Below are 57,671 nucleotides of genomic sequence, written 5' to 3'. Positions count from 1 at the left end.
CTATCCTCACGGCAAAAATACAAAAGGGAGCTGGCCGCGGCAAGCTCCTGTAATTATACCATTTTACATACCCTTCTTATGTAACTCACCTGAAGGTCGGGCCCATCTGCGGTATTTCCGATATCCTCGGCGCACGAGGTGCAGCAAGAACTCTGGGAGCGGTATCCTGCGCAGCCATGGGAAATAAAAGCGATCATAGGCACGCTTCAAATCGTCCCACATCGAGCAATCGTCTTCTTTCAAGAAGTCCGATACATCGACGACCAAGCCTCGGCCATTATGCTGCATGACATTCTTACCATGCACATCATGCGGTGTCAGTCCTCGGCTTACCGCGTACTTCAGCGCTTCATCAATATCGTTTAGCACTTGACGCTTAATCGGGATGCCGCGCAACAAACTTTGATACAGCGTTACACCCGTTAATCGACGCAGCGCAAGATATGTATCACCTGCATGCAAACATTCGGAATAAGCTGGGTGCTTGCCCAGCCGTCGATATATTTCTTTCTCATCCTCTATCCCCGGCCGTCCAGGTGCGTACACTTTCACCACCATATCCGGATAGCTTGGATGCATCAGCACAGCCGCATAATTACCCGCACCGACTAGCTGCCACGGCTTAGGGACACTGTAAACGACGATCGGGTCATAAGGCCGCTCACTGGCAATCTGCAAATTCGGAAGTAATTGTCCTTCAATTACTTCAATCCAGTGTTTCTGCACGCACCTGTCACCCCCATCTGGTATTTGGTGGTATTATATAAAAATATGAAGCAATATGCTAGATAAAAATAATATGGTTACATGACATAATCGATCATCAACGCCCGATCAGTCCGTATAGCATAAGCTTATACAATTCTCCGACTTTGGCTTTATATTCGGTGCCAAGGCACTTCGAAAAGTCAAAAAAAGACCCTAAGTAGGGTCTCTTCAACTTTATTTTTTCAAAGCCCGATCATACGCTTTTTTGTAAATGTCCACCATTTTATCAACGCCTAACGCTTTCATGTCACTCACATATTTCGGCCAATCTTCCAGACTGCGTTCACCAACGATGAATTTGGAAATATTCTCATCGCGCTTCTTCATAATTGTATCCCCAGAGAGAGAGAGGGTTTCCATCTCTGCGCTTGTGAAAGCTGGACGAGGCTGCTGCAGACTATCATATTTCGGCGCTTCCTGATAAGCCTTCTGCAGCTCAGGTGATGAGAGGGATAGATGAGCATCATAATCGAACCACGCATAGGTGCCGTCCGTAGAAATACCGGTTTTCTTTCTCATGTCCGCTACATCCGCATATTTCTCAATGAACTGCTTCTTGCCATTCTCCGTTTTGTAAGTGACGCCTTCTTTTCCCCAGCTGGCTAGCGTTTTACCTTCCTCACTATAGAAGAAATCCATGAACTTCATAATCTCTTTGATTTTTTTCGAAGATGTCGCAATCATGAAGCCTTCGTCCAAATATTGCGTGAACGCATTTTTGGCAGGCGCACCTGCCAATCCAGCCGGGGCTCCCATGAAAGCCAGATTAAAATCAGGTTTATCCTTGCGCAATGCCGAGTTGAAGAAGTCAATCCGTCCGATGTAATCGACTGTAACAAAGGCTCGCTCCGTGGACATTAGGTCCTGCCATAGCTTCGTATCTGCAGACAAGAAATCGGGAGGAATGAGGCCTTCTTTATAAAATTTATTTAAATACACAATCATTTGCTTGTAATTGTCTTCCAGCGGACCATAGCGCCATTCTTTTTTATCAAAATCATAGTACACATCTGAACTCGTGCCAAAGGTTGCAGCGAAATTCAGGAGACGCTGCAAACCGTTCCGGAATGAAAGCGGATAGCTCTTCGGATAAGTTTCCTTTATTTTCTTAAGCGCTGCATACAATTCATCCCACGTTTTTGGCTCGGAAAGCCCAAGCTTCTTAAATACATCGTCACGATACATCCAAATCATGCGATTCGTTTCCCCGATTCCCGCATTCGGGAACATATACATTTTGCCATCCGACGAAATCGTGTTTTGCGTATCAACCGGATATTTTTCCATCCATTTTTTCAAGTTCGGCATCTCGTTTACATAATCCAAAATATTAACCAGCGCACCTTGTTGTCCGTACTTATCTGCCAGCTTTTTGTCCTGCGTCATCATCATATCCGGCAAATTGCCCGAGGCAATTGTAACACTTAACGCGTCATCCAGCTTTCCAGAAGGCAGCTGCACATTTAAGGAGACACCTGTTTTCTCTTCAATTAATTTCCAAGCAATATTATCTTTATTGTAAGGCCAGCTTGGATTCGAATAATTGAGCACATTAAAGGTTTGTTTGACCACTTGCGCAGGAGCTGAAGCTGTTGTCCCCGCACTGGCAGAAGGCACTGCCGTCGATGTCTCGTTCGTACTCGTCGAACAACCGGCGATTGCCGTCATAGATAGTCCCAAAGCTAAACAAATTGACAACCCTCTTACTGTTTTATTCATAGAACCCATCTCCCTTTTCATTTGTTTAGACCCGCAGCCTTGATATTACTGAACATGAACTAACCTTTCACCGAACCGATCATCACCCCCTTGACGAAGTATTTTTGCAGAAACGGATAGACAAGGAGGATCGGTACAGTGGAAACAAGGATCGTTGTAAATTTCAATGCATCATCAACGACCAAATTATCGCCGCCTACGCTGGATACGTTAGCTGAGTTGATCTGCCCCTGCAAGACAATATTGCGTAGAACAACTTGCAGCGGGAACATATCCTGGTTGCGCAGGTAGAGTAAGGCGGAATAAAAGTTATTCCAGATGCCAACGGCATAGAAAAGTCCGATGGTGGCAAGCACCGCTTTGGAAAGCGGCAGCACGAGCCGAAAGAAAATACCGATATCGGTCAATCCGTCAATTTTACCCGATTCCTCTAACTCTTTGGGCATTGCGGAGAAAAAAGTTCGCATCACGATGAGATTCCACGTACTGACGGCCGTAGGCAGCACCATGGACCACAGGCTATCTACCAAGCCATAGCTTTTGACGACCAGGAAGGTCGGAATCATACCACCGCTGAAAAACATCGTAAACACAATGAGCAGTGTAAACAGCTTGTGATGCGGCAACTCCTTTTTAGATATAGCGAACGCACCCATGGCTGTCATAATTAGCGAGACCAAGGTCCCGACTAGTACATATCGAATGGTATTAATATAGGCGGAGGATATACGCGGATCGTGTAAGACGATTTTGTACATTTCCACGTTGAATCCTTTTGGCCAAAGCGTAACCTCTCCTTTTAAAATGTGCGTACTATCGCTGAACGAGACCGCCAACATATAAATAAAGGGATACAGTGTTGCGGCGACGACACCAAGCAGTACAAGGATAATCAGGATATCAGCCAAACCAAATTTCGTTTTCATTATGCGTACCTCCTTTCTACCACAAGCTGGTCTCGCCGACTCTACGGCTGATCCAGTTGGCCGAATATATGAACACTAAACTGACGATCCCTGTAAAGAAATCAATGGCCGTCGCATAGCTGTAATTGCCCTGACCGATCCCTGTTCGGTACACATAAGTGCTGATAATATCAGCCGTTTCATAGATGGCGGGGTTATAGAGGAGAAACACTTTTTCGAAACCGATATCAAGGACGTGCCCGACATTCAGAATAAATACGATCACGATGGCCGGCGCAATGCCTGGGAGCGTGACATTCGCTATTTTCCTCCACCTGCTCGCACCATCCATTTCCGCCGCTTCATACAGCTGAGGATCAATCGACGTCAAAGCTGCCAGATAAATGATGGTCTCCCAGCCCACATGCTGCCAGATTTCCGAAATCACATAGACCGAGCGGAACATCCCAGGCATCACCATGAAGTTAATCGGCTCAAAGCCGAAAACTTGAATCAGGTGGTTGACGATACCACTGGAAGGCGAAAGGAACATGAGCACCATGCTCGCCGCCACCACATTGGATATAAAATGGGGCAAGTAACTGACCGTTTGTACGAATCGTTTGAAGAACGCGTGCCTCGCTTCATTTAGGAGCAACGCCAACAGAATCGGTGCAAGAAAGCCGAAGATTAGTCTGTAGATCCCAAGCATAAAAGTGTTGTAGATGAGCTTAAAGAAGTCGGGATTTTCCCAGAACAGCTTATAATACTTCAATCCGACCCATTCACTTGCCCAGACACCCTTAAACAAATTGTAATTTTTTAAAGAAATGATCAAACCGAACATAGGAACGTACTTGAAAAGTAAATAAAATAGCAAGGTAGGCAGGAAGAGGAGAAATAAGTATTTCCCTCGTTTCCACTGCTTCAGATAGGCACTTCTTTTCGACCGGAGATTCGCTTGCGAAACAGACGTCTGTGTCGTGGCGGCCGATGGGTTCGTACGCAATAGTCATCTCTCCTTCTTCTCAATGTGGGTTGCCCCCCTCTGGTTATTGAGGCTCTGTATCGACAAGCCCATCGTATCCGAAAAACACCATGCCGACTATCCACTTCCTCATCGACTCATTCGCAAATTTCTCTAAATCGAGAATAATAATAAGAATCGTAAAAATTCATATAAGGAAATTGTAAATATTTTCTCACACCATGAATTTGACCATGCTATAATTTCCACATACTACAGGCTAGCGAAAGGAGACGACAATGCAAACAACTTATGTCCCTAGAAAAAGATACAGCACCTCCTTGTTCTACCGACTATTAATCAGTTTCATTATCATCATTTTGCTGCTCGTATCCTTTAATGTGGCCTCCTTTACCTTCTTTCGAAGCAGTATTCGTGAAGAAATTATTAAGAACAGCTCTCTGAATCTCGAGACGACCGTAGCCAGCTATGAAAAAAACATTTCGTTAATTAAAAGTCTGCTGGTCAGCTCATACTTCAACACCCATACCGAAGCGCTCAAAAATAATCCGCAGAAGCTCGACTTTTATATTTCAAGTCAGGTTCAACGCGAGCTGCAAAATGTGTTAGCGAACAATCAGCTTTCTTTATATAACATCATCTATTATTTTCCGAACCGTGATTTTGTTATCGATAAAGATGGGTCCCGAGATGCGCAAATGATGTTCAGCAAATTTTATACGTCCCCCATGTATCCAGAGCAGTTCTGGTCGACGGAAACCGGAAAATCTTCGCTCTCCTTCCGGGTGTACCCTTCTGCTGAATTTCAAGAAAGTACAAGCTTCTCTACTAGAAGCTTTGGGACGTTTAATCCTGTTCTTTTCAAAAGCGCCGCAACGGACGGCTTCGCCATCATAGCGTTGCTAGACAGCGATCAAATGTTTGAGGCCTATAGCCATTTTCAAGCAGATTCCAATTTCTACATTCTGGATGACGCTGGGGGCGAAACGTACGCCGTAACCAGTCGAAAAATTCCATTGCAATTGAAGCCGCATACTGACAGCTCCGGCTATTATTTGGAAGGCACCAATTATTATTTCTACAAACAAGGTGCAGTGACCGGAAACACCTATGTGCTGATCGTGCCTTTCGCTACAATTTCCGAACAGTTCTTTAAGCTGAATGTGTTCATGATCGGGCTGATATTCCTTTCCGTTATCATCGGAGTCGGCATTTCAATTCTCTTTGCCAAACGGTTCAACAATCCGCTCAACACGATCATCAGCTCCATTCAACAAATGGATCGCCCCCAGAGCGTCCCCTTTGTAAGTCCGATTCGCGAGTTCAACGTTATTAGTCAGAAGCTGCATGATTTATTTTTGACCAATGAAACGATTAACCGGGACTTACTAAGCAAAAATTCCCTGCTCAAGCACTACGCCTACTTAAATAAGGTGAAAATGATTCACACCGATATTGAGGACGCGAAAATTTCCATTGATTCCGATAAACCCTATGTCATCGTGTTATACCAGCTCATGTATATCGACAACCAGTTAGCCGCCATGGACATGGATCCTAATCGCGCTTCCTATTACATCAAGGAATTCGTGCAATCGCAGTTTATTCAGGCCTATAAAGACGCCTTGACCTTCCAAATTGAGAAGGATCAAATTCTGACGATTATTTTTACAAACGATTCCGAGCTTTCCGTATTAGACAATCTACTGCTCGATATTAAAAAAATATTTGAGCTGGATGCTTCCTATTGTTCCGTGACCATTGCCGTGAGTCMTGTCCATGACAATGCGTTTATTTTCAACGAAGCTTTTGAAAACACGCTGCTGTTAGCCAAACAACGGAAGCTTGGGGAAGGTGTCCAAATCATTCGGGAAAAAGAGATTCTACCCCCGGATCTCTGGCTTACACCGACCAATATGAAAGAATTTACCGCGAATTTGACTTCCGGTAACCCCGCGATCACAATTCCTATCGTTTCGAAAACGTTAGAGCTCGCAGTCAAACGCGGCGCTTCCTACGCGCAAATCCTTGACCTTGCCAAGGAAATCGTCAATTTGATTATTAAAACACTCTATTCGAGCCATAATCCAATCTCCTTGCTGGATGATAAGAGGAGCCCGGCGGATATTCTTAAGAATTGCCGCACGCTAGAACAATTTCAGCAGTTTTTCAAGGAAATCCTGACACAGTCCGCCTCCGATATTCGTCAGAAGAAAGAAGCGACCGACCATATTACCAGTTTCGTAACGAACTACGTCAATGAGCATTTCGGCAGCGATCTATCGCTGGACTTGTTAGCGGATAAGCTCAACATTACAGGCGCTTATTTGTCGACCTATTTTAAAGAAAAGACAGAGATCAATTTTAGCGATTATGTCAATACAGTGCGCATGAATAAAGCGATGGAGCTGCTGGAGAAGACGGATCTCAAAATTCAGGACGTCTCAACGCTTGTCGGCTATTACACGATTGCTTCCTTCAACCGCATGTTTAAAAAGCATACAGGCATTACGCCGAGCGAGTTCAGGCGAGCTCGGTTCCATTAAAAAAAGGACGATCCCGACCGAAATGCATTCGGGGATCGTCCTTTTCACTTTTGTGCTGCGTTAGTCCTCAGCTACGCTTAATTGGTCATCGTGCTGTAATGCGCTGCCAGTTTGGTAGGCGTCAGCTCATAATCGTACACGGCAACTTTGCCGATCGCGCCTTGGAAGTACGATGCAAGATCTCGCGTGGCAATCCGCATCGGGGCCGTACCGTTTCCAGGTACGATGCTGTAGTCGGACAGCTTGTCTTGATCACGCAGGACACCGTTTTTAAACACCTTTGTGTAGCCTGTCGGGTACGTCGTGCTCGTATTCACGGTGTTGATAACCAAGGTGTAGTGAATCCATTGACCCGCGGTCACCGTATCCTGGAAGTAGGAGCCTGCGCCTAAGCCACCGCTTAAGTTAAACGAATAGCCGCTGATACGATTTGGACGGTTTTCGGTGTTTGTCTGATTGTACATTCTAGCCACCCAAGAATGCTGTCCGGACGTCCCCTTGCCCATCCAATGCACATACCCGCTGCTCTCATAGTTTGTAAATTGCAACGTATCCGGCCGCATCCAGGCCTCAACGGTCAAGATGCCTGTGCGCGTAACCTCCAGATAATCGTTGTCAGGGATTGTAAAATACTGATTCGTTCCGTTGAATACCGGAGCTGCATCCCCATTCGGCATCGTGGTGTCAGTCGGGCTTCCAGTAAACGTACCGTTCAAACCGTTCCCCGATTGATCAGCCGTGACCGTGGAGGATAAAGGCCAATATCCAACGGGATTGTCAGCTAGTACGGCCGTGTCGTAGGTGGAGGTTGCATGTACGAATGAAGATACATTGAAACAGGCAGAAAGTAGGAAGGCAGTCATCAAAGAAACCGCTAGCTTGGACATACGAATTGATAAAGCGTTACTCATTGTCAATCGTCTCCTCTCCTATTGGCAAATCACTTGCTTGGTTGCACTTGCGCTAGTTATACCGCGGCCGTTCAATTCCCTCCCTTCTCCGTCGTTATTTTCATCTTATCGGGAAAGGGCTTACTTCAAAATGGCTTGCTTTTGGGATGATGATGAAATCTTAATCCAGCCAAACAATTCGTCATAATCGATAAAAATGCGAAGCACGGGTGCTCATGTCAAACCTTATTAATCGTATAGAAAAAAGCGTCCATTGCCCTTGTGATCCACACGGCCTTTGATAACCCGAGAAACGAGGAAAGGTCGCCCCACTGGACGTCCTTTCCTTCATGTAAGTCTGCATACATGTATTGTACTAACTGATGCATCCGTTACACTATTTCAGCATTTGATACACTTGCTCAACATCCTTATCCCCGCGACCAGACAGATTAACGATAATGATCTGATCTTGACCCATTGTCGGTGCCAGCTTCTTCGCGTATAGCAACCGCATGTGCGCTTTCCAGTGCTAGGATAATTCCCTCTGTGCGGGACAATTCTTGGAAGGCTTCCAACACTTCCTCATTGGTGACCGTTGCGTATTCTGCTCGGGCCCGTCACCTTCAGATGGCTATGCTCCGGCCCAATACCAGGGTAATCAAGGCCCGCCGCGATCGAATAGGTCTTCTTCAGTTTGCCTTCTTCGTCTAGCAACACTAGACACTTAAAGCCGACAGTCATTATGCCCTTAAACTTATTTAAGTTTAGAAGCTTTAGCGTATCCTTCTGCGGTTTATTCCTGGCTAGGATCGGCACAATGGGTCCAATGCTACTGCTGCCGCTATTATTTCAGAATGTGCAGTAAAGTGACTAATCTAATTACGGCTGTCTCAAAAGAAAATGGCGTACGACCTCATTTCTGGGATCGTACGCCATATGATGGCCCTGTATTCAGTAAGCAGCTGTTCATTCCTCGAAGTATTTATGTCTAATACAGAAATATGCCGGCCTTTCTCCTTCTTGTTCCACTAGTGAGAAGTCGAGTAACTCTTTAACTATTTTCCTTATTGTTACTGCCGACTTTTCAAATATTTCAGTTAAGTCACTCACTGTCAGGCCACTACTAGAATCAAAGAAATGATTTTGGGCCAAAACAAACATAATATCTTTATGATTTTTCGTTAAACCCTGTAACTTTGGCTCACCGTCTAACTTCTTCAATGCCAAATTTAGCAACAGACTTTTTTCTTTCAATTCTGTATTCATCTGCTTAAGAGTTTCAATAATAATTTCTAGAAACGTTTCAATAAAACTATTCATTTCCCCTCTGCTTCTAATACTATTAGAAATTTCAAAAGCCTCAAGGTATTTAGTTTTATACTTATTACACCCTCTAGATAACGATAATGTAGAGATATTTCCTAGATCCTTTGACAAGTACATACTACTAATAAATCTAGAAGTCCTTCCGTTTCCGTCATAAAAAGGATGTATGTAACCAAAATAATAATGGCTAACTGCCACTTTTATTAAATTAGGTATGTCAGAATCATTATTTATGAAGTTTAATAATCTCTCGGTCAGACTAATTATTTCTGATTCTGGTGTAATTCCTTGATGAACAACCTTACCACTACCTGATTTTTTCAAAATATAAGTAGTTTCTTTTCTAAAAATCTCCCCATCAGGAAGTTCCTGCGAGTCTATTTCTCCTTGTGTAATATCATCATATATTTTTCTAATATCTTTTGAGGTTTGAGGAAACTCAAACTCATCAAGCAGACGGAAGTATGATTTTATCATGCTCTCGAATCTCTTCTTTGACTTTTTGTTAAATATTACATCCTTAGTGCTTCTAACGATTTGTTCTCTACTACTTCTTATTCCCTCTAACTCGTTTGTATTATACAATTCCTCCGAGATGCACTCGATAATAAATTGTTTCTGTGCTACTTTCGGCAGATTTCCAAAGGTAGTGTTAAACTCCCTCGAAATTATGCAAAGCTCACTAATCATCCTAATCATTTTGTTTGTCGGTACATAATATAATTCATAATAAGTAGACTGATCCATAGGTTTAATATGCATTCCAAACTTCACGGTAGAATGATAGTTAAATCTCTCCTCATAAACTTTATTAAATTCACTAGCACTAGTTTCATGGAAGATCTTATGTGCATGTCTCATCTATTCACCGCCGATTTACTATTTACAAGTAATTTTTACACACTAAATCGGTGTTGTCTAGTCCTATGTATAAAAATATCTCATTTTTTACACTTAGATCCTAACTTATTAGATAGAATTAATCCAATACTTTTATATTTGCACCACAAATACAACGTCCATTCCCATTCATCTTAACTTTCACCTCTCTCTTGCACGCAGGACATACAACCTTCATATTTAACACCTCTGTATAAAAAGTGTTATTAGTCTTAACATAAGAAGAAATCTATATACCCCAAATAATATCTCTCCCCACATAGGGGAATTTACTTTATTCATATGCATGATTGTGGAAATTATTTATAGGAAGTTACTTGCGGATTAGTTCCCAAACATGTGAAAGTTTCAATAAAAGTACAAAAGGGCTGCCTCTCGGCAGTCCTTTACACGGTTATATTTATTCAAAACCACAATTTGACCATATCTTATCACACTTGAAACTTTAATATTGCCCTTTAATTACAAAAAATGAGCCCCGAATGGTTCCAGCAAGTTTCGACTTCTGTCTAGCAAACTTAAACTTCGGCTCTAACTCCTTGGGAATCTCCATCCCCTCAGAAAGCTTAAAACCAACAGCCCGCTTCTTAGGGTCATCAACAGTGTACATGACATTAATCCCAAGACCATCCTCATAAAAGACGTAGGTAAATTGGATATTTTCCACTTGAAAACGCGACGTTTCTAGAGGTTTGGCTGCAAACGCAATATCACGTTCTTCTAAAATGCGGTTCACATAATCAAGATTCTCCTGACTTTCGCTAGCGGGTATAACCGAAAATTCATGTTTGTATTTATTCATAAAGTAGCGGGCTTCATTCGCACGTAAACCTGCAAGCGCTTCTGCTACTGGTGAAGACTCTAAACCAACCGTAGACACATTTTTAAAATCAACAATCTGAGACACGCTAATCCCTCCCATGACCTCGTTTATTTCCCTACAACAGGAATCCATACTTCACCATAGACGAGACCGTCTCGCTGCCCCATCTCAACCGTTGCATTTGGCCCGCCAACATAGGCAAAATTCTGGGCTTCAGGCAGAACTTGACCAAAGGCAATGCCAGTGAGCTTATTACTCAACTCATCCGCCGTCTTCCCTTCGCCTTTAACGACGAGATATTGTCCCTTAGGGAATTGAATAACTCTGTGTTCTTCCGGTACCGATGCTCCTGTCATGACGCCAGCATAATACATCATCTTGTGATTCACCGCTTCGTTCACGGCGAAAATGTAGTCGTTCGTGGCAATTGCTTTTAAAGCGTCAAGCCTTCCATCTTGCTCTACGGCCCGCCAAAAGTTTTCCTTCTCCTTGTTGATACCGGCATAATCCGTGTAATTGCTCTTCAGCTCCGTGCCAATACCTAGAACGATAAAGCTGTCTTTTTCCTCAAGGGTATACATTGTCATAATTAAATCTCCTTTTTTCAAATTAATGAATTTTTTACTTAATACGTTTATATTAACCTTAAATCATGTCAAAATAAGATACTGTTTAGAAGATCCGATGAATCTCAACTACCTATTAAAGTTTGCGGCTTTGGGGACGCAACGCCCAAGAGGCAATACTAAGCGCGGCATAGAAAAGCGGAAGAATAATATGGAATCCGTAATCGCCGTAATCGTTGGCGAACACATGAGATAAGGCCGCACCAGTCATTAAAAAAAAGATACCGCTATAAGCCCATTCCTTAAGTCGGGGGAATCCTGGCATTACGATTGCAATGACGCCAAGCAACTTCCAAGTTCCGAGAATGTTTGTGACATATAACGGGAAACCAATATCGGTCACTAGATCGACATTCCCCCCATATCGTATTAGTTGCCCGATACCGCTTAATGCAATTGAGAATGCGAGTATGATTGTGACGGTCCAATAAACGGCCATCCTTCCAAAAGGGCGGGACTCTACTTTTGTCATTTTTTCATTACTGATAATCGTACTCAAGTTCATTCCTCCTCTGGATTTCTTTTTTTACTTGATAGCTTTATAATAACCTTAAACCATGTCAAAAAATGATACTGTTTAGAGGATCCGATGAAAAAAGTAGAACGAATTAACATCATCATGCGGTATATCAATAACCGAGCCCACTTTACCATATCTGAGATTATGCAGGAATTTCATATCTCTCGTTCGACAGCCATTAGAGATATCAGAGAAATTGAGACGATGGGGATGCCGCTTGTCGCTGAAGTCGGGAGGGATGGTGGTTATTTTGTCATGAAAAATTCCGTCCTACCGACTGTCCGCTTTACCGATAATGAGATAAAGGCCCTTTTTATTGCCTTCATGGCCACGAGAAATCAACAACTTCCCTATCTCAAGAGTCGTCACTCTTTAGCGGAAAAATTACTCGGACTTATATCGGAAAACCAACAAGATGATCTTGTTCTGTTAAATCAAATCTTGCTATTTGAGGGAACCAACCCCCACAATCCCGATCTGCTTGATCTGTCCGATCTGCCCCATCCTATGTTAGAACAACTTATCCAAATCATTATTATGGATAGCTACTTAGTGGTTTCCGTCGAAGTAGGGAGGGAAATAAAGACTTATCCCATCTATCTGTTGCACTTATATCGTGAAAAAAGCTCTTGGCAGATTGAAGGCTTTGACCTAGAGGAAGAGAAGAGGCGGATTATCCCTGTCGACAATCTTACCGATGTTACACCCTACTCTGGGAAGAAAAGAACAACCAAGAAGAAGATTATAGAACAACTAAGCAAGCAGGAAAAAGTCATCAATCTTGTCCTTGAACTTGGTCCTAAAGCGATTGCCCAGTTCAAAAAATACCATCCGTTAAAAATATCAATTTCGTACACCAATCCTTATCAGTCTACGGCAATTTTAAAAACGTTCATCAATGTTCATCACTCGGATGAATTGGCCGAAATCACAAATTGGCTGCTTTTCTTAGGTGGAGATATCACGATTAGGGAAATGCCCAAAGAGGTTGTGGAAAGTTTACAGGAGAGAATGGTTCTTTTCACGAATAAGTAAAATGATTAATGAAGAAGAGGCATCGACTGTTCTAAAAGAACTGGAGAGCAGCCCTCTCTGGAAAAATCTAAAAGCAGTCAAAAACGGAAACGTCCACGTAGTTAACTATAATTACTTGTATAATGATGATCCTATTGCCGTCGAGAATCAGATCGATATCTTGGCGGATGCCATTCTGGCTGGCCGATAGCATTTAATACCTTAATTTGAATACAGACCCTCTTCTATCCGTTCGTTTACGATTGTGAAGTGGGTCTTTTGGCGTGTAGAGGGATTTGTAAAAAATTGTCGGCAACTGAAGGATTCATACACTATTTTGTCGAATTTATAAGCATACATGAAATATTAAGTTGTTCCCCACGAGGTGCACAAATGAAGCGTTTCCACTTGATCTTGTTACTACTCACATTAGGCGGCGCTGCCTTCTTGGCATTGCTCCTGTATCCCTATCTAAGCTCATCGAAGGATTCCACTAATCTTCCAATAACCACCTGGAAAGTACAATGGATTCCTGTTGGAGCTCCAGAAGACGCCCCGCCTGACATAGACGGAGAGTGGCTTTCTGCCACGGTTGAGCACCCGTTTGATGCCATTCCCAAAGGGAAGGTCGGCGCATGGATTCACCTGACGGTCCCCCCGACGTCCAACCTATCCAAACCTGGACTGTATATTGAGCGACTGTACGCCATGAACGTAATGGTTTATGAGAACGGCAAGCCCGTCTATCAAGTCAATCACAACTTTGACTTCGAGCGCACCCTTCTCCAACTGCCGCTCGACCATACTGAGATAACCAGCGATCTCTACCTGCGGCTCACGGCGAAGGAACGGGCAGGCATCAGTAGTGATGTCCAACTTGGCGAGCTTCCTGAAAACTCCCGGCAAGCTGTCCGCAATGAACTGCCTGACCTGTTGCTAGGGGGAGGCTTAGCTTTTCTGTCACTCATGATGCTTCTCTGCTCCTGGTATTTAAATCGGGCCCAGCGTAGTACTGCATTGGCGCTTACCCTATTCGTCATGTGCAGCGGCATACTGATCATGACCTATTCGGCTATGCCTTATTACTATTTTCCTGAGCTTGGACACGTTTTCGTATTTCTATTTGATACGTCTATTTATATTTTGTTTCCTGCCCTGCTGTACTTCGTCATCCACATATTCGAAGGCCGGTATCCATGGATCAAGCGGGTATTCCGCTGGCTTGTCGTCTATTATTTGATTAGCTTCTGCGTTATGGTATGTTATAAGATCATCGGAACGCCAATGTATTCTCTTTACGCGTTTCTAACCCTCTGGCTGGGTGCACCGCTCATTGTCGGACAACTGATTTTCATTAGCTTCCTCGCCTTTCGGAATGCCATGCAGAATCCCAATTCCCTGATCCTTTCCCTGGGCATTCTGATCCTTGCCCTTTCCGGAGTGACGGATATCTTGCTGATGTACGCAATAGATACACCCCATATATTCAATTTATGGAAGCTTGGCATCATCATTCTAATCGCTTCTCTGGTGATGATCCTGAACCGCCGAATTGCATCTGACTATGCCCGGCTCCTATCCTACTCCAAGGAGCTGGAGCTCTACAATCACCAACTGCAGCGGACGGAGAAAATGCAGATCATCAGCGAACTGGCCGCATCCATTGCCCATGAGGTACGCAACCCGCTTCAGGTCACAAGAGGCTTTTTGCAGCTACTCTCGGGAAAATCAGTAGCGCACGACAAGTCCTACTTTAACTTGGCCATTCAGGAGTTGGATCGGGCGTCAGGTATCATAACGGACTTCCTGACCTTTGCTAAACCGGAGCTGGATACCCTGATAGAGCTGGATTTGAAGCATGAGCTCGCACAGATCGAAACCATGATGACACCGCTGGTCTTGCTGAACAAGGGAGAGCTGGAGGTCCACGTGCCCGAACCTCAAATCATTCTGGGCAACTCATCCAAGTTCAAGCAAGCATTGATCAACATCATCAAGAATAGCATCGAGTCCCTTCACGAAGAAGGCCGCATTACCATCAACGCCTGGGCCGAGGGAGGAACCGCTGTCGTCCGCATTGCAGATAACGGTGAAGGCATGGAGCCGGAGCAGATCGCGAAACTAGGAGAACCTTACTTCTCAACGAAAACCAAAGGAACCGGCCTCGGCCTGATGGTTACCTTCCGTATCATTGAAGTGATGGAGGGCACCTTGGAATTCCATAGTGAAAAAGGAAAAGGAACCGAAGCCATCGTCCGGTTCCCTCTCGTTTCCAACCCTAAGTCCAAGAAATCTGCGGTTGTGCCCCATTAGATTTCAATTGCTCCAATTCCTCCGGTTGCGGGGGAACGACCAGTGCATAATGAGCTGGTGTTTCCGCCAGCACACTCAGTTCAATACCTTCAGGAACTTCAATTCCGAAGTCCTGCTTCAGTGCACTACGGGGATCTGCCAACAAGCGTGCCTTGAAATCCGCGTCCTCCCAAGCTTTCTTAATAATCTTTACTTTCAACGTATCCATGGACATGACAACACAACCCTTCAAAATATTAGGATATCTGCATTTTCATAATACCATGGAACTAGATCTTTTGTACCATTGTCAACCATTTATCGACAAATAAATTTTAAATCCGCCATCATTCAACAAACCCACTTAATTACCTCTGATCTTGTTAGCCTTGCGCTGCACGCATTGAGCCAATGCGGATGCGAAAACCTGGAGAGTTGGAGGGCACTCTGGCACTCCATAGTGAAAAGGAAAAGGAACCGAAGCCATCGCCCGGTTCCCTCTTGTTTCCAACCCTAGCTCCAAGCAGCCATTTGCGGTTGTTCCCTAGTAGCTGTCAATCCGTCCAATTCTTCCGGTTGCGGGGGAATGATCAGCGCATACTTAGTGGGTGTTACCGCAATCACATGCAGCTCAATACCTTCAGGAATACTGTGTCCGAAGTCCTGCTCCAACGCACTATGGGGATCTGCCAGCAAACGTGCCTTGAAATCAGGGTCCTTCCAAGCCTTCTTGATGATATCCACTTTCAACGTATCCATGGACATGACAACACAACCTTCCAAATATTAGGATAATTTGCATCCTCATAATACCATAGAACTAGATGTTTTGTACCATTATTAACCATTCATCTTCAAATAAATTGAAAATCCGCCATCATTCAACAAACTATCGTAATGATCTCTGATCTCGTTTGCCTTGCTCTGCAAGCCTTGAGCGATCGCAGATGCGAAAACCTGGAGGGATGCGGGAGCATCCTTCATGGCGCTCAACCGATCCGCATAATCGATTGCAATGGTCGCAAGCCCTTCTAAGGCCTGCTCTTGATAAATGCTGCGTTTCACCATACTCTCATCCAAAATTTCGCCTGCCTCTAGCTGAAGGTTCTCCCCCAACAACACTAGGAAAGCGTTACAGGAGGCCGTCGGCAAATCCTCCTGCCAATCTGTCCAGTCATCGGAGAGTTGGAGTACCGCAAGAGCCAAATCGATGGCTGTCTCCATACCTCGAATCTCTTGGGCCCTTCCAGCTTGGAGCAACAGTGCTGCGGCGCACAGCTTCACCGGGGCCGCCTTGCGGGCCAATCGGCCAGGATCCCGCGGGTCCATTGGCTCGTCCACCTCACGGTACATCGCATCTGCCCATTCCGCTAAATAGCGATTATAACAAACCCACAGCTGAGAGTTTTCTGAGAAATACCGCTGATAAGCCTCCAAAAACCGTTGATTCAGAAGCGTGCTTAGGGCCAGCGAACGCCGAACCTCCCCCGTCTCATCCATTACATCATCCAAGAGAAAAAAGGACAACATCCCGTACACATTTCCCACCGCTAATTCGCGACACAGCTCGATCGGACTCTCCAAGGTCTCTCCAACCCAATACGGAAGCAGGTAGCTGATCATATTAGGTCCTTCGCTGTCCTTCCTGTCCAAAGGATAGCACCCGCCCAGAAGCGCCAAAGCTTGCTCCTTCAGTTCCTCCGGAAGCGTCTGCAATTGAGCCGACGCTTCCCCGAAGATCCGGACAATCTCATCGCTATATTGATCTATTAATCGGTTCATGGATGGGAATCAGTTCCTTCCTTATTGTGAAAATCGTTTATCTAGGTCGGTCACATGTTTTCCATAATTATACTTCTGATCCATCTAGGCGTAAACCTTGCAGTTCACCCATATGATTACTAATCCGTATTCCTCTCTCTTCAACGAACTTGGGAAATGATCATTTCTTCTCTGTCGCAAAATAAAGAATAGCTGCGATGGGGAAAGCCATTCCAATCCATAATACGGCACTCCAACCTCCTGTAGCATATGCCCATCCACCAATTGCAGAGCCGATGGCACCGCCAAGAAAGAAGATAGCCATAAAAAGGCCATTCAGCCGACTGCGAATTTCTGGACTCAGTGAGAACAACGCACGTTGTCCCAGCACAAGATTTGCGGATACGCCGGCGTCCAATAAAATAGCTGAAACGACGAGAATAACGATTCCGGTCATTGAACCCGTACGGATCATAAGCGGTATCAACATCGAAATGATGACAGTGCCGAGTGCAATCCCTGTTGCGGGTTTAGTCCAGCCACGGTCCGCCAACCGTCCGACCACAGGCGCAGCTATAGCCCCCGCAACTCCTACAAGCGCGAACAACGCAATATCTATCTGCGAAAAATGAAAGACTGGGCCGGATAACAGTAACGGAACTGTTGTCCAAAATAGACTAAACGATGCAAACACAAATGCGTGATAAGCTGCCCGACGGCGTAAGATCGGGGTTGTGCGCAGCAAGTGCCACATCGAACCGAGCAGAGCGGCATAGCGTGTGTTCGCCGTTGGCTTTCTTTGGGGTAACACCTTTGAAAGTACGATCGCCAAAATAATAATCGCTGCGGCTGACAAAGCGAATACGGCATGCCAGCCCAGGAATTCGGCCACTAGGCTCGACAATGGTCGCGAGAGCATAATGCCAAGCAACAAACCACTCATGACATTGCCGACAACGCGACCGCGTGAAGAATCCGATGCAAGGTATGACGCAAAAGGCACGAGTACCTGCGCCGCGACTGACCCTACTCCGATGACAAACGATGCCGCCAAGAATGGCGCAGCTTGCTTCGAAACTGCCGTAACTGCAAGAGCAACACCTGTAAGAAGTAAAGATGCGACAACCAACCTTCGATTTTCAACGATATCTCCCATAGGTACAATAAATAACAAGCCGACTACATAACCTATCTGTGCTAACGTCACAATCAAGCCGGAGCTATTTGCGGACAACCCGATGGAAGAGCTGATGACCCCTACCAAGGGCTGCGCATAGTAAAGATTAGCTACAATGACGCCGCATGCGGCAGCCAGCACTAGGGTTAACCATGTTGGGATATTTTTCTCGATAGCTTGTTTTTTTAAAGCAGTCATTTTAAGCAACTCCTTATATAGAAATATATTGTGTTCTATTTTCTCAATACATTCATGGCTTCACGACAGCTACAATTCCATCCTGCTTCATCCTTACATAATTCCTTCATTTATTTTAAATACTAAACGTATAGTTTATTAAATGTATATTTGTATAATATACTGAACGTGTAGTTTTGTAAATGGGTAATTGCAACTTTAATTCTTATTAATAATTGGTATACTGGACGTATAGTTTATTTGTTTCGGATCAGATATGTATGAAAGAGGATGATGACGATGAATGGAAAAAGAGGCAGGCCGCGGAATATTGAATCTCAAAAGTCTATCCTTTCCGCATCTTACGAGTTATTGCTGGAAAATGGCTTTCAAGCCGTCACCGTGGATAAAATCGCTGATCGTGCCCAAGTTAGCAAAGCTACGATATATAAGTGGTGGCCTAACAAGGCTGCCGTGGTTATGGATGGTTTCATGCATGCCGCCACGGACAGACTACCTATCCCTGATACAGGTACAACATTTAGTGACATTCTCATTCACGCCACGAATTTAACCGGGTTTTTGACAAGCCGAGAGGGAACCATCATTACGCAGTTATTAGGCGAAGGGCAGTTTGATTCAGGATTGGCGGAGGCCTATCGTGCTCGGTTTTTCCGTCCCCGCCGACTTGAGGCCCGAGGTCTTTTGGAAAAAGGGGTTCAACGCGGGGAAGTGAAAAACAATCTCGACATTGGCATATGTATTGATCTCATTTACGGGCCGATTTTCTATCGTTTGCTTGTGACAGGCGAAACCTTGGACGAATTCTATGTCAAGAATTTAGTGAAAAACGCATTTGAAGGAATCCGTTTAATTTGAGTCGTATTTKCCGTTTTTCAAGCGGCTTTGGCGCTTCGTAACCTCTATACAGCAAAACCAAAAGGCACCCGAATCGGGTGCCTTTCGATTTTAGAAGGTCACTACCCTCACTGATAGATGCCCCTCCTGCTGACCCAGTTATTCTTAAGCGTTATGCCAATCTTCCCATTCTTCGACAGACATATAACGCACATTAGCTTTAACAGGGCGCCATTCCTCTAAGTCGAATGCGGCCCCCCCGAGAAGGAACCTCAATCGAGGATGGTTCCGTATGGCTACTTCAATCCACTCCAAGAGCTTGTCCACATGTTGTCGGTCCGTAACGGAAACTGCGATAAAAGATACATTGTGATTCACGATGATGCTATCCAGATCCATCAAAGGCGTATCGGGTCCTAGATACAACACCTCAGCTCCGCGTTTACGCAAGAACAGGCTAAACGACATGAGTCCGAGATGGTGCCGTTCTCCCTCGGGGCAAAAAGCCAATACAACAGGCATGCTTGGATTCACGGGAAAAATTCTGAACAAGGCAGATATTCTTCGCATAATCGTTTCCGTAGCGAAATGTTCCTGTGCTACGACGATTTTCCCTGCCTCCCAATCTGCTCCGGCCCTATAAAGGACAGGAACAATGATGCGTCGGAATGCCTCTTCGAAGTCATACAAGGCAAATGCCAGATCTATCGTCTCGTCTGCTTGGACGGATCTGAATTGGATCAAATCCATGTATAGCTTTTCGGCCAAAATGTCGTATGTTCGTATGCTAGCCGCCTGTTCTGCTTCCTGTACCGGAGGGTTAGACTTGCTTTGCTGCAGCAGTTTTGCCACTGCTTCGCTGATCTTCAAGCCGTTTTGTTCGATTTGGTTTTTAAGGAAGCGAAGCTTTGAAAGATCTTCTTCGCTTAGCAGGCGATGTCCGCCGCCGCTTCGGCTCGGGGAAATAACCCCGTATCGGTTCTCCCAGGCCCGAATCGTCACGACCGGGATGCCCAGCAGCTCGGACGCCTTTTTCATGCTATACATGATTTCGTCCCCTCCTCCACTTAATTATACATAATCAATACAAAATGAGGAGAGCTTTGTCAAAATTTTCGTCGATTTTCCGAAATTTTTCGCTAATTCTCAAAATCCCTTGCTAATATTGTATAGGTTTTGTACAATTATAATCAAAAATCTATACATAATCGAGGTGCTTATTCTAATGGATAAAGAGCAAGCAACGGCTTTAAAAGAGACGCATGGCGATAAGAAACTTCTATCATTGATGACGGCCATTGAAAGCTCCCTTGCCATGATTGAATTCGACATGGAGGGCACCGTGCTTTATGCCAACAATAACTTCGCGAGCTCCATGGGTTATCAGACATCGGAAATGCAAGGAATGCGACATGCCTCGTTCTGTACGCCTGAATTTCGAAATAGCGCTCACTACCACCAGCTGTGGGAAGGATTTCGACAAGGCAGGGCGTTCCAGAACAAAATCCACAGAGTGCGAAAAGACGGGCGTCTTATTTGGCTTGAAGCCACTTATATGCCGATCCTCGGTGAAGATGGACTACCATCCGGCGTGTTGAAGATCGCGACTAACATCGACGAGCGAGAACAGGCGGCTGCCCGATTGACAGGGGATCTTTTGCAAATGTCCGAGGATCTGCTGCATCGGGCACGGGAAGGCATGGCTCGCAGCAAGGAGATCGAAGAAGCGGTTGGCAACGTCGTATCGGGCTCCGAGGAGAATATGGCTGTTTTACTTCAATTGGAACACCAGTCCCATTCCATTCGCAAAATCGTACGATCAATCAAAGACATTGCTTCGCAAACAAATCTTCTTGCCCTTAACGCGGCGATCGAAGCGGCTCACGCAAAGGAGCACGGTCGAGCTTTCGCTGTAGTCGCGAGCGAGGTGCGCAAGCTTGCAGCCCAAGTCGAACAAGCGACTAAGGAAGCAAGCAATTACGTCGAAGAAATCGAGGCCCATGTCCGGGAAGTCGGGGAAAGCACGAAACGCTCGCAGATTTTTGCTTCCGAGAGCCAGAGACGAATTCAGCAAGCTGTAGGAGAGTTCCAGGACATCGGGAAAGCCGCCACTGAACTCGATGGGAAAGCGAACGAAATCAAGTTGATCCTGAATTAACAACAAATCCGATTACAACGGGAGGAAATGCCAATGAGCTGTCAGGGTTGCGGACTGAATGAGTTGCTCATCGAAATTAAAGTTGAAGGGGCCCATAACCGGAATTTGTTGCGTGATATGTCTAATCTTATGCGAGTTAGAAACGCCTTGCACCATGCGAATGAAGACACTTTAACGATTAAAGAGTTCGGAGCTCGTGAGCTTGCGGACTTTTGCAACGATCACCTGGATCGAGAGAAAATGAGAATTCGGCTGCCAGGAGAGGACTGGAGGCCCATGTCGGAGCTTCCGGTGATTCCTGAAACGAAGTGGATCGACAAGTTAATCGCTGAACGTCAAGTTTGCATGTATTTTCAACCTATTGTTGACAGCGAAGAACGGATTTATGCCTATGAAGCCTTGGCGAGATTCATGGACGAAGACGGTTCCTTGCTATATCCGAACATCGTCTTCCCGGCTGCTAAGACACGTGGTCGGCTATACGCTTTAGACCGGCTATGCAGGATGAAAGCAGTAGAAGAAGCTGCGCCTCTTCGGGCCAAAACGTTTATTAATTTTATACCGACGTCCATTTATTCTCCCGAATTTTGTTTAAAGTCCACCATCGACTTAGCTGCAAAACTGAACATTGAGCCTTCGCTGTTTGTTTTCGAAGTTGTTGAAACGGAGAAGACCGAGGACTTGGCTCATTTGAAGCGTATATTAGCGTTTTATAAGGAAAAAGGGTTTAAATACGCCCTCGATGATGTCGGAGAAGGCTTCAGTACGGTGGAAATGCTGGTGGAGCTTAAGCCTCAATACATGAAATTGGATCGTACCCATGTACATGGAGTCTCACGAAATTCAGCGATGCAGCGGATGGCGGAACTTTTCCTCGAAACAGCTTTACGCATCGGGTCAGTACCACTAGCGGAAGGGATCGAATCCAGAGAAGATTTCGAATGGTTAAAACAACGAGGGTATCGGCTATTTCAAGGCTACTTATTCGGAAAACCCAGCCTTCCTCCGAGCCCTCAACAGGAGGTCCAAACTTGCAATTTCTAAATCATCAAACGTTATTCCGCATGATCTTGGCCGGAGCCAACGAAATTATTGCGAGGGAAAAAGAGTTGAACGCTATCAACGTTTTCCCCGTTCCTGATGGGGATACGGGAAGCAATCTTGCTCACTTAATGCGAATGCTCGTACGGGAGATGAAATGGAGCGATACCTCCTCCGAGATGCTCGAAAGTATGAGACGAGCTTGTTTAAGAGGATCTCGCGGCAACTCAGGGATGATTTTCTCCCAGTTTATCCTTTCTATGTGCAGGTATATGGCCGCTCGCCCGGAGCTAAAGAAAGCACAGTTTATTGAAATGTGCGAGCAATCTGTGGCGATGTCTCGGCGTTCTGTGCATGAACCGAAGGAAGGAACCGTGTTGTCAGTCATGGATGACTGGGTCAACGTTCTTCAAACAGCATTCGCTCCTTCGGAGGGGCTTGCGGACATGTTGCAACGCTCGTTCGCCGAAGCGTGTATTTCGTTGGAGAATACGAAGCACCAGCTGGACGTGCTTCGAAAGCATAACGTCGTCGATGCGGGAGCGAGAGGCTTTATCCATTTCTTGCAGGGATTTATCGCTTCATTGGACGATACATTCCCGGTTGCTGGAAAGGTCTTTGAAGAACCGGAACCATTCGCTTCATCTGGCGTCGCTGTCCACAGCCATTCACATGAAGTCACAGATTCCCTTGCGTATCGTTATTGTACCGAATTTTTGTTCGATATCAGGACGAATTTGGAAGAAGTCAAAGAGCATATCGCCACTATGGGTACCTCGATCGTAGCCGTTGGTGACGGTCATCAGGGCAAAATCCATATTCATACAAATGTTCCTGCACAGGTCGCCGAAGTCATTCAAAATCACGGCTGGATCGTCTATCAGAAGGTTGAAGACATGAAGCGGCAGAAAGACATGATTTACAACCGCCAAGCGTCCATTGCCCTTGTGATCGACTCTGCCTGCGATATCCCAGAGACGTGGCTAGATGACTATCAGATTCATAGGATCCCTCTACATCTGCAGCTCGGCCGTTCGACATATCTAGATAAAGTAACCCTTCAATTGGATACATTTTATGACAAGCTCGAGTGGATGACCGAACAACCGACCACGTCTCAGCCTGCTCAAGAAACCATTACGTTGCTCTATGAACAGTTATTGACTCATTATGACCATATTATTTCTATTCATCTATCTAAGCCGCTAAGCGGCACCTACGATGCATGCCGACAAGCAGCCGAGCGCATTGATTCGGACAGAATACATGTGGTAGACTCGAGGACTTTGTCAGGTGCTTACGGGCTTATCGTTCATCAAACCGCGGAGGCCGTTAAAGCAGGTAAACCGATTGACGAGGTGCTTGATTTGCTAACATCGTCCATTCCTCGTACGGAAATTCTCGTGAGCGTCCCAACTTTGAAGCACATGATTAGAGGCGGAAGAGTAAGCCCGCTTCAAGGGAAAATCGGGAGATGGCTCAATATGAAGCCTATTGTATCAGTCAATCAAGAAGGCCAATCGATCCTGTATGGCAAAACCTTTTATAAACAATCCAATCTTGGCAAAATGCTGAAAATGATCTCCCTCATCCATCGCCGGAATCCAATCCAACGCTATGTTATCCTTCATGCTGGAGCTGAGGCGGACAGCACGCGTTATGTAGAAGAAATGGTCCGGATGACTGGACAAAATCCGCTGTACATCACCGGGGTAGCTCCTGTCATTGGGCTGCATGCAGGCAAAGGAGCGGTGAGCGTTGCCATGATGCTAAGCAGCGAAAATACGAGGAGGAATACGTAAATGTGGACATTGTATGGAATCAGCGGAGCTGCTGTCTTTATTTTTATGGCCTTATTATTCTTAGTAGCACAAGTCAAGAAAGACAACTCAATTGTAGATATCGGTTGGGGCTTAGGATTCGTCATCGTCGCACTGACGACGTTCGGGTATCAAGGAGGTTTTGACGGTAGACAATTGCTTATTACGATCTTGGTGTGCATCTGGGGTATTCGGTTGGCGGTCTATCTATTCATTCGTTCTATGGGCCGCGGGGAAGATTACCGCTATGCCAACTTCCGTAGACAATGGGGGAGCCGCGCAACGCTCATCGCCTTTTTCCGCGTCTTTATGATGCAAGGATTCATTATGCTGCTGCTCGCATATCCGATCATTCGCGTTCATTCGGAACAGATCGGCGTCTTTGATTTAGCCGCTTACCTCGGTTTGGCTGTATGGATTGTCGGGTTCATGTTCCAAACGATCGGAGATTGGCAACTTCGACAATTTAAGAAGAAGCGCCGGAATCAAGAAGAAGTGCTAACAAGCGGGTTATGGCGCTATACTCGCCATCCCAATTACTTTGGCGAAGCCGTTATGTGGTGGGGAATCGCACTGATCGTCCTCCCTTTACCCGGCGGTTGGGGTGCGTTAATCAGTTCCCTGTTGATTAACCTTCTACTTATCAAGGTTTCCGGCGTACCGTTCCTCGATCGGCGTTACGCGCATAATCTGGCTTACCAGCAATATAAAAGAGAAACGAATCGATTCATACCATGGTTTCCTCGGATCGAAAGCCGGTAAACTGTCCTCTTCCATGCTACAAATAATTCTCGTTTATGGTCTTAACTAAGAATCACTTTGTGCATGGAACAGAACCACATTCAATCAGAGGGTTGTCATTCAAAGCAACTTAATCAGCTCTTCTAGCTCCTCAACCAATACTTTTGCAAGTTCAAAATTCGTATCTTTTAAAGCCAATTCTATTTTCATTTCAACTGATTTTTTATTTTGTTCATTTTCTAGATAGTCTCTATCAAAATGACTCGCATATATCATCTGTCTAAATTTTCGCATACTCATTTTTCTAATCGTCTTATCGTCAATGATCAGAACATAATCCATACCATTTACAACAGAGTAGAAATCATGCGAAATCATGAGAATCGCACCTTTATAGTCCTCAATGGCTTTCTCCAGTGCTATTTGTGTATAGGTGTCTAAATGGCTTGTCGGTTCATCAAGAAGCAATACGTTTGCTTTACTGGCAGAAACTTTAGCTAATTGAAGCATATTTTTTTCCCCACCAGATAAAGATGCTATCTTTTGATTAACGATTTCTCCTTCAAAGCCATAGTTTGAAATAAACGATCTAACCTCATCATACGTTTTAAACCCAGCATCGATGAATTCTTCTAGTATGGTATTAGAATCCTTTAGCACTTCGCCTTGATTCTGAGATAAATAAGCCACTTTAACATCAGCATTTATTTCAATTGAATCGTGATTATTTGTAAAGATATCGCGGAGTAAAGTCGTTTTCCCGGTACCGTTTGGACCAATAATGGCTACTTTATCCGTAGATTTTATCTCAAAGTTCACATTGTCTAAAAGCAACTCATCAAAGGTAACACGATAATTATTGACATTTACAACAATGGTGTCTTCAATCTCATTTTCAATACCAAAACTAATCTTCGGTTGCTTAATATCAACAAAAGGCGCTTTAATTCTACGCGCTTCCAATCTTTCTTGAAACCTAACTCTAGCTTTTAATGCTCTCCCTCTAGAGGCTTCTGAATTATACGTTGCGATAGCTCTAAGATTATCAATAATGTTATCGTATCTCTCAATTTCTTCTTGTTCAGCGACTGCGATTTCTTGCAACTCAATTTTTGTCTGAAGTAATGAGAAATTATACTCAATATACCGCCCATCAAACTCTTGGATCTCCATGTTTTCAAGGTGTATCATTTTGTTGAAACAATGATTCAATAGATATCGGTTGTGCGTAACAACTAGCAGCATTCCTTTGTGAGAATTAATCAGATTTTTAAGCGCATTTAGGTTTTCAAAGTCTAAAAACACATCTGGTTCGTCCATAATCATTAGGTCTGGACTACTAAGCATTTCCTTCATCACTTGAATAAGTTTGAATTCCCCACCACTCAGGTCGGATACCCTAAGATCTTTTAGCTTCATGAGGTTTGCTAGATTTAGTTTTTTATGAATGTTGCTTTCAAAATCAGCCCCACCGATTGTATCAAATGTGTCTAAAGCTAATTGATACTTTTCTAATAACGCATCCATATCCGATGCTGTTTCCATCTCCGTACAAATCGCTGTTATTTCATTTTGTATCTTAATAAATTCTTCCCCTATATATTCAAAAACTGTTGTTTCTTTCGTTTTGTCGAATTGTGGGAATTGACTTACATGCCGAATATTGCAAGTCGKGTCTATTTCTAACTTGCCCTCGAACAAATATCTTTCTGGATCCATCAGTATATCGATCAATGTACTTTTCCCACTGCCGCTTGTTCCTATAAAAGCGCAATGTTGTCCCTCTTCAAGCGTAAATGAAATGTTGTTATATAGTTCTTTTTGCGGAAATGAGAAGGATAAGTTTTCAACTTTTATCATAGTATTACCTTTCTTTATAACAAAATTTGTGACTATTTTTAAAAGTATTGCAAAATATAAATTTTGAATTCCATATGCCCACCATTCTACCACACATAGCGGAGAAAACAGAAACGATCCGAGTCACGCGGTTCTAGCCGAGCAGTTCTACTTGCAACCCAAAGACCCGTTCCTGACGCCCGAGCATCGGATCACCTGCTTCGGCTCATAAATATAGACGAATAGTCACTTATGCTCATCACCATTTTGACTTAGAATTAACGTAGAAGATTGAAAAAGGCTGGGATTGCCATGTTAATCAAAAGAGACAAATGGTTGCAATATCGCATCCTTCGCAATGGGTCCTTTCTCGCCAGACGGTTGCCAAAAACACAGTTGCTTAAGAAGAACGCCTTATCCAAGATGCTGCATCACTATCAGAGCGTCGTACTGAAACCTCGCGACGGGAGTTACGGAAGGGATATCGTGTTCATTAAACGGAACGGTGCAAACGCCTATCGTATTCATAACGAGAATAATGCTGTCACCATGAGAGACACTGATAAGCTACTCAAATGGCTCCGTAAAAAAAACAGAGGTCGAGGATATATTGTCCAAAGGCGTCTACAGCTTGCTCAAATTGGGCACAGGCCGTTCGACATTCGGATAATGGCTCAGCGAAAAAAAGGCTCTTCATTCACTTGGAACGTGACAGGCTCATACGCGAAAGTTGCGGCGCAAGGTTATCTAGTCACGAATGTGACCAGCCGCACCATCCCAGTGCTTGAGGCGCTAAAACTAGCCCGAATCGGAGATCGGAGCTTGCTTATCAAAGCGGAATGCATCGCACTATTGGCTGCCAAACGACTGGGTGAGCGTTACCCCAAGCTTAGACAAGTCGGGTTCGATATCGGCATCGACAGGAAACGGCGGATTTGGATCATCGAAGGCAATTACAACCCGGACTTGCGCCCTTTCCGGCTCTTGAAAGATTCCTCGATGCATCGCAGAATATTATGGTATAAGAAACATTAAAACAAAAAAGACGACCAGCCTTTTATCTTTGGCCTGTCGTCTTTTCATGTTTGGTACCTATTCTTAATAATGCCCCGCTTGGGAATTCACTTGCGTCTTGTGCCACTTACAACGCGCGTCACTTGGAACCTATTTACCCCTACCTGTATAATGGCAAACTGGCTGAAAGAAGTGCCGGAAGAAGTATAAGGTTCCGCTTCAATATTTCCACTCGGCGTTTTAACCGTTGCGGAGATTTTAGTCACCAAACAGACTCCACGGCTAGATGCTCTCCAAGTCTCGTCACGCTGAACACTATAATTGTCGTCACTACAAAAGATGGATGCATATTCAACTGTCCCAGACGCATTAAACGAAGTGGAGTTAAATATCTGAACGGGGTCATAACCCCCAGGTCCTCTATTTCCCATCCTCAAAGCCTCCTTTTTTATTGATATAGTTCAGTAGATGCAATTGATATCGTTTTGGTAAGGTATAAATGTGGACAAGGAAAAAAAGTACGTTTGTCCGGTGGTCGCGAGGATACGGCAGCTTATGACGTGCGCAATAGAGAGTATTTCCTCGAGAGGTTATGCACAAGTAACGGCATGTTTTTGAAATAAAACAAAGGGCACTCTCTAGAGTGCCCCTGGCTAAAACCCACTGTTTTCAGTTTTTTTGACCGATCGCTTCAAGACCGATATCGATACTTTCTCCGTATACATCTATTTTCATGGCTAAGAACGAACGTAGGAATTGTGACGAGATTTTTTATGATGTAATATCGTCGAAATTCAGCAAAAGGCGCAGCTCCAGCCCTTTTTCGTTTGTTGTTAGTTCTTGCATGATCGGAATCGTCATATCGGTATTGGGGTTGTATTTCAGGCCCCAGTGCATAATGGCAAAAACGGCAGKAAACAGGTCAAGTGCCTTTTGCGTTKGTCGGTACATGGTTTGTGCGCGGTTAGTATCTCCTTCTATCTTGACGAGCAGGCCTGTTTCAACGAGTGATTGGAGCCGTGCACTCAAAATATTAGTTGAGATCTGCTCGCGTGAAGCAAGAAACTCGCGGTAATACCGCTTGTTATGGATAAGGACGTCACGAAGTATGACTAGGCTCCAGGGATCACCCCATATATCGAGCGCATATACGATTGGACAGACTGTGGAAGGTCGCTTTTTCATGAGAATGATTATACAATTCGTGCTTGCATTTTGCAAGTTTGTACTTGCATTTTGAAAGTACAGAATTTATACTCGGTGTGTAGTCAATAATTAACGAGAGGAGATAACTTCTATGAATCAAAGTTACAGTACTTTTTTTAAGGTAGACCAAAGCCCCGAAGAAGTCTTCGCCGCCATCAATAACGTCCGCGGATGGTGGTCAGAGGAAATTGAGGGTAGGACCGACGAACTCGGTGAATTTAAGTATCACTACCAAGATATTCACCGCTGCGCCATCCAAATCACCGAGCTTGTTCCAGGTGAAAAGGTTGTTTGGCACATTACAGACAACTACTTTAACTTCGTAGAGGACAAGAGCGAGTGGAAGAATACCAACATTGTCTTTGAAATCGCCAAGAAGGACGGCAAAACAGAAGTTCGATTTACGCACGTAGGCCTCGTTCCCGCGTATGAATGCTACGCCGTCTGTACGGACTCCTGGGGCATCTACATAAGCGGCAGCCTTCGCGACTTGATCACCAAGGGTAAGGGCCAGCCCAACCAAAGCGAGCAAATTGTAATCAAACACGGCATAGAAAATTCTTAAAAACCCCATGCCATAGACCGAAGCTCGGCGCTTAGCAACTTGTGCTGCCTCTTCTGAAAGCGTCGAGCAAAGTATTGGCAATAGTCACAGGGTGGGATTACCATGTTTATTGAAATGAAGTTTATTTAAGCTGCTGTAAGAGACTCTGTCCATATTGTGGCGCTTTTACATCAAAGTTATCTGCAACCGTTGCCCCAATATCCGAAAATGTCTTACTTACCGGCAGCTCACTTTGCCCAGTGAAACTTTTGCTGTAGATGAGTAAAGGAACATATTCACGGGTATGATCTGAACCAGCATGAATGGGGTCATTGCCATGGTCAGCCGTAATTATGAGAAGATCATCTTCACTCAGTTCCGCGAGAACTTCATTTAATCGCTCATCAAATTGTTCTAGTGCTTTCCCATAACCAATCGGATCTCTACGATGTCCATAGAGTGCGTCAAAATCAACAAGATTCAAGAAACTAAGTCCTGTAAAATCAGTATGAATGATCTCCATGAGTTTATCCATGCCATCCATGTTGGACACTGTGCGCAATGACCTAGTAACACCTTCGCCATCATATATATCTGAGATCTTGCCAATCGCTAGTACATCGAGCCCAGCATCCTTGAGCTCATTCATCACGGTTCTTCCATAAGGTTTCAAGGCATAATCATGACGGTTCGATGTTCTCTTGAAGTCTCCAGGCTGTCCGAGGAATGGCCTCGCGATCACTCTGCCCGGCGTGATTTTCACCGCCTGCCATTGTTCATTCGACAGATCGTAATAGTAGATATCCCCGACGTTGTTAAACCGCCGCTCCAGCGAATGTTCGCTTCCCACGAAGGTAGCCTTCATTTCCATGATGCCGAGTGCTTGTCCCATTGCATCCTCGTCTGGAGCTCTACCTGTCTACTCATAATAATATTTTTTGGTAAGCCATAGCCGAAACTTTTTGCTTTTCACTTTCAAGCATTCAAAGTGATTGGCGCTCGGTACTTTGGCGTAGGCTTCGCTTATCTCGTTGCGGAAATATTCAGCTTCCCCGCACAGTCGGACGAGAATGTCCGCTTGCTTTTCCTTCTCTTCAGTTTTCCCGCCAGCATTGCCTGAATGCTCTGGTTCATACAGGCTCCTTAGCTCAACGCCATCCGTTTCCTTGACAGCTGTTCTTATGGCAATCTGCGACAAGTCCTCCTTTATCGAACCGGAGTATATAGGCGCTGCGGTTCGTATGATCTGCATTCCACGGGCATGTTTTAAGCACGTATTTGTCGACTTTGTTCTGCCAGCGACCATTAACGGCAACCTCCAGCCCGTGCTGATTCACCCATGTTTCCATATTAAGTTGTGCAGATTCAATATGTTTCCTTATTTTCGGCGCTTCTGTATGAGGCGGCCTTAGCTTCTTTGTCAGCTCTTCAATCTGTTCGGCAGATACAATCTCTAATGTTTCCGGATTCTCCGGCAACCCTGATATGCGGTGCGGACGCTCCAGCGTGTCATCACCCTTGCAGGATTGGGTGCCGTAGAGCTTACAAATGCATCACCTTTTCATCGCTATAATGCCAGTCCACCGTTTCAAGGAACTGCTTGATATGGTCCCGGCTGTAACTGGCGATCAACAAGGTTTTGAAGTAGGTGTATAGTATGAGATACAGTTCGTGTATAAGGCGCTTATCATCTTCATTACTCTTCTTGAGTCTTTAGAAGGGGTTACCTCTCAAACGGTCTTAAGATGAAATGGGCCCTCCTTTTTGAAGAGCATCTGTAGAATCGCGTCTAGTCTCTGAGCAAGTCTCAATACTGTTAGTAAGCATGTCCCTCCTCTCTACGAGTGTTTCGTAATCTGACCTATTCTGAATTGGAGTCACCTCCCTTCCTTGTGCGCGGCTGCATAAGCTTCGGAAGAAACAAATGGGATCTCCAATTCGGAAACCTATTTCCAGTTCTATAGGGCTACCCTTACTTTGATGGTAATCGATTGGGGCTGCCCTACTTTCTCGTTGTTCCATTGTAGCTACCACCAAAAAGCGAATCKTACCCTCAGGATCAAAAGATGTTTTAAGAAATTCTATGATACTTTGTTGTTCTTCCTTATCCATAGTAAGTCTTCATTTCCCATAATACGGTTGTTGCCATCTGTTATTTTTCTTTCGTTTTGAAGTTGATTTGCGAGATAGTCAGATTATTAGAACTGCTTCTTATTCGTAGTGTTACAAAATCCGACATTAATCTGTCGATAAATAGCGATATTTCAACTTTAAGATCAAAATCGGAGACAATTTTTGTTGCTATTTTGGTACTTTTGTACTATCATTCGATGTGTTTGTAGAAATGATACCCATTTATGGGATGATTGAGTTGGTTGCATCGAGGATTCTTCCAGTAAATTATCTCCAATTTTCTTGAAGGGAGTTTACTATGAAATTAAATATCAGAATTTTTAGATTAACAATAGGCAAAAAGTTAATGGGGTCATTTTTAATCATTGCTATCCTGCTGGGGATTACTAGTGGTATGTCATTTTATTACTTAAAAGAAATAGACCGTTCCGATTCCGATTTAATCGAGAGACGCGCGGTTATCTTGTCAAATGCACAAGCCATGCAGCTAGAAGCTGTACAACAATCCAGTAGAGTACGCGGCTATCTCTTGACAAAAGATTCACTATTTAAAGATCAATTGCAAACATCCAATGATAACCTGTCTAAGCTAGTCAATAAAACAATGACGTTGGTCCAAAGAGAGGCGGATAAAGAGAAGCTAAGAAAATTAGATGAACTCAACCTGCAGTTCAAACAAAAGTATGATCAGTTGCTGCAGATGGTTCAAACTAACCAAAACTCAACCCAAACGATGGATTTTTATAATAATGTTGTACTGCCTTTAGGGAGACAACTAGAACCAGTTGCTGATGAAATAGCCCTCGGACAGAAGAAATTAATGGACGAAGGAAGTAAGAACAATACCGAAACGACCAACATTGCAATTGCGAGCGTTTCAATTCTAAGTGTTATTGCATTTATATTATCGATTTTGATTGGTTATTTTAGTTCACGTATGATATCCAAACCAATTGTTATTATGGAAAAGTTCGCCCAGAAGATAGCATTAGGTGATGTATCTGTATCAAACATTCTGGTGAAAAACAGGGATGAAATTGGCTCTTTAGCTGACTCCTTTAATCAAATGAAGGAAAATCTCAACAATTTGGTGAGGCAGATTAATCTAAGCGCTGAGCATGTAGCTGCATCCTCGGAGGAATTGACAGCAAGCGCAGAACATACTAGTCAGGCTTCCGAAACAATTACTTCTACCATTCAAGCGGTCGTCGTTAGCGCAGAGAGACAATCATACAGTGTAGAAGAAAGCGTACGAGCAATGAATGAAATGTCCGCTGGGGTACAGCAAATCGCCGCAAATACACAAGTAGCTTCTTCTATGTCTATGCAAGCCGCTCAAAAAACATTGGAAGGAAACAACGCCATTCATTCGGCGGAGGAACAAATGGGATCGATTCAAACTTCATTTAATCAGCTTACTGTTGAAGTAAAAGAAATGAGTGAGCGTTCAGGAGAAATTGGACAGATTATCAACGTGATCTCCGATATCGCAGCCCAAACCAATCTACTCGCTCTAAACGCGGCGATTGAAGCTGCAAGAGCAGGTGAGCAGGGACGCGGATTTGCAGTAGTTGCGGGTGAAGTTCGTAAGTTAGCCGAACAATCATCACAATCTGCTGAGCAAATTACGCAGTTAATTACGCATATCCGAATTGGGATTGAGAAGACGATTCAAGCGGTGGAGAGCGGAACCAAGGAAATTAATGAAGGTATCCGTGTAGTACATACTGCAGGTGGAACTTTCGAAGAGATTAAGGAATATGTAGACCAAGTAGCCAGTCAGGTGCAAGAGGTCTCAGCGGCCTCGCAACAAATATCGGCTAGCTCAGAACAGATCGTTCATTCCTTTGAAGAAATTTCGGAGGGATCGAAATCAGTGGCTTCCGGGTCTCAAAACGTATCCGCTGCCACTGAGGAGCAATTGGCGTCCATGGAGGAGATTTCCTCATCTGCCGCTTCTCTGTCTAAAATGTCGGAAGAACTACAGGCGCTAGTTGGTAAGTTTAAAGTATAGTTGGGGGTACAACATGATCGACTCCATGAACAAGGTTAAGATAAATACTTGGTTAGCTCGGAAGACTACTCCCTTTACTGTAGTCTTCTTCTTCCTTATGTTTGTAATCATATTAATTGACGAGATTAACCCCACACAAAATCTGACGAGTATGTATCTAATTCCCTTAGTAGTTGCAGGCTTTGCATTCTGGAAGAACATGTTTATACAATTTATTGTATCTGGCGTTTTGTCATGGGTTCGTGATCATTTTGCCCCATATGGTCATGATCTAAGTATACATTTGGTTGTATCTCATTGGTTAACCTACACATTGGCCATATTGTCCGTATCCAATTCGATAAAGTTTTATATCAGGGAGAAAGAGAATACACTTAATCTAACCCTTGCACTAGCCAAATCTTTGGATTCTAGAGATACTCACACAGCGTTTCATTCAGAGAATGTTGCAAAATATGCATTTAAAATAGCTAAAGAAATGAAGCTATCTAGCAGACAATGCGATCATATTTACTTAGGAGGTCTCCTACATGATATCGGGAAAATAGGGGTGCCGGAATCTATTTTATCGAAGCCTACACCACTAACAAAGGATGAATATGACTCTATTAAACAACACTCTATCATCGGTTATAACATGGTTAAGCATATCCCCTCGTTCGAAAAAAGTGGTATTTTGGATATGATCTTATATCATCATGAACGGTTTGATGGTACTGGATACCCTGGTAGGTTAAAGGGTGAGCAAATTCCCCGATTAGCCCGTATATTGTCTGTCGCTGATTCTTTTGATGCGATGACTTCTACACGGGTATATAGAAACAGGATGGAACTGGAGTATGCCGCCAACCAGATCCGAAAAAATAGGGGGACACAATTTGACCCCGAAATTACCGACGTTTTCCTAAAGATACTGGAAAAAGAAGGATCGAACATTTTATTGCACATAGAAGGCATCAAAATGGGCCCGTATTAGCCTTATACCAAGCTAATCGGGCCTTTCTATGCCATTGTCACTTTACCCGCTCCAACCTCTACCTTGCCTCTTCGCCCTTCCGCACGAAAAATTTCGGCATCACTTATGATACGGTTCCCCGTAACGAGGTATCGGCGAAAAATCAGCCAAAGTGTGTCGCACGGCGGCCTATATGATCCCCAAAGTACTATTTTGCCGCCAGTAACTTTTACCATCCCATTATTGATTCCTTATTCTTTCCCTTCAACAATAATGCCCCTATAGGCTGCTCCTTTGAGGCGATGCTTCACAGCTTCTTGATAAGCTGGGCTGTAGTACCATGTCTCAGCTTCTTCAAAGCTTGGGAATTCCATCTTCAATTCATTTGTATTTCCATCCCTCAACTGTCCACATAAAACCATCATATCATCAGCGCTTTTTGCATACTTGATTCGAGTTGTACAATAAAACAAGGGCACTCTCTAGAGTGCCCCCGGGCTAAAACCCACTGTTTTCAGTTTTTGTTGACTGATCAACGAAGACTCTTGTGGGTTTCTCCCCAGATTTGTCTGTCCAATGACTTGCACCATTAACACCTTAGTGGATGGACTCAACTTTCGCTAATGATAACTTCCCGTCTTCCATCCGGTATACCTTGTCGCAGTAGGTTAGCAGCCGCTCATCGTGGGTTACCATAATTGCCGCTTTATGGCGTGTTCTCACCTCATGAGCGATCAAGGAAACTACTTCATGGGCACGCTTGGTATCAAGGCTTGCTGTAGGTTCGTCCGCCAAGATGACATTAGGATCGTTAATTAGAGCCCGGGCAATGGCGGTACGCTGTTTTTCTCCCCCAGATAGCTCCTCAGGGAAGCTCTTCAGCTTTGTGCCTAGACCCAGTTCTTCAAGCAATTTTGCAGCAAAAGCTTGATCTGCTGCACGAACCTTTCCCGACATCCGCTTGACGACAAGCAACTGATCAAGTACGTTCAGGTATGGAACCAAATTCGAAGCTTGCATAATAAAACCAATCTCATGTAATCGGATGTCGGATAGTTGGTTACCTGACAGTTTCGATATGTCCTTACCATTTAATATAACCTCACCCTCGGAGGCTCTAAGCAGTGCGCCCGCAACGGATAAGAAGGTGCTTTTTCCAGAACCGGATGGTCCTACGACCGCGATGAATTCGCCCGGTTCCACTTTAATGGATACGTTATCTAGTGCCGAAATACGATTCAATCCTTCATAGTAATACTTTGATGCCGCCGTAATTTGCAATCCCTTAGTCATTATTCAACCCTCCCAAGCGCCTGCAGCGGATCAATTTTCGATATCTTGCGAACCGATACCAACGAACTAAGCAATGAAATCACCAGCAAAACGATCGAATACGTGAAAACCAACTTTGTGTCAAGCATGAAGGGCATGCCTTTTGGCATGATTGCCGCTGTTCCATAAGTCAGGATTATGCCAACTATAATGCTAGAAAGCGACAAAACGAACACCTGAGAGACGACCGCTTTGCCCAAGAACCCATTTTTTGCTCCGATCGCTTTCATTATCCCGAATTGGTTGGTCTTCTGCATCGTAAATACATAGAAGAAAACGCCAAGTACGAATGCTGAAATCGCAAGCAGGAACGCAAGCATCATCATGATCGTGCCATTCTCTTCTTTGTAGCCAGGCATTCCCTGTACCGCTGCTGCACGAGTAACAATATTGGTACCCGATAGCTGTTCATTGATGGCAGTGGGATCAATATCATTACCTTGAAGCATTATCGCATTGACTGGGATCGTGACTCCTTTGTCCGAGCCAGGTGCCGCAAACGCAATTTTTCGCCACTCTGCAATGGGTGTAAAAACAGCTGCTACGTGGTTATAAGTCTGATCCTTGACGAAACCGACAATAGTCAATGACTCCGTCGAGCCATCCAACTGGAAGGTGTCCCCCAACTTAAACCCCTCGTCTTTCATGGTGTCATTTACGATAACCTTCGTCAGGCTATCTGATGTCAGTCTCGAACCTTCTATTGTCACCGGTTCTAAAAAACTCCCCGGCTCAATCCCAATAATAGCTATATCTACTTTATCCTCACTCAACTTGCTATTTCCTTTGATGGCTGATGCCATGATGGTTCCCATTGACGACACGGCATTTACGTTCGGGATCTCTTTTAATCTCACTGTCAATTCATTAGACAATAAAGACTTACTCATTGATGCTTTCGAGCCTTGTTCAAAAACTACGTAATCTGCCTTCATATTCTTGAACGTCGAAGCCGCTAGTGTAGATAACCCATTCCCCAAACCAGATAGTATGAATACCAACCAAGAAATAAGCACAAAAATGATGGCAATCATCAAAAACCTTGTCTTGTTGTGTTTCAATTCCCTCAATGCCAAAAACATAATCTATCCCTCTCCTCCGTAAAAATAAATGACACGAGTGTCAAATTAAGCCTCCCTCGTCTGACAAGTATTTATTATAATCTTTATTTGACACGGGTGTCAAATAAATTCGTACTCCTTAGTGTCTCCCTGCCCCTCCTAACCACATTTGGTACAATAACTTACTCCACTGAGATATAGGAATATTCATCATATTGGGAGTATCGATAAGGTTAAAAAAGACACCTATTATCGCAGGGAGTGGGATGCTTGGATTGAAGTGCCCCTCTTCCTGTGCACGAACGAACAATCGCTCAAGTTGATTTTTTAAAGTCATATGTGCTTGCTCAACAAATTCAAGATCATCGGCCGCCGCTACAGAACTAGCTTTATTAACTTTGTGCGCATCTCCAAGCAGTTGGTGAAAATTCGCCTCTTCCAGATATATAGTAAGCAGACTCTGCAGGGCATCCATGCAATCCGTATCATCAATAGCCGACGCCTTTTGTAGTACATTTTCCATTACTCGTTTCATACATGCAGCAACAATCTCTTCTTTATTGGCATAATATTGGTAAATTGTACTCCTTGCTCCAACCAGACTTCTCGATAACAATTTAAGCTGAAACCCCTCATAACCGTGTTCGAGAAGCACTCTCTTGGTTTGGTCAAGTAACTCCGATTTTGTAAAAGCCTGCTTTCTTCCCATGTTAATCACCGTCCCTAATCGCTAACATACTCGACATTATAACAGAAATTAGGCCCTATTTGTGATAAGGTTCACCGTAACGCTCATAACGGCGAAAAAGGCGAATGGAGCTGTCGCGGCCAGCTCCTATAGTCCCTTGCTCCATCATTTTATATTTCAAATTGCAGTCAAAATGGCCGCCAGCTTCGGATTGATGGACAGGCTTAAATCGTACACTTGGCTGCCCGACCGAATTCCTGCATTTCGCCGTGCCGAATGTATCATCGGCATAATAACCAAACGGGGTTTCCCAAATAAAAGGAAAACCCCGTTTGCTAGACTACCTGTTATACAAGTTATAAATGATAACTGCTGTTTCAGCCCTTGTTGCTGTAGCCTTCGGATTTATTGAATTGCCGCTGCCTTCTATAATTCCAGCTTTAATCAAAGCTGCAACATTATTTAATGCGTAACCGCTTATTTGTGCCGAATCAGAATAGCCCTTCAGTTCCGATTCGGAAGCATTTGCCAATTGTCTTCCAGCCTTATTCATAGCTCTTGCTGCAAGAACAATCATGTCTTCCCTTGATATCTTGGCATCTGGATTGAAATTATTGTTACCAACCCCAACTGTAATTCCAAGAACCTTAGCTGTTGCCAGAGCTTCTGCATAATAGGCACTTGAGCTTACATCTGCAAAGTTGCCCTGTGTTTTTGCAGATAACCCAAGAGCCTTAACAAGCATGAGTATGAAGTCTGCCCGCTTAACATCGGCAGAAGGATCGAAGGTTGTTTCAGAAGTACCGTTAATAACACCTTTAGATGCCAAAACTTCGATTGCCCTACTTGCCCATGAATATCCGCCAATGTCTCCAAAGCTCTTCTTCACATGTGCCACTGCATAATTGCCGAAGTGTGTTGTTTTAAAGGTTACCTTACCCGTTCTGGAATCATATTTGCCTGTTGGTACCGCCACTGCCTTTCCTGCTTCATCAATGTACCATACGACGATATGTTCTGGATCGGCAAGCTCAGCTGCTGTAGGCGTATACGGTATTTCCACGGTAACAGGCGCTTCAGGATTGCTCCATGATATCCTGCTGCCGTTTATACTTACATTGAGTTCTACTGCAGGTCTCATACCTATTTGTGACTTTACTGCCTTATCAATCACTACGTTTGTATCTGCTTTTGCTAGGGTGAGGCTTATACTCTGTGCCCCTTTTACATCTAATGGTGTGAGCATGTTTCCAGGTATTGATACCTTACCGAGTTCCGTTGCTATTTCGATCTTCTTTGATGCATGTTCTGCCATCAGAGCTGGTACCGTGAAGACCGCTTCATATGCACTGGCTCCCTCAGCCTTCGGTACATTGATTATTGCTGTATCCGATGTTTTGAGAGCTTTGGTCAATGCATCTGCATCAATGGTAGTTGAAGCTACGCCTGCATCATTCACTACAGGTGCAGATGCCTGAATTGTACCCGGAGCATTTTCTATCGGCGTTGTTGGCGGTGGGGTTACTGGCGGTATTGTTCCCGGTGTTCCGGATGAATCACCTCCGCTAGGATCGCTTCCACCATTACCGCTTCTTCTGACGGTTACCAAACATGTTGCTGTCTTACCGCCGTCTTCGGTTGTTACGGTAATTATCGCTGTTCCTGCTGCCACAGCGGTTACCCTACCATTACTGTCGACTGTTGCAACACTGGAATTACTGCTCGACCATGTTACATTCTTGTTTACTGCACTGGACGGTGTTATGGCAGCTGTCAGCTGTCCGCTACTTCTTACCGTCAAATCCATTGTGTTCTTGTCAAGTGTTACTCCATTTACTTTCTTCGCTGCTTCCACCAGTTCCTCATACTGTCTTTCTGCAACTGCCAGTTCTTCATAGTTATCCACTAATGCTTTCTGATCATCAGACAGTTCATTATTCGCTTGCCGTGCAGCATCGATATCTCCCTTGCTTTTCAAGGTAACCACACCGATTGCATGAATCAATGCCTTTACTGTTTCCACTTCTGCATCAACAACTCTTATCTCCTGTTCATACATAAGCTGCGGATTAGCAACACTGATCGCTCTTACAACCACGGTTCCTACGCTAATTGCTTTTATTAAACCTTCGTTCGTTACGAGGAGTACACGTTCATCACTGGAAGTCCAGCGAATGTTCTTTATTGATGCATTATCGGGAGTAACTGAAGCATCAAACTGAGCAGTTGTCCCTTTCTCGATGATAGCTACACCACCTCGCACCTCAAGACTGGAAACTGGTATGGGAGCACCGATATAATCTGTTACCGTTACTTCACTACTCGCATAAACAGCATCAGAAACCGTAGAATACGCCTTAATGATTGCCGATCCTGTTGTTATACCCGTAACAACACCTTTATTTGATACCGTTGCTATTTCAGGGTTTAGGCTGACAAATGCAACACTTCCCTCATTTATATAAGGTGGATCTGTAAGAATAGCAGCCGTTTTCTTATGGTTTCGTAAAACAGTAAATTTTTCAGAAGCAAACTGAATGGAATTAACAGTCGTTTCTGCCAAACTTCCAATGACCTCAAATTCATATAAAGAATATCCAAATGTGGTACCGCGCTTAATACCTTGCATACGAACGTATCTTCCCTGTATCGGCTCATCAAGTACATACCTCTTCCATCCGGCAGCACCGCTTTTTTCATAGACTACATTGGTTACCGAATCGCTCTCATTGTAGACCTGAATGTTATACTCTTTACCGTAAGCTGCTTCCCAAAGCAAATTAATCTGATAAATATGGCTTTGAGCACCTAAGTCAATGGTATACCACTGATTGTCCGATCTCGCAGACGCCCAACGCGTTGATGGATCTCCATCTATAGCAGCTTTAGGATCACTATTCGTGGTGTCATTGCCACTTGTTGTTGCGGTTTTTCCAAGTGCAAGATTTTGAAGTACAACTCCATCTTGTCCGCTTTGTGCTTTAAACGAGAGAACACGGAACTCATAAAGTGAATAGGCAGCAGGTGCTTGTGTACCACTTAATCTAACATATCGATATTTTTGTACTTCATCAAATGCAATCCAGACATTACCGCCTTTACCGTTCGTCTCCGTATAAAGATTTACCCAGACGTTGCCATTCAGAGAACCCTGAACCACATAATTGGTTGCATATTGCTGCCAGTTAAGCTCAATTGCTCCAAACCCCTTAGGTGATCCTAAATCGACCTGCAGCCATTGAACATTTCCTACACTGGATTCCCAACGCGAAAGATAATCACCATCTGTCGCTTTATTAGCAGTGTAAGTACCATTGGCAGAACTTGCAGAAGTATTTGCGTTAAGTGCGAGGTTTTCTGAAGTACGGACATTAATATTTGCACTTACATCTTCCTTCGTTCCAAGAACTTTAGCTGTTAGAACCGCTGATCCGAGTGCTCCAGCCTGCAATGCCCCTGTTGAAGAATTCACTGTAGCAATATCCTTATCTGAAATCGTATAGTTTATTTCACCGGTCGCATTCATCGGTGCCAATTTGACGACCGTGGCTAAATTATACTTCATAACGGCTTCAAGCTGCTTATCTTTAAAGCGGATCTTTTGTATGGGTGCAATTTGATGGACATAGGATAAGTGTAGGTCGGCAATCGCAATTGAATCGGCTTCACCGCTTATTGTAAGCAATAGGTAGTTCGTACCATCCTCTAATTCAGGAATGTTGTAAACCACTTTATTGTAGTTCCCATAATCACGACCGGCAATCTCTTGACTGGAAGCAACAGGTATATAGCTTTTCCCGTCTTTGGAAGACATCATCGAAACGGCACCGCCATTTGCTTTGGCGATAAAAGCAGTAAGATTGGCATTTCGTATATTAGTATAACTATAAAGCATCCTTGCATGTTCAGAGCCATTTTTTATCAGAATATCCTTATCCCCGCCGAATTTAACACCATCCCCCTTCATATAGGCGGCATCACCTTTTACCTCATAGGTTCTGGAATCATCCAGCATCGTATCCATTACAAAACGGTCAGAAGTCCAGGCATAATTGATTACCAGTTTTGAAAGCTGTGGTGCCCAAATTTTGGTATTATTGGAAACGGAAATCTTGATAAACCTTATGGAGCGATCCAATTCCGCTGAATTGGTATATACAACTTTACTCCACTTATCTTTTACTACGGTTCCGTTTTTTGTTGCCGGAATAGGAATCCAGTTCTCATTATCTGTTGAACCAAAGAATTGAAGGATGGTATTATCCCCTGCACTAGCCAAACCATAATCATAGGTTGTCAGTTCAAAGTCTTTTGGTGTTGGCGTATAGTAGGTTACATATTCCTCTCGTCTTGGATTCGTTTTATCAGCATCATTTCTCTTAAAACGAGTAGAATCTCCATCATAATAAGTATTCGCATTGGAAGCGTCGAATGCCCATCCACCGGAATAACTGACCGTCTTGGAGAAATCTTCGAATTCTTCGATCAAAGTACGTGTGTTGCCAATACGATAGGATATTTCAGGCGATAGGCTGCCTTCACCTGAATCATTAATTGCTTTAACTGCAAAATAATAAGTCGTATTTGCATTTAATCCTTTGATTTGCGCTGTATTTCCGAAAGTAAAAAGCGATTCCGTATAATTTCCACTTTCCGTACCGTAAACCAGCTTATAACCTGTTGCTCGCGAAGCTTTTGCAAATTCAAGACTCAATGTGACATCGTTTAATGCCATATTTGTAATAGATGTTTCTCCTGGCGCCTCAAGTGGTTGGAAGGCAAACTCAGCTTCGATCGGATTCCCAAAAGAATGATCGACATCCAGCTCAAACCTAATTGACGGAGAAGTTTGAATAACTTTAATCCGGCTATCTTTAGATATAACCCCGACAGCTGCCCGATTAATATCCACGGTAATTGTGCCCGAATTTCTATTTGTCGTATCTGAAAGAGCAAAGCTAAGTTTATGATCATCTTCTTTTATCATCATAGATGCAGCTTTATCAACAGTAAGATAATCTTTTACACCCATTGCATCAATGGATTGATCACCATCTTGCCAGAAGTTTGCGCCAAGAGTATGGAGCGTTTTCTCATATACAGCGTGTACATTATTATCCTGGCGGATGATTTCAATATCGCTGGAATCTGCATAGTTTTCAACCTGCTCTGCGGTCATTTCAGGCAATAGAACGTATGCATAGCTTTCATTCACCGGCTTTGAGCCATGATCAATCCACATCGTAAGGTAATCGGCTGATTGCACATCTTCATCTACATTATAAGAGCCCAAATCCGTCCATTTTCCTTTACGGGTTTCACGGACTGCGCCGATCTTGGTTTCTTTCGGGAAATAAACGCCAATATTGGAGTCTTTAACATTTCCTTCTATTAGTGCCCACCTGGCATTATCGATTTTACCGTTCCAGCCAAGCTTGTTCGACTGTTTTTCTCCATTGATAATTAGAGCATTATTACCTGTAATATAATGGTTGTCAATCGTAGTTTCAACATTGTTATTATGTGTAGAAGTAATACCTGATCCTAATGCTACAACTTCGTTATCAAACATAAACCACGATTTTTTTGCGCTCACTTTTGTGCTGCCGGATGAAATCTCCAGGCCGGCAGTACTGTAAGAACCATTAAGCGTGGTGCTTCCTGCAAAGGAGTTTGCATTTTTATGGCTGCCAACCGTGATGCCATTAACGGCAGTTACACCAGCAAGCCGATACCAGTCAACTGTTGGTTTTTGATAGGTATACTGTCCAATATCAGGTGTATACACATAAGTCTGTCCAAGACCCGTATACCAACCTTTTGTATTACTATCCCCTTGCTCAAAGGTTGTGATATCTTTGCTATACATAGAAAGACCAAAAGAGAACTTGTCTGTAGTATGAACGGTTCTTACACCTTTACCAAAGGTATAGCTTTTTCCCGCATTGGAAACCGGCTTGATTGAATCATCCTTAAGGATTTCCAAAGTTTTGGAGAGATTATATACGGGGAACATATACCATGCAACACCAGCACCCTCATTTAAAGTACGTATTGCATTTTCATTATTCATCCATTCCTTAATCATTCCTTTAAATCTCTTGCCCGTTTCCTCAGATACCGATTCGGAGAACAGTAGAACATCGAGGCTAATGGTAATGCCAGCATAGGCATCGGTCGTATCTTTACGGGTGATTTCACGTCCCCTTACCATATCCATGAAGACGCCTTTATACATAAAAGGCACATAACTTTTTTCCACGATGGTACTCATATTATCTCTTTCGGGGCCGGTAATTTTCCATGGAGAGTCATCAAGCATATAAATAAAGTGACTCACATCGGAGAATGCTTCTTTACCATAACCGCCATTATAAACAACATTTCCGTGCTGCATAAAAGTACCGTCTTCATAATAGCCATCGCCGCTTTTAACATATCCCATAAAGGAAGGAACATCATTTTTTACATAGGCAAGGATTGAACTATCTTTAAGAAGAATCCCCGAATACATGCGGACACGATCTCTCCACAAAGCATTTGCACCCACATACATATAGGGGTCTCCCCCGACTTTGGTCGCTCCCCGATAAGCAGTTGATGTATAAGCCTGGATCTGTTCTGCTGTCAGATAATCATACATAAGCAGAACTGTCTCGCTAAAATAAATCGGCCCCCCAATTTCCCAAGTAAACCAATTCCCATAGGAATTCGTTTCTACTCCTATCTTAAAATGATTTTTATAAATATAATCCATTCCGCGGAGTATCTCATTTTTCAATCTTTCATTCTGATAAAGTTCACAGCCTTTCGTCTGAAGGGCTAATGCCATAAACTTAAGGCTTCGGATCGTGAACTGGGTATTATTTGAATCACTATATGCAGAACCGCGATTGCCAAGCATATATTCCTTCCAAAGGTAATCATTGTCGCCCCAATCCGGTGTAGGATTAGGATTGATCCTGTCAAGAAGATCCTGCGCCACATTATTGATAGCGTGAAGTAACCCTTGCATATTCGGGTCCTTGGGATCATAATCACCGCCCATAGCCAAATACCGCCATTTCTCTCGCAGTTTATCAAATTCATCGACTGTTTTCCCTTGGGCGGGAACCGTTACACTGCTCAAAACCATGGTCAGCATCATTACAAACGCTAAAATAATACTCAATAGTCGTTTTTGCTTCATAACGACTCTCCTTCATAAAATATTTTCAAGTGAAAAAAATTAATACACTTCATACCGGATTGTCGTATTTAGGCCTTGACCTTTGCCGCTGCCGGCGTAATCAAGCGTTGCAACCGCTTTCTTGCAGCTGGAACTTGAGGCCCAGCCACTGCTGGCCGGGCCTATTTCATAAACGAATGACAGCTTGGAGTGGCTATCCTTTAATCGATCCCGCGAGCAATCCGCGTATGAAGAATTTTCCCAAGAAAATATATACGGCGAGGGTTGGCGTTGCCGCCAACAGCGCTCCCGCCATCTGCACGTTCCATTGCACTATCTGGCTTCCGGACAGGTTCTGCAGCGCGACCATAATCGGCTGCTGTTTCTGCGAAGTGAGCGATACGGCGAACAAGAATTCGTTCCATACGCTCGTAAACTGCCAGATGCCGACGACGACGAATCCGGTGATCGACAGCGGGAAAATTACCCTTCTGTAAATCCCCATGAAGCCGTTGCCGTCGATTTGCGCCGCTTCCAGCAATTCGTTCGGTATGCCGGCGTAGAAATTGCGGAACATTAGGGTGCATATAGGCAGACCATATATGACGTGAATCAGGATGAGGCCGGGGATCGAGTTATAGAGCTGCACTTGCTGCAAAAATTGAATCAGCGGAATGAGAATGCTCTGGTACGGGATGAACATCCCGAACAGCATCAATGCAAACAACGTATCAGAGCCCCGGAATTTCCATTTGGACAGCACATAACCGTTCATGGAACCCAGCAGCGAAGACAGCAGCGTCGCCGGGACGGCCAGATAGAAGCTGTTGGCCAGGTTCGGAATCAGCTTGTCGTAAGCTTCGTTATAAGCTGAGAAATTCAGACGGGAGGGAAGCTTCCACATCTGGTCCAGCGTAATTTCATCCACGCTCTTGACGCTCGTGACGAGCATGACATAGATCGGAACGAGGAAGACGGCTGCAAGCACAGCGAGTGTGAAGTACAGAATAAGCCGTTTCGAGCGCGGTATCGCCATTCTACGACTTCTCCTTTCGGAACGCGGAAATCAAATAGGGCACGATGACGAGAGATATGAGCAGCAGCATGACCATCGCGATACCCGCGCCTTGGGCGTAATGATTCCCGCGGAAAGTCGTCTCGAACATATACATGCCGGGAACGTCCGTCACGAACATGGCGCCGGGACCCGTCATCGCGTAGATTAAATCGAATATTTTCAACGAGACATGCGCCAGAATGATGATCAGGCTCATAGAGATCGGTTTCAGCTGCGGAAGGATGACTTTGCGGAAGATTTGACGTTCGGCTGCACCGTCAACGCGTGCGGCTTCACGCAGATCTTCGGGAATGGCCCGTAATCCGGCCAAATACATCGCCATGGCGAAACCCGCCATTTGCCATACGGCGGCCAACACGACAGCAATAATCGCCATCGGAATGCCGAAATCGATCTGCCCGGTATGAACTTTCGGTATGATCTGGGTGCTGACGAACCAATCGGGCACATGCGTAAAACCGATATTCTTCAGAATCAGATTCACTCCGGTTTTGGGTGATAGGATCCATTGCCAAACGACCCCGGTAACGATGAAGGACAATGCCATCGGAAAGATGAATACGTTGCGGAAGAAAATCTCCCCGCGGACTTTCGTATCGACAACCCGGGCCAGGAACAGGCCGAGCATCATGGACAAGCCGATGAACAACACGGTAAAGAAGAGCGTATTGCGCAAATCGGACTGAAACCGAAAATCCTGAAAAAGGAAGCGGTAATTGTCAAAGCCGATCCAATTGGACGATTTCACGAGCGTATTCCAATCCGTAAAGGATACATAACCTGTCCAAGCGATGAATCCGTAAACGAATATCCCGATGACCACAAAAGACGGCAGGATCATCAGAATCGGCGCCATCCGGGCGAATGTCCGGCTGCGGCGTCTTGGAGCTGTTACGGAACCAGTGTCTGTCATAAGCGATCACTCCCAATAAGGAGGGCCAGCCGCGCGATTCACGCGTCTGGCCCTTAATGCTATTCTCTACTTGATGCTAGAGCTTTGCGCTTGCTTCAGCGCTTTCAACGCTTGATTCACATCGCCGTTGGTGACGAAAATGTTGACGGCCTGGTTCGCTTGCGTCGTGAAGCCTTCGGGAGCGGCGGAGCCGTGAGCCATGCTCGGCGCCAGCTTGCTTGCCTTGAAATCTTCAATCGTCGATTGCCCGTACACGTCATACTTGGATTTGTCCGCATCGATGCGAGCCGGAATGGAGCCCTTCAGCGGGTTGAACACATCCTGTCCTTCTACCGAGCCGAGCACTTTCAGCCATTCTTTGGCTGCCTCTTTGTGCTTGGTGCCCTTCGGAATCGCAAACGTGTCGGTGACGACCATGAACATGCCGGACGAGTTCGGCGTCGCCACCCAGCCGAAGTCTTTGTTCGCGGTTAATTTCAGATCCGTCGTGAAGTAGCCCTTCGCCCAATCGCCCATCACGTTCATCGCTGCTTCGCCTTTCGCCACGAGCTGCGCGGCGTCCTGCCAGTTGCGGGCGGCATGGTCGGAGTTGATATAAGATAGCATCTTCTTGAACGTTTCCAGCGAAGTCTTCACCTTCGCGTCGTCGAAAGACAGCTTGCCCGTCCACAGTTTCTTGTAATCCTCCGTGCCGAGCTGACCGAGCAGCACGTTCTCGAACAGCATCGTGGCCGTCCACGGCTCCTTGTCGCCCAATGCCAGCGGAACGATGCCCTTGGCTTTCAAAGCGTCAGCCACCGCGAAGAACTCGTCAAACGTCGTCGGGGCTTTCAGGCCGTTGCTGTCGAAAATTTTCTTGTTGTAGAACACCACGTTGCCGCGATGGATGTTAACCGGTACCGAGTAGATGTTGCCGTCTTTGCTAACCAGGTCGATCAGATCTTGCGGAAATTTGGTTTTCCAACCTTCCGCCTCGTACAGATCGTTCAGCGGGATGACCTTGTCAGCCGCCACCCAGCCGGTATTCAGTTCAGCGCCGCCGTGCACCTGAAACGCATCTGGCGGATCTCCGCCCTGCATCCGGCTTGCCAGCACCGCCTTGGCGTTTGTGCCGGCGCCGCCGGAGACGGCAGAATTGATGACTTTGATGTTGGCATGCTTGCCTTCAAATTCCTTGATGAGTCCTTTCAGACCCGCTTCCTCGCCCGCGCCGGTCCACCAGCTGAAGATTTCGACTTGTTGATTGCCGCCGGGCGTGGCGGATGCGCTTGCGCTCGGCGGTGTGCTTGGAGAAGCCGCGGAAGGCGAAGCGCCGTTGTTCGATTTGCTGTTGCACCCCGTCAGCAGCATGCCGAGGGCGGCCGCCGCCGTAAAAACCAGGCCCGCTTTTTGTTTCATGTCATTACCCCTTTCGATCCGATGAATGATGTAATCGCTTAACATCCTTTATCCTAATCGATCGGGACAATCGATATAATGAGGCGAATCTATCTTTTCGTCCGTTTTTTCGCCCAATTTTGAACCGCTTTCATATTTGCCTTTTCCGGAAATCCCCCGGCGACATGCCCATATTTTTCTGGAACCACTCGCTGAAATAACGCGGATTCGGATAGCCGACCGCTTCTCCCACTTGATAGATTTTCAGCTTGCCCTCCGTCAGCAGGCTGCAGGCTTTATCGAGGCGTATCCGGGACAAGTATTCGATAAACGATCGTCCGGTCTCCTGGCGAAACAATCGACTCAAATAGTTCGGCGTCACGAACAACTCGCCCGCGATCTCCGCCAAATGAACCTCTTCGGTAAAGTGCGCTTGAATGTAGTTTAGTGCCTTCTTGATCAAATAAGAGCTTGGTTCCTCCAATGGCTCGATGGCACCCGGCATTCTGGACGGAGAAACTCTGTCCGAAGCGCAAAGCGCCTTGGCCTTCAGCAGGGCGTTTTCGATCTCCTCCACCTCTGTCGGCTTGAGCAAATAATCGACTGCTCCCAGCCGCAGCGCTTCCTGCGCGTATTGGAAATCACCATAACCGCTCAAGAAGATCACCTTGATGCCGGACAAGTCTTTGACCGTGACCGCGTCGGCTTCCCCGTCTACGCGGCCGCTGACGCGAAGCCGGGCCACCAGTTCGAGCCCGGTCATATTGGGCATGCGTATATCGGACAAGACGATGTCAACCGGGTCTTTCTCCAAATAAGCAAGCGCTTCGGCGCCGTCCTCGAAAACGTTAACGAGCTCAATGCCGAGCTTCTTCCACTCGATATGTTCGCATAGTCCTTCCCGAATCCAGGCCTCATCGTCGATAATCATCGCGCGGTATTCTGCGTTAGCCAACCTGATCCCCTTCCTTTCACGGAGCCGCCCGCACCGCCAGACGGCGCAGAACGGTGGACGCCTCCCGGAATGCGTCCTGCGGTTCTTCGTACAGCGTCACGACTTTGGCGAGAGCCCGTTCCACCGCATCCACCATCGCCGGATAGTAAGTAACTGACGGCTCGTTCTCAGCCATCTTCATCGATTCCAGAATGAGCGAAAAATCTGGGCGCTTCTCCCGGAACGCCGGGTCGCCGAGCAGCGAACGTCTCGCCGGCACGCCGCCGGCATCGGCGTAGATCATTCCCCCGCGTTTACCGGTGGCATATGCGAGAAACTTCCACGCTGCTTCCTTGTTGTCCGAGTTCGCGTTGATCGCCAGCGTCCAGCCGTGCTGGAAAGGAACGCGTTGAACCGCTCCGTCGCTGTCTTTCCTCCCCGGAAGCAACGCGATCCGAATGAAGCCCGCGTAAGGGCCGTCGCTTAGCTTGATCATCGGATATGCCGAGTTCCAATACGGTGCTGCCATGGCGGCTTCCCCGGACAAGAGAGCGTCCCTCGTCCGCACGAAATCCCAGGACAGAAGATTGTCCGGTACAATCTTATCCCGAACAAGCCGCTGCAAATAGTCTCCAGCACGGACCGATGCTTCCGAATCCAGCAGCACCTTGCCACTGTCTTCCTCCAGGAAGTTCCCGCCAAAAGACCACAGCAAGGAGGCGAATATTTTGGTCCGCTCTTCCGGAACGACGCCCGGCATCGCCAGCCCCCATCTCGTAGGGGACTTCGGGTTCCCGAATTGCGAGAATCTCTTTGCGGTCTCGTACACTTCCTCCCAGGTATCGGGCGGACTCGGAATCAAATCGCTGCGGTAGTACAGAAAATGCGTACTGATGTCCGTGGGCAAAGCATAGATCGAACCTTTGTAGCGATACACCGTCAGAAAATCGTCGAGATCGAACCCTTCGGGATCGGATGATTGCGCACTGCTTATGTAACCGTCCAAAGGCGCGATCGCTTTCGCCGAAGCAAACTGGGCGATAGACGTGTTCGGGACGAAGACGATATCGAACGTGTTCGAACCGGCGAGCAGTTGCGTACCTACAGCTGTAAAGTAACCGTCGCGACCGATCTCAATGAATTCGACCTTGATCCCCGTATCGTTTTCAAATGGTGCCAGCAGCTGTCGCAACGCTGCAGACTCGGTTCCCGTCCGGATCAGTACCTTGATTTTGCGAACCGGCTCCGAAGCAGCCGGCGAATCCGCAGTCTCGAGATTCAGCAGCATGGTTCCGCTCATTGCCCAGACGAGCAGCAAGACGAAAGAAACGATGATCAACCCGTTGTATTTCCTGCGATTCAAGCCGTCCCCTCCTCAGCGCCGTTATCTAATTCAATTCGTTGTGGGGAATGCAAACCGTTACCGCCGTCCCTTCCGCTTCGCCCGCTTCCAGACGGATGCCGTAATCTTGGCCGAATGCCAGGGAAATGCGCTGCTGGACGTTGCGAAGCCCCAGATGCTCATTGGACGATTCCTGCAAAAGAAGGCTGACCCGCTCCATATCGACTTTCCGCCCGGTATTGTGGATGACGATGTTTACGCATTCGCCCTTCTTGAAGGCGCGGATCGTGACTTTGCCGCCCCCGCCAACCTTGGATATACCGTGTTCGAGTGCGTTCTCGACAATCGGCTGCAGGAGAAGAGGCATAATTCTCGTATCCTTTGTATCCGGATCGGCGACGATTTCATATTGAAGCCGATCCCGGTAGCGGAATGATTGAATTTGCAAATAGTTTTCGATATGCTCGAGCTCCATCTGCAAAGTGGTCCATTCCTGCTCCGCGTTCAAGGTGAACCGGAAAAACTTGCCCAGCGCGGTCACGAGCTTGCTGATCGGTTCCGCCTTGTGCTTCTTCGACATCCAGTAGATCGTGTCGAGCGTATTGTACAGAAAATGCGGCTTGATTTGCATTTGGAGCGCTTGAAGAAGCGCCTTCCGCTTCTCCTTCTCCTGCTGCTCGTTCTCTTGGATCAGCTGTTGAATCCGCTGCATCAATCGGTTGAAATTGCGCTGCAGGACGCCAATTTCCTGAACGGAACCCTGAATTTCACGCACCTGCAGCTGGTCGATTGAAGGTGACGACATCAGCTTGGCCAAATTGATGACCGGCTTGGATATCGCGGTTGCCATGAGAACGGACACAATGGTGAAGATGACCGCGCCCAAACCCGCCATGACGAGCAAGTATTTCAAAATTTTCTGATTCGGGCTCATGAGCTCGTTTAACGGAACAACCGCTGTCATTCTCCAGCCGCTTACTGCAGACGTTTCGTGGGCCGTCAACCATCTTCCTGCGAATTTACCGACTGCCTCTGCGGGATGCGACAGCGATTTCACCAAACCCTCAATGCCCGGCTCATCGAACAAGGCCGACTGCTGCCGATAAATGTCGTCCCCCGCCGCGTCGGACAACATGAGAGCCCCGGTCGAGCCGATTCGGACTGGGGCTAGACTATCGTCGATAAAGCGATCGTTCAATTGGATGAACAGATACCCTCTCAGTTCGGACGTATTGCTGTCGATGAGTTGCCTCGCCGCCGTCACGGAATCGCGCACCGGGGTCTTAAAGCCGTCCTTGGCCCGATAAATCGCCCACTTGTCGCTGAACCAACTCATTTTAAGCGGCTTCATCTGAATCTGTTCGACAATATAGTTGAAATTTCCGACATCCAACTGTTCGTAAGATTGAAAGGCGTTGTCCGTGGACAGCACCGTTCGGTTCKGGGTGATCAAATAAACGGCGCGGATATGATCCAGCCGGCCCCGCAGCAGGTCCGAATACATCAACTCTTTGAACTTCTGATTCGCTTCCTGCAGCAAGTACGGGGTATTGATGGGCTTGTCCAGAAAATCGAGCGGGCGCTGATACAGCAAGGGCCACGTAAGCCGGTCGATCTCCGTAAGATCCGCTTCCAACGCTCGCTGGGTCTGACTGACGGTCTGCAGCAAATATTGGCTGACCTGCTTTTGAAAAATCCCGTTTTGTTTCTCGTACGTGATATAGGTGATGACGACCAAAGGAAACAGCATAAGAAGCAAAAAAACGGTTAGCAGCATCGCTCGTATGGAAATCGGCCTGTTCAACGCAAAGATTGTTTTTCCTCCTTCCCGCTCCCGGTAGTTTCCCTTTATCGCTCGGTATTGCGAATAGGGAATGCCCCCATCGTAAATTGGCTAACTCCTTGAGCGTCGTTTAGCGCCCTTCGGTGCAAATAAAGCGCTCTCAAAATGAAAGCCTCAACGATCGATCCGCAAATTGACATCGGATAAGAAGATCATACAGAACCTTAGCCGAAAATTTAATGAGGCAAAACTTACTTTTATTCTGTTTTTATACACCCCCTCAACAAGTATAACATTACCCACCCTCCCCAGGAACGGCGGATGGAACAGAGCCCGAGCCCCGGATTTCCGGTGGATGATACGGCTCTCCGTATCGTCTAAAGAGCGTAAGCCCCGAAGTAATAGTCAAGCGCTTCTTCGGAGTATCATCCCCCTGCCACTTCGAAACGGAGTTAAAATCATGACCTGCACCTCTATGTTTATGGGGCGTATCACACCGCGTCAGCAATCCGGCATATCCCCATACTTCCATCACCACATCCCGTTCTTGTTTGCTACAAACCATCGCATTCTTCCAACGCTTCTCCAACATCCGGGCGCTCTCATTGTCCGCACAGCTCCGAATCGCTTCGAGCATGTTGTAAAGGATGGCCACATCCTCGTCCGTACATTCCATTGTTTCCTCTCTACTGAGTAGTTCGAGGTCCAGCCAACAATACAGAAGATCGTTCAAACGGACGCCCCCCCATTTGACCCGCTCGAAATTCAGCACATTTAAATCCTCCTCCACATATTCCCGATCCGCCATGAGTTGATGATAATTACAATCCCCGCAGCTGCTGGTATTTGTCCCCACCGAGCTCCGCTATTCATAGGTATGCAAAGGCAATCCGGAAGTCAGAGCCCAGCTTGAAAGGGAGCTCCTCAGATAGACTTTTCTCGTAGACAGACTGTGCAGGAACGCAGCGGCTACCCGTTCCTTAGTAATCTCCTGATGCAATTCGTGCAATCGCTTAATGAGATCATCATGATGGATCGTTATAGGATCGAACATAAGCCCTTTGCTCTTGGCATAGTTGAAGTCCTCGCCAGCAAAGGCATACGGTCCGTCTTTCCACCCCCTTGAAGACCAGAAGGTATTCAGCAATATCTTTTGGGCTTTTTTATCCATTCGGCCTCCTCCTTTTCCGGCGGTTTAGCGACCGTACTGTGATATCCGACCACATTGTTCTCATATAAATCAGTATTTGCGCGCTAAATCGAACCAGCGTAGAGCCATATCTTCCGTTATAGGCTGGCTAATCAGGTGATCAGCCTGGCTGAGCTGCCAAACGGCTTCACCAAGGTCCTCTCGTTCGGTGGTTTCGATGCCTTTGAGCGTGTTGAAACGCATGGTGAACGCAGTAATTGCCGCCTCGGCTTCGGCAAAGCTGCCGGCCTGTGCTAGGTTTGCCAGGGCAACGATGTAAGCTTCGTTAGCCAGCTTGGCCAGATGTTTAGGCCAGGACGAGAACGGGCGTCCGAACTCGGCAGCCCACCATTCAGGCTTCCGCAATTGAAATGTAGTGAGTTTAGGTTTGGGAAGCGGCTCAGAAATGCTAGCGAGATGGGCTGCCCCAGCGGTGCATTATGTAAGGCAAGGCTCGTCACTTGGTGCAGCTCACCCAGGTCGGGCATCAAGAATGGGGTGTCATTCTTGCGTCTACCGGTACGCGGCGCCAGTGTCAGAGAAGATGGCATATCGCCTGTGCCCGAGAAACGTGATAAATTGCCGGACACGCCCAGAAGGAAACATCGCTTCGGAAGCTTCAGGGTTAATCGCCCGCCTGCGTCACTTCCCGTATAATGCAGATATCGTGGCCAGAGTGAACCCGCCGGCGTAGAAAAGGCATCGAATACGGTCCAATCGATTTTCGCATCAGGCGCAACATGAAGGTCAGCCTTCTTCCCCAGCTGCGACGGCCCAACCGATAGACTGCCCGGACTGTCAGGTCGATGGGATAACAACCATCTTCTCTGATCGAGCCAACGGGAGGACGAGCTTGGTTATCTTTTGACATTTTACTCTTTCTTGACCGTGCCAAAGATATGAAACGGCGTTATCCCATTTGCGAATAGGCTATCTATCAGCTTGACCAATTCTTCCGACGATAAATCTTTGCCGTTGCGTATCCAAAGGCGAAACAAAGATAGCAATGTTGATATATAAAACTCAATCAGGTATGGCGCTAAGATATCATTTGTTGGAAGATTCACAATCAATCTCTCAAAGGGAATTTCTCTTTTCAGGCGTTCAACGAAATGAACAGAACCATAGTCACCCAGGAGGGCTTTTAGGACAGAAATATCTTCTGTACTTTCCAAGCATTGAAGCGCATCTTGGAAAGTATGCGTTGAAAGCTCCCTGTTTGCCATTTCCTCGTTAATGGATTTCAAAACCTTCTCTTCAACATAGTCCAACAACTCATAAATATCTGTAAAGTATTGATAAAATGTACTGCGGTTATATCCTGACTTGTTGGCAATCTCTTGAATAGATATTTTTTCAATTGGCTTTTGGCTATATAAATCACAGAACACATTTATAAAGGTCTGCCTGGTTTTGTCCGTAATTTCAGGTTGCTTGTTCATGCTTTGTCTCCATTTCCGGTTCAATAGATGATCCGACAGATATTGAAAATCTGATGGTTGATGTCCGTATAGTGAATCCATACAATATTATTATACAACACGTTGTTTGATCATCAATAAGGAATATCAACTCTTTGGGGGAGTCTAACATGAAAATTTTATTCTTCGGTAGAGGTGTAATATCGACCCAATATGCGTGGGCTTTCGAACAGGCAGGTCATACAGTTGAGTTTTACGTTAGAAAGGGGAGGAAAGAAACCTTCGGAAGCAGTATCGAGCTTGAAATGTGGGACGCACGAAAAGGGAAAAAGCTAATAAAAGAAAGCTGGAACGTCAAACTACATGAGGAGATCCTTCGAAATAATGATCTCATTATTGTGAGCGTCAACACGGAACAACTCCCAGAAGTAGCACAATTCCTATCAACTGCCGCAGGAAATACCCCTATCCTCATATTCAATAACATTTGGCAAGACCTAAAGTCATCGATCGCACCATTGTCTATGAACAATGTTGTCTTTGGCTTCCCCGGAGCAGGAGGCGGCATAGCGGACAATAAGCTTAGAGGCGGCTTTTTGAAAATGGTATTTCTAGAAAAACCACGGACAGGCACTGAACCTATTAACCAATTGGTCAAGGAATGTTTTGAAAGTGCCCATTTTAAAATTAGCTGGGTAAAGGATATGCAAAACTGGCTATGGAATCACTTTGCCATGAATGCAGCGATGGAAGCCGAGGTGTTAAAACGGGGAAGTTTTCCAGCGCTCATGAACCATAGTGACTCATTTTCCAATCTTGGGTTGAATATGAGGGAAATGATTCCTGTACTTAAAGCAAGAGGTGCAAAGCTTGATACCATTTCTCTCCTGCTGACTAAAATTCCACCGGGACTTCTCGGCACACTTTTTAACAAGATTATTTTTGCAAAAGGCAGCTTACCGCGACTTTTTGTGGAATACAACAATAGTAAAGCAGGTTTTGCGGTACTTGAAGTTGTGAGAGAAGCAAAAAAGGTAAGCATACCTTTGCCGCGTCTTACGATGGCATTTGAAAATACTGAATATGCAAAAGAAATTTAAAGAAGCCTTCGATATAACCGCTATGAGAACTGGAGCAACAAGCGCAGACGAGGCAAGAGTGATGAGCCGATTATATCCGATGGAGAACATGAAGCCATTATCCACGATACATACATTATGGGAGAGAGTCCAGTTCCTTCTCCAGAAGAAGTCGTTCACGCCATCTCGCTTCTTTGACGGTGAGTTCCTGCTGTCCGGGCTGATCCGCTGTCCGAAGTGTGTCGCAGCGATGGTTGCTTGCCGTACCCGGAGCAAGGGACTCACCACCGCTTCATACGAACAGCGAAAAACGTTGCTGCACATGTATATCAAGCGGATTACGATGAACACAAGCAAGACAAGCTAATGGAAAATGTGTGTCTAGCTGCGTCTATTCAGTTCCTCAGCTATCTGAACAAATATGCTTGAAAGGGTAATTTCCGATCCGCCCTTAGTTTGATTCATATGAACGCCAGAATTACTAAAGAAGCGTTTCATTAAAGCTTTATCTGTCAGTATTTCATTTACATCATCAATTCGGTCTAAGAGTTCAAAACTCCTCAGCTCTCTCAATATATCTTCTTGAATCAGTGTTGTGTAATCTTGTCTTTCAACCCAATTTAAAAATGCCTCACGAGATTTTGTTTTTGGAGCCCGATCATGACAGCTTTTACACATCAGAAATAGATTTTCCGGGATGTCCTCTCCGCCAAATTGACGTGCAATAATATGGCAACGTTGGAGAGGTGCCTTTTCCCAGTTTTTTATAATTTCTAAACGGTTAGCACTAGCCTTTTTCAAATCATGTTTAGTATCGAAATGGCGCTTACAGGCCCAGCAACATGGCTCGCCCCAGTCGAATCCACTTCTATCTAACCAGTCCATCCAATGTTCGAAAATCTGAGCTTTTGTGGGCATAGTCATAGTTAAGCTCCCTCTCCCTCAATTTCTTAATTAGCTTATAAATTTATAACAGGATACCGGATATCCATGCTAAATTCGAACATTAAATGTATAGTTATGGGGAGAATGTCGATAAGGAGCGATAATATGGATACCAGTGAAGCAACTGCCCTACGTATAAAATGGGGCAACAAACCTTGCAGTCATCCTCATGTAGTCAGTGAAACCACACCTGTCCATTAATTCAATAGCTTCTAGCCGCTCGCCTAAAGGCTTATTTTCGCCGTCACTTATGGTAAGGTTCCCCCCGATTTATCCGCATCGCGCGATAAATCTGCTCCACCAGCACCAGCCGCATCAGCTGGTGAGGCAGCGTCATGCGGCCAAAACTCAGCCGCATATCCGCACGGCGCAGCAGCTCGCTGGACAGTCCCAGCGAGCCGCCTATAACGAAGGCCACCTGGCTCCGCCCATAGGTGGCCAACTTATCGAGCGAGCTCGCCAGCTGCTCGCTCGACCACATCTCGCCGTCGATGGCCAGCGCCACGACGTACACATCCGGGCGCAGCGCAGCCAGCAGCCGTGCGCCCTCACGATCCCGCACCTGCTGCTCCTCAGCAGGGCTCATGTTCTCAGGTGCCTTCT

Annotated in this window: 47 protein-coding genes and 4 pseudogenes (1 of these 51 only partly in view); 15 read left to right on the top strand and 36 right to left on the bottom strand. The window is 45.5% G+C overall.

Translation table 11 applies throughout. The annotated features are described in order from the left end of the window. Window positions 1–63: 63 nt before the first annotated feature. The 4 genes from AB4114_RS20485 to AB4114_RS20470 form a co-directional block, all read right to left on the bottom strand. Window positions 64–726, bottom strand: a complete 663-nt coding sequence (locus AB4114_RS20485) for a serine/threonine protein kinase (protein WP_441990105.1) — start codon at window positions 724–726, stop codon at window positions 64–66. Window positions 727–942: 216 nt separating this feature from the next. After that, window positions 943–2,487 carry an extracellular solute-binding protein gene (locus AB4114_RS20480; protein WP_441990104.1) on the bottom strand — a complete coding sequence of 515 codons (1,545 nt, stop codon included), beginning with the start codon at window positions 2,485–2,487 and terminating at the stop codon, window positions 943–945. 59 nt (window positions 2,488–2,546) lie between these two features. Further along, window positions 2,547–3,413: a carbohydrate ABC transporter permease gene (locus AB4114_RS20475; protein WP_441990103.1), complete on the bottom strand. Its 867-nt coding sequence runs from the start codon at window positions 3,411–3,413 to the stop codon at window positions 2,547–2,549. A gap of 16 nt (window positions 3,414–3,429) precedes the next feature. Next, window positions 3,430–4,323: an ABC transporter permease gene (locus tag AB4114_RS20470; RefSeq protein WP_441990154.1), complete on the bottom strand. Its 894-nt coding sequence runs from the start codon at window positions 4,321–4,323 to the stop codon at window positions 3,430–3,432. 335 nt (window positions 4,324–4,658) lie between these two features. Here AB4114_RS20470 and AB4114_RS20465 point away from each other — a divergent pair, with 335 nt between their 5' ends. Further along, window positions 4,659–6,926, top strand: a complete 2,268-nt coding sequence (locus AB4114_RS20465; protein ID WP_441990102.1) for a helix-turn-helix domain-containing protein — start codon at window positions 4,659–4,661, stop codon at window positions 6,924–6,926. A 77-nt stretch (window positions 6,927–7,003) separates the two neighbouring features. On the opposite strand, the gene AB4114_RS20460 is transcribed toward AB4114_RS20465, so the two are convergent. The 6 genes and pseudogenes from AB4114_RS20460 to AB4114_RS20435 form a co-directional block, all read right to left on the bottom strand. Beyond that, window positions 7,004–7,837 (bottom strand): LamG-like jellyroll fold domain-containing protein, encoded by an 834-nt coding sequence (locus tag AB4114_RS20460; RefSeq protein WP_441990101.1) that lies wholly within the window; start codon window positions 7,835–7,837, stop codon window positions 7,004–7,006. A 376-nt stretch (window positions 7,838–8,213) separates the two neighbouring features. Continuing rightward, window positions 8,214–8,551, bottom strand: a pseudogene (locus AB4114_RS20455) (pyridoxal-phosphate dependent enzyme); the annotation flags it as partial. Window positions 8,552–8,785: 234 nt separating this feature from the next. Further along, window positions 8,786–10,006, bottom strand: coding sequence for a Fic family protein (locus AB4114_RS20450; RefSeq protein ID WP_441990100.1), 1,221 nt, complete (start codon window positions 10,004–10,006; stop codon window positions 8,786–8,788). Between the two features lie 484 nt (window positions 10,007–10,490). Further along, complete coding sequence (locus AB4114_RS20445) at window positions 10,491–10,952, bottom strand: phage tail protein (protein ID WP_441990099.1); 462 nt, start codon at window positions 10,950–10,952, stop codon at window positions 10,491–10,493. 23 nt (window positions 10,953–10,975) lie between these two features. After that, the gene (locus AB4114_RS20440) at window positions 10,976–11,455 is read right to left on the bottom strand and encodes a GyrI-like domain-containing protein (protein WP_441990098.1); all 480 of its coding nucleotides are present in this window, start codon (window positions 11,453–11,455) and stop codon (window positions 10,976–10,978) included. 115 nt (window positions 11,456–11,570) lie between these two features. After that, window positions 11,571–11,999, bottom strand: coding sequence for a DoxX family protein (locus AB4114_RS20435; RefSeq protein ID WP_441990097.1), 429 nt, complete (start codon window positions 11,997–11,999; stop codon window positions 11,571–11,573). 84 nt (window positions 12,000–12,083) lie between these two features. On the opposite strand from AB4114_RS20435, the gene AB4114_RS20430 reads away from it, so the two are divergent. The 3 genes from AB4114_RS20430 to AB4114_RS20420 all read left to right on the top strand — a co-directional run bounded on the left by AB4114_RS20430 (window position 12,084) and on the right by AB4114_RS20420 (window position 15,341). After that, on the top strand, window positions 12,084–13,049 hold the full coding sequence (locus tag AB4114_RS20430; RefSeq protein ID WP_441990096.1) for a helix-turn-helix transcriptional regulator: 966 nt from the start codon (window positions 12,084–12,086) through the stop codon (window positions 13,047–13,049). A 1-nt stretch (window position 13,050) separates the two neighbouring features. After that, complete coding sequence (locus tag AB4114_RS20425; RefSeq protein ID WP_441990095.1) at window positions 13,051–13,239, top strand: hypothetical protein; 189 nt, start codon at window positions 13,051–13,053, stop codon at window positions 13,237–13,239. 182 nt (window positions 13,240–13,421) lie between these two features. Then, window positions 13,422–15,341, top strand: a complete 1,920-nt coding sequence (locus tag AB4114_RS20420) for an ATP-binding protein (protein WP_441990094.1) — start codon at window positions 13,422–13,424, stop codon at window positions 15,339–15,341. On the opposite strand, the gene AB4114_RS20415 is transcribed toward AB4114_RS20420, so the two are convergent. The 4 genes from AB4114_RS20415 to AB4114_RS20400 form a co-directional block, all read right to left on the bottom strand. Then, complete coding sequence (locus AB4114_RS20415; protein WP_441990093.1) at window positions 15,307–15,555, bottom strand: NHLP leader peptide family RiPP precursor; 249 nt, start codon at window positions 15,553–15,555, stop codon at window positions 15,307–15,309. The genes AB4114_RS20420 and AB4114_RS20415 overlap by 35 nt on opposite strands. 278 nt (window positions 15,556–15,833) lie before the next feature. Then, entirely contained in the window at window positions 15,834–16,085 is a 252-nt protein-coding gene (locus tag AB4114_RS20410; RefSeq protein ID WP_441990092.1) for an NHLP leader peptide family RiPP precursor, read from the bottom strand. Between the two features lie 75 nt (window positions 16,086–16,160). Next, window positions 16,161–17,102 carry a hypothetical protein gene (locus tag AB4114_RS20405; RefSeq protein ID WP_441990091.1) on the bottom strand — a complete coding sequence of 314 codons (942 nt, stop codon included), beginning with the start codon at window positions 17,100–17,102 and terminating at the stop codon, window positions 16,161–16,163. A gap of 160 nt (window positions 17,103–17,262) precedes the next feature. Then, the gene (locus AB4114_RS20400; protein WP_441990090.1) at window positions 17,263–18,456 is read right to left on the bottom strand and encodes an MFS transporter; all 1,194 of its coding nucleotides are present in this window, start codon (window positions 18,454–18,456) and stop codon (window positions 17,263–17,265) included. A gap of 279 nt (window positions 18,457–18,735) precedes the next feature. Here AB4114_RS20400 and AB4114_RS20395 point away from each other — a divergent pair, with 279 nt between their 5' ends. Beyond that, complete coding sequence (locus AB4114_RS20395; RefSeq protein WP_441990089.1) at window positions 18,736–19,314, top strand: TetR/AcrR family transcriptional regulator; 579 nt, start codon at window positions 18,736–18,738, stop codon at window positions 19,312–19,314. A gap of 144 nt (window positions 19,315–19,458) precedes the next feature. On the opposite strand, the gene AB4114_RS20390 is transcribed toward AB4114_RS20395, so the two are convergent. Then, window positions 19,459–20,340, bottom strand: a complete 882-nt coding sequence (locus AB4114_RS20390; protein WP_441990088.1) for a MerR family transcriptional regulator — start codon at window positions 20,338–20,340, stop codon at window positions 19,459–19,461. 178 nt (window positions 20,341–20,518) lie between these two features. Between AB4114_RS20390 and AB4114_RS20385 the strand changes: the two genes are divergently transcribed. From AB4114_RS20385 to AB4114_RS20370, 4 genes are read left to right on the top strand one after another with little or no spacing between them, the layout of a single operon-like run. After that, complete coding sequence (locus AB4114_RS20385; protein WP_441990087.1) at window positions 20,519–21,451, top strand: methyl-accepting chemotaxis protein; 933 nt, start codon at window positions 20,519–20,521, stop codon at window positions 21,449–21,451. A gap of 33 nt (window positions 21,452–21,484) precedes the next feature. Beyond that, complete coding sequence (locus AB4114_RS20380; protein ID WP_441990086.1) at window positions 21,485–22,495, top strand: EAL domain-containing protein; 1,011 nt, start codon at window positions 21,485–21,487, stop codon at window positions 22,493–22,495. After that, on the top strand, window positions 22,483–24,294 hold the full coding sequence (locus AB4114_RS20375) for a DegV family protein (protein ID WP_441990085.1): 1,812 nt from the start codon (window positions 22,483–22,485) through the stop codon (window positions 24,292–24,294). The genes AB4114_RS20380 and AB4114_RS20375 overlap by 13 nt, the downstream gene beginning before the upstream one ends. After that, the gene (locus AB4114_RS20370) at window positions 24,295–25,074 is read left to right on the top strand and encodes a DUF1295 domain-containing protein (RefSeq protein ID WP_441990084.1); all 780 of its coding nucleotides are present in this window, start codon (window positions 24,295–24,297) and stop codon (window positions 25,072–25,074) included. It begins immediately after the preceding gene. A gap of 99 nt (window positions 25,075–25,173) precedes the next feature. Here the strand turns inward: AB4114_RS20370 and AB4114_RS20365 are convergent, their stop codons facing one another. Then, entirely contained in the window at window positions 25,174–26,913 is a 1,740-nt protein-coding gene (locus tag AB4114_RS20365) for an ABC-F family ATP-binding cassette domain-containing protein (RefSeq protein WP_441990083.1), read from the bottom strand. Between the two features lie 291 nt (window positions 26,914–27,204). On the opposite strand from AB4114_RS20365, the gene AB4114_RS20360 reads away from it, so the two are divergent. Further along, window positions 27,205–27,927: a YheC/YheD family protein gene (locus AB4114_RS20360; protein WP_441990082.1), complete on the top strand. Its 723-nt coding sequence runs from the start codon at window positions 27,205–27,207 to the stop codon at window positions 27,925–27,927. 86 nt (window positions 27,928–28,013) lie between these two features. On the opposite strand, the gene AB4114_RS20355 is transcribed toward AB4114_RS20360, so the two are convergent. Further along, complete coding sequence (locus AB4114_RS20355; RefSeq protein ID WP_441990081.1) at window positions 28,014–28,337, bottom strand: hypothetical protein; 324 nt, start codon at window positions 28,335–28,337, stop codon at window positions 28,014–28,016. 340 nt (window positions 28,338–28,677) lie between these two features. Beyond that, window positions 28,678–29,091, bottom strand: coding sequence for a winged helix-turn-helix transcriptional regulator (locus tag AB4114_RS20350; RefSeq protein WP_441990080.1), 414 nt, complete (start codon window positions 29,089–29,091; stop codon window positions 28,678–28,680). 112 nt (window positions 29,092–29,203) lie between these two features. On the opposite strand from AB4114_RS20350, the gene AB4114_RS20345 reads away from it, so the two are divergent. After that, on the top strand, window positions 29,204–29,677 hold the full coding sequence (locus tag AB4114_RS20345; RefSeq protein ID WP_441990079.1) for an SRPBCC family protein: 474 nt from the start codon (window positions 29,204–29,206) through the stop codon (window positions 29,675–29,677). A 121-nt stretch (window positions 29,678–29,798) separates the two neighbouring features. On the opposite strand, the pseudogene AB4114_RS20340 reads toward AB4114_RS20345, so the two are convergent. Further along, window positions 29,799–30,416 (bottom strand): annotated as a pseudogene (locus tag AB4114_RS20340) (phosphopentomutase); the annotation flags it as partial. Window positions 30,417–30,575: 159 nt separating this feature from the next. Further along, window positions 30,576–30,962 (bottom strand): hypothetical protein, encoded by a 387-nt coding sequence (locus AB4114_RS20335; RefSeq protein WP_441990078.1) that lies wholly within the window; start codon window positions 30,960–30,962, stop codon window positions 30,576–30,578. A 1,125-nt stretch (window positions 30,963–32,087) separates the two neighbouring features. Here AB4114_RS20335 and AB4114_RS20330 point away from each other — a divergent pair. Together AB4114_RS20330 and AB4114_RS20325 are read left to right on the top strand one after the other, a co-directional pair. Next, window positions 32,088–33,803, top strand: coding sequence for a methyl-accepting chemotaxis protein (locus AB4114_RS20330; protein WP_441990077.1), 1,716 nt, complete (start codon window positions 32,088–32,090; stop codon window positions 33,801–33,803). A 13-nt stretch (window positions 33,804–33,816) separates the two neighbouring features. Further along, window positions 33,817–34,779: an HD-GYP domain-containing protein gene (locus AB4114_RS20325; RefSeq protein ID WP_441990076.1), complete on the top strand. Its 963-nt coding sequence runs from the start codon at window positions 33,817–33,819 to the stop codon at window positions 34,777–34,779. A gap of 230 nt (window positions 34,780–35,009) precedes the next feature. On the opposite strand, the gene AB4114_RS20320 is transcribed toward AB4114_RS20325, so the two are convergent. From AB4114_RS20320 to AB4114_RS20255, 14 genes and pseudogenes are all read right to left on the bottom strand, one after another. Then, window positions 35,010–35,237 (bottom strand): DUF1330 domain-containing protein, encoded by a 228-nt coding sequence (locus tag AB4114_RS20320; protein WP_441990075.1) that lies wholly within the window; start codon window positions 35,235–35,237, stop codon window positions 35,010–35,012. 118 nt (window positions 35,238–35,355) lie between these two features. Beyond that, a complete protein-coding gene (locus tag AB4114_RS20315) occupies window positions 35,356–36,051 on the bottom strand; it encodes an ABC transporter ATP-binding protein (RefSeq protein WP_441990074.1) in 696 nt (231 codons plus the stop codon). Continuing rightward, the gene (locus AB4114_RS20310; RefSeq protein WP_441990073.1) at window positions 36,051–37,172 is read right to left on the bottom strand and encodes an ABC transporter permease; all 1,122 of its coding nucleotides are present in this window, start codon (window positions 37,170–37,172) and stop codon (window positions 36,051–36,053) included. Before AB4114_RS20310 ends, AB4114_RS20315 begins: the two co-directional genes overlap by 1 nt. A gap of 118 nt (window positions 37,173–37,290) precedes the next feature. Further along, window positions 37,291–37,860, bottom strand: coding sequence for a TetR/AcrR family transcriptional regulator (locus tag AB4114_RS20305; protein ID WP_441990072.1), 570 nt, complete (start codon window positions 37,858–37,860; stop codon window positions 37,291–37,293). Window positions 37,861–38,179: 319 nt separating this feature from the next. Then, window positions 38,180–45,028: a polysaccharide lyase family 8 super-sandwich domain-containing protein gene (locus AB4114_RS20300; RefSeq protein WP_441990071.1), complete on the bottom strand. Its 6,849-nt coding sequence runs from the start codon at window positions 45,026–45,028 to the stop codon at window positions 38,180–38,182. A 193-nt stretch (window positions 45,029–45,221) separates the two neighbouring features. Beyond that, on the bottom strand, window positions 45,222–46,043 hold the full coding sequence (locus AB4114_RS20295) for a carbohydrate ABC transporter permease (protein WP_441990070.1): 822 nt from the start codon (window positions 46,041–46,043) through the stop codon (window positions 45,222–45,224). A 1-nt stretch (window position 46,044) separates the two neighbouring features. Then, window positions 46,045–46,998 carry a carbohydrate ABC transporter permease gene (locus AB4114_RS20290; RefSeq protein WP_441990069.1) on the bottom strand — a complete coding sequence of 318 codons (954 nt, stop codon included), beginning with the start codon at window positions 46,996–46,998 and terminating at the stop codon, window positions 46,045–46,047. 66 nt (window positions 46,999–47,064) lie between these two features. After that, window positions 47,065–48,396: an ABC transporter substrate-binding protein gene (locus AB4114_RS20285; RefSeq protein ID WP_441990068.1), complete on the bottom strand. Its 1,332-nt coding sequence runs from the start codon at window positions 48,394–48,396 to the stop codon at window positions 47,065–47,067. A 130-nt stretch (window positions 48,397–48,526) separates the two neighbouring features. Beyond that, window positions 48,527–49,330, bottom strand: a complete 804-nt coding sequence (locus AB4114_RS20280; protein WP_441990067.1) for a response regulator transcription factor — start codon at window positions 49,328–49,330, stop codon at window positions 48,527–48,529. A 16-nt stretch (window positions 49,331–49,346) separates the two neighbouring features. Further along, window positions 49,347–50,672: an ABC transporter substrate-binding protein gene (locus AB4114_RS20275; RefSeq protein WP_441990066.1), complete on the bottom strand. Its 1,326-nt coding sequence runs from the start codon at window positions 50,670–50,672 to the stop codon at window positions 49,347–49,349. Window positions 50,673–50,697: 25 nt separating this feature from the next. Next, complete coding sequence (locus AB4114_RS20270; protein WP_441990065.1) at window positions 50,698–52,455, bottom strand: sensor histidine kinase; 1,758 nt, start codon at window positions 52,453–52,455, stop codon at window positions 50,698–50,700. Window positions 52,456–52,811: 356 nt separating this feature from the next. After that, window positions 52,812–53,605 (bottom strand): annotated as a pseudogene (locus tag AB4114_RS20265) (hypothetical protein). A 69-nt stretch (window positions 53,606–53,674) separates the two neighbouring features. Continuing rightward, window positions 53,675–54,494: pseudogene (locus AB4114_RS20260) on the bottom strand (hypothetical protein). 1 nt (window position 54,495) lies between these two features. Continuing rightward, complete coding sequence (locus AB4114_RS20255; RefSeq protein WP_441990064.1) at window positions 54,496–55,065, bottom strand: TetR/AcrR family transcriptional regulator; 570 nt, start codon at window positions 55,063–55,065, stop codon at window positions 54,496–54,498. Between the two features lie 149 nt (window positions 55,066–55,214). Between AB4114_RS20255 and AB4114_RS20250 the strand changes: the two genes are divergently transcribed. Together AB4114_RS20250 and AB4114_RS20245 are read left to right on the top strand one after the other, a co-directional pair. Further along, on the top strand, window positions 55,215–56,144 hold the full coding sequence (locus AB4114_RS20250) for a ketopantoate reductase family protein (RefSeq protein WP_441990063.1): 930 nt from the start codon (window positions 55,215–55,217) through the stop codon (window positions 56,142–56,144). Continuing rightward, window positions 56,128–56,490 carry a hypothetical protein gene (locus AB4114_RS20245; protein WP_441990062.1) on the top strand — a complete coding sequence of 121 codons (363 nt, stop codon included), beginning with the start codon at window positions 56,128–56,130 and terminating at the stop codon, window positions 56,488–56,490. Before AB4114_RS20250 ends, AB4114_RS20245 begins: the two co-directional genes overlap by 17 nt. A 14-nt stretch (window positions 56,491–56,504) precedes the next feature. On the opposite strand, the gene AB4114_RS20240 is transcribed toward AB4114_RS20245, so the two are convergent. Together AB4114_RS20240 and rlmH are read right to left on the bottom strand one after the other, a co-directional pair. After that, complete coding sequence (locus tag AB4114_RS20240) at window positions 56,505–57,047, bottom strand: HNH endonuclease (RefSeq protein ID WP_441990061.1); 543 nt, start codon at window positions 57,045–57,047, stop codon at window positions 56,505–56,507. A gap of 265 nt (window positions 57,048–57,312) precedes the next feature. Next, on the bottom strand, window positions 57,313–57,671 hold the 3' portion of the coding sequence (gene rlmH / locus AB4114_RS20235; RefSeq protein WP_056622595.1) for a 23S rRNA (pseudouridine(1915)-N(3))-methyltransferase RlmH. Its footprint extends 121 nt past the window's final position; the window shows 359 of its 480 coding nt (coding positions 122–480); its start codon lies off the right edge, out of view; its stop codon occupies window positions 57,313–57,315.

This window comes from Paenibacillus sp. 2RAB27, assembly GCF_052115445.1.
Taxonomy (GTDB): domain Bacteria; phylum Bacillota; class Bacilli; order Paenibacillales; family NBRC-103111; genus Paenibacillus_E.
Note: the sequence above shows the minus strand (reverse complement) of the source record. Positions and strands in the feature narration are given on the sequence as shown.

Bases quoted from the DNA above. Each gene is read 5' to 3' on its own strand.
- AB4114_RS20360 (WP_441990082.1), top strand. From the start codon at position 27,205: ATGTTAATCAAAAGAGACAAATGGTTGCAATATCGCATCCTTCGCAAT.
- AB4114_RS20335 (WP_441990078.1), bottom strand. From the start codon at position 30,962: ATGGTCGCTGGCAGAACAAAGTCGACAAATACGTGCTTAAAACATGCC.
- AB4114_RS20245 (WP_441990062.1), top strand. From the start codon at position 56,128: ATGCAAAAGAAATTTAAAGAAGCCTTCGATATAACCGCTATGAGAACT.
- AB4114_RS20355 (WP_441990081.1), bottom strand. From the start codon at position 28,337: ATGGGAAATAGAGGACCTGGGGGTTATGACCCCGTTCAGATATTTAAC.
- AB4114_RS20435 (WP_441990097.1), bottom strand. From the start codon at position 11,999: ATGAACTTGAGTACGATTATCAGTAATGAAAAAATGACAAAAGTAGAG.
- AB4114_RS20430 (WP_441990096.1), top strand. From the start codon at position 12,084: ATGAAAAAAGTAGAACGAATTAACATCATCATGCGGTATATCAATAAC.
- AB4114_RS20300 (WP_441990071.1), bottom strand. From the start codon at position 45,028: ATGAAGCAAAAACGACTATTGAGTATTATTTTAGCGTTTGTAATGATG.
- AB4114_RS20255 (WP_441990064.1), bottom strand. From the start codon at position 55,065: ATGAACAAGCAACCTGAAATTACGGACAAAACCAGGCAGACCTTTATA.
- AB4114_RS20410 (WP_441990092.1), bottom strand. From the start codon at position 16,085: ATGTCCATGGATACGTTGAAAGTGGATATCATCAAGAAGGCTTGGAAG.
- AB4114_RS20425 (WP_441990095.1), top strand. From the start codon at position 13,051: ATGATTAATGAAGAAGAGGCATCGACTGTTCTAAAAGAACTGGAGAGC.
- AB4114_RS20395 (WP_441990089.1), top strand. From the start codon at position 18,736: ATGAATGGAAAAAGAGGCAGGCCGCGGAATATTGAATCTCAAAAGTCT.
- AB4114_RS20310 (WP_441990073.1), bottom strand. From the start codon at position 37,172: ATGTTTTTGGCATTGAGGGAATTGAAACACAACAAGACAAGGTTTTTG.
- AB4114_RS20420 (WP_441990094.1), top strand. From the start codon at position 13,422: ATGAAGCGTTTCCACTTGATCTTGTTACTACTCACATTAGGCGGCGCT.
- AB4114_RS20475 (WP_441990103.1), bottom strand. From the start codon at position 3,413: ATGAAAACGAAATTTGGTTTGGCTGATATCCTGATTATCCTTGTACTG.
- AB4114_RS20480 (WP_441990104.1), bottom strand. From the start codon at position 2,487: ATGAATAAAACAGTAAGAGGGTTGTCAATTTGTTTAGCTTTGGGACTA.
- AB4114_RS20240 (WP_441990061.1), bottom strand. From the start codon at position 57,047: ATGACTATGCCCACAAAAGCTCAGATTTTCGAACATTGGATGGACTGG.
- AB4114_RS20380 (WP_441990086.1), top strand. From the start codon at position 21,485: ATGAGCTGTCAGGGTTGCGGACTGAATGAGTTGCTCATCGAAATTAAA.
- AB4114_RS20405 (WP_441990091.1), bottom strand. From the start codon at position 17,102: ATGAACCGATTAATAGATCAATATAGCGATGAGATTGTCCGGATCTTC.
- AB4114_RS20315 (WP_441990074.1), bottom strand. From the start codon at position 36,051: ATGACTAAGGGATTGCAAATTACGGCGGCATCAAAGTATTACTATGAA.
- AB4114_RS20385 (WP_441990087.1), top strand. From the start codon at position 20,519: ATGGATAAAGAGCAAGCAACGGCTTTAAAAGAGACGCATGGCGATAAG.
- AB4114_RS20390 (WP_441990088.1), bottom strand. From the start codon at position 20,340: ATGTATAGCATGAAAAAGGCGTCCGAGCTGCTGGGCATCCCGGTCGTG.
- AB4114_RS20345 (WP_441990079.1), top strand. From the start codon at position 29,204: ATGAATCAAAGTTACAGTACTTTTTTTAAGGTAGACCAAAGCCCCGAA.
- AB4114_RS20305 (WP_441990072.1), bottom strand. From the start codon at position 37,860: ATGGGAAGAAAGCAGGCTTTTACAAAATCGGAGTTACTTGACCAAACC.
- AB4114_RS20250 (WP_441990063.1), top strand. From the start codon at position 55,215: ATGAAAATTTTATTCTTCGGTAGAGGTGTAATATCGACCCAATATGCG.
- AB4114_RS20415 (WP_441990093.1), bottom strand. From the start codon at position 15,555: ATGTCCATGGATACGTTGAAAGTAAAGATTATTAAGAAAGCTTGGGAG.
- AB4114_RS20400 (WP_441990090.1), bottom strand. From the start codon at position 18,456: ATGACTGCTTTAAAAAAACAAGCTATCGAGAAAAATATCCCAACATGG.
- AB4114_RS20450 (WP_441990100.1), bottom strand. From the start codon at position 10,006: ATGAGACATGCACATAAGATCTTCCATGAAACTAGTGCTAGTGAATTT.
- AB4114_RS20440 (WP_441990098.1), bottom strand. From the start codon at position 11,455: ATGACAATGTATACCCTTGAGGAAAAAGACAGCTTTATCGTTCTAGGT.
- AB4114_RS20460 (WP_441990101.1), bottom strand. From the start codon at position 7,837: ATGAGTAACGCTTTATCAATTCGTATGTCCAAGCTAGCGGTTTCTTTG.
- AB4114_RS20295 (WP_441990070.1), bottom strand. From the start codon at position 46,043: ATGGCGATACCGCGCTCGAAACGGCTTATTCTGTACTTCACACTCGCT.
- AB4114_RS20330 (WP_441990077.1), top strand. From the start codon at position 32,088: ATGAAATTAAATATCAGAATTTTTAGATTAACAATAGGCAAAAAGTTA.
- AB4114_RS20285 (WP_441990068.1), bottom strand. From the start codon at position 48,396: ATGAAACAAAAAGCGGGCCTGGTTTTTACGGCGGCGGCCGCCCTCGGC.
- AB4114_RS20370 (WP_441990084.1), top strand. From the start codon at position 24,295: ATGTGGACATTGTATGGAATCAGCGGAGCTGCTGTCTTTATTTTTATG.
- AB4114_RS20290 (WP_441990069.1), bottom strand. From the start codon at position 46,998: ATGACAGACACTGGTTCCGTAACAGCTCCAAGACGCCGCAGCCGGACA.
- AB4114_RS20325 (WP_441990076.1), top strand. From the start codon at position 33,817: ATGATCGACTCCATGAACAAGGTTAAGATAAATACTTGGTTAGCTCGG.